Below are 40679 nucleotides of genomic sequence, written 5' to 3' on the forward strand. Positions count from 1 at the left end.
CTCGTTCAGCCGGCCGAGGCGCTCCGCCGCATCCTTCCAGCGCAGCTCCGTCACGCAGATGTCCTTGTAGCCATGGCTCTTGCGGGTCTGGAACTCGACGATGTGGTCCGTGGCGCGGAAGCGGGAATATTTCCGGCAGATGAACCAGGCGGCGATGCGCAGGACGAGGTCGCGGGCGGGCCGCTGGAGCTCCCCTTTCTTCAGCGCCGCGATCCCGGCGGCCGCGGAGGGCGCGCGATGGCCCGCGCCGGCGAGATTGTAGAAGGCGTTGCCCAGGGTGATCGTGACCGTCTCGTGCAGCAGGGAGAGAAGGCCGACGCCGGAATTGTAGCAGAGCGTGGCATCGACGCTGTCGATGAGCGCGTGGATATTGTCGCCCCTTTCCGCCGTAACGACATTCGGGCTTGAAAGCGGAAGGTCCGTCTTCGACAGGGGATGCGGCTTTATGATGAAGAGGACGTCGGTATTGTCCGCCACCAGGGACGGCAGGGACGACAGGAATTGCGGGTAGGATTGCTCGCCCCTGAGAAACAGGGTGACGGCCATGTCGTCTTCCAGCTGGAGCGGCACGAAGCACTTGATGCGGCGATCGTCCCGCAGATGGCGGTATTTCGCGGCCGTCTCCTCGTAGGCCCCCATCTGTTCGAGGGTCTCGCCGCCCCCGCGCAGGTCCTCGACATAGGACCGGGCGGCGTCCAGCTCCGCCGCCGAGAACCTCTCCGCCAGGAAGGCGGCTTCGGAAAAGCCCCCGCTGTTGTAGCAGACGTCCTCGTCGTAATAGATCGTGCCCGGCAGGGCGCCCCGCTCGATGACGATCGTGTTCCGGCCAAGCGCCTTCGCCCTGTCGAAGATCGGGCGGAAGGCGGCATGGCTCTTCATATAGGGATTGAAGATGGCGATATCGTCGATCCGGCCCTGTTCGAGGCCGGACAGGATATCCCCGACCGTTTCCGCCTTGTCGGAGAGGACGGGCACGAGCCGATAGCCCAGGAGGCGGAGCGGCAGGAAATAGCCCAACGTGTCCCTGTTCCGGCACAGACAGGCGATCGTCTTTTCCCGCTCGATATGGTCGATCGCCAGCAGCCCGGTGCGGTCGTCAAGATATTTCCGGGTCGCGGCGAGGAAGTTCTCCCGTTTCCCGTCACCGGACACATACCACGCCTGTTCCTTCGCGCGGGGATGGTGCCGATGGAAGACCTTGAACCCCAGTCCCTCCGCCGGTTGGGACAGAAGCTCGAAGAGGCGGCGGAAGCCGACATAGGACCTCGCCTGGTAGAAGTCGGACCGCAGCGGGCCGAAGAGGTCGCTCCCGGGCTCCTCCGGCAGGGGCAGGAAGCCGGCATGGAGGCAGAAGCGCAGCAGGAACTCGAAGTCTTCGGACCCATGCCCGCGGAAGGAGGGATCATAGCCCCCGACGAGGGAGAACATTTTCCGGCTGATGAGGAAGACGTTCGAATAGGGAGCGACGTAACGTTCGTCCGCGCCGCTCACCTCGGCATAGTTCAATGTGAAGGCGAGCTTGCGCAGGAAAAGGGATTGCCGCTCGGCGCCATCGAGGCTTTCGAGCTGCCGCGTCTCGGCCGCCCCCAGATGGAAGGCCGGCGGGTTGAGCATGATGTCGACGACATTGCGCATGTCGAGCGCGCTCGCCGTCTCCGCCAGCCGCTGGAAGAGGTCGCGTTCGCTGATGAAGTCCGGATCGCAGAAATAGATGAAGTCCGTCTCGCACAGCGAGGCGCCGATGTTGCGCGCCAGCGACAGCGAGAACACGCCTTGGTCGTCGACGAAATGGTAGCGGTAGCCGGAATGCGCGCAGAGCGCCGCAAGGGTGTCCCGATGGGGCGGCTCGGACCCGAAATCCACGACGACGATCGGCGGGCAGGGCCGATAGTGGCCGGCCATCCCGCCCAGCCGGTCGGCAATCCAGGGATTGCCGTCATGGAGACGCACGCAGAACACCATGGTGATGTCCGAAGCGCCGACGGACCCGCCCGCAATGCTGGAGGAGGTGGTGGCGCAGCTCATTCGCTATCCTCGGCCCGTGAAGAAACATGTGCCATGCGGTGCAGGCCCGTCTCGATCCCTGGAGCATTCCCGGCCGAAGCGGCATCGCTTCGCGCCGGACAATGCGTCAAAAACAATAGCCCGGGAAAGGCCGGCGGACCGGCCCTCTCCAGAGCATGCCGCGCGGTTTTGCGACAACGACATGCGTAAGACAAGGACCGCGCCGCGCTTCAGGGCAGGAAAGGCTTGCCGGGAAAGAGCGGATGCAGCCACTGCGGCAACTTCGCGTACCGTCTTCTCCGCATCAGCCGCCTGTTGCCCGGCAGACGCTTCAGGGCCTCCTCCAGGCATTCCAGCGCCAGGGATCTGGCACCGCGCTTGAGATAGCACTCCGCCAGGCATCGCAGGTGCTCGACCTCGTCGGGCTCACGCGTGCGCAGGGCCTCGAAAAGCTGCGTGGCCTGCCGGTAATCTCCCGCGGCGAAGGCCTTGCGCGCCTGCTCGCCGAGTTTCGCGGCCGGCATGATCATCATGTCGACGAATGGGCCGCCGTGCCGCTGGACGCCGGTTTCCAGGAGGAGCTTGTGAAGGTTCCGGTCCTCGGGAAGCCAGCCATGGGCGATTTCGAAGAGGCGGTCGGCCTCTTCGTACTGTCCGTCCGCGCGCAGGCCCTTTGCCAGATCGATGACCGTCCGCGCCGCCGCCCTGTCGTCGGGAACCCATCCGCGCGCGGTCTCGAAAAGCCGCGCGGCCTCTTCGCGCCGGCCGGCCGCATGGGCCGCCCTGCCCATCTCGGCCATGGCGCGGGAGAGCTTCCCGTTGGCCGGCTGCCGCCGGTTCGCGGTCGTAAACAGGCGGAAGGCCTCGTCGTAATCCTCCCGCTCGCAGGCCGCGCCTGCCATGCGGATGAGCGTGCCGATGGCGCTCGTCTCCTCCTGGACCGCCTCGCGGCCGCCGAAGGAGAAGTAGAGCGGCGCCTTGAGGGAGACGTTCCTGGGAACCGTGCCCAGGACGATCGGGGCCGCGGTCAACCCGCGAAGGACGGAAAAAAGGATGCGTGTCCCAGGTGCGGGCGCCTCGGCATTCTCCGCCCCGCCCTCCCCCCTGGCGACCCGGTCGGAGATGCCGAACGAATAGAACTCCTCGAGCAGGAAACGCAGGAAGCGCAGGCGTTTTTCCGCATCCGGCACGCTGGCCTCCCCGACGGCCGCGACCAGCTCCTGCCTTCCGGACACCGCGCGCGCCAGGCCCGGCTGGGCATAGAAGGCCTTGCCGCAGCAGATCACGGGCTTGCCCTGCGCGAGCGCCACGAGGCCCAGGTCGGAATTGAGGACGACGACCGATGCGGCGAGCTCGATCAGGTCCGCCACCGGCGCGTCGTCCACGAAGACGACATTCGCAATCTCGGGCCCGGCAGCGCCGGGCGGGCGTTTCGCCACCACGACAAAGGCCTGCGGATCGAGCGCCTGCGCCAGATGGGCGATCCAGTCCCCGAAGGCGCGGGCCGCGCCGTCCTGCGGGCCTTGCAGGTCCATGAGCACCATCCGCCGCCCGCCAAGGCCGAGCCGGTCGGCCAGAGCGGCGCCCGCCGGCGCACCGTCCTCCATCGGCGCCGGCCCGTTGTCCGCCAGCCAGTCCAGCACCCGCCGCCGCGCGGCGTCGTCGAGCGGCCTGTCCCAACGCGCCGCCTGGTCGGAGGGACTGCCGGCAAGAAACCCTTCCGGGTCGAAGAACCAGCTGTCCGGCAACCCGCCCCGGCCCGCGACGACAAGGCGCCGGCCCGCCGCCTTGAGGCCCTCGTACAGGGAACAGCGGTGGTCGTCGCCATGGGGATCAAGGAAAAGGGCCCGCGTGAACCCCTCCTCGTCCAGGGCGCGGACCAGCGCATCGCTATCGGCGAAATCGCCCTCCGGCCGGATGCGGTAACGCCCGAAGGCGGGAAAGGCGTGCCGCAGCGCCCGCAGGGCCGGCGCGTGCGCGTCGGCGAGGACCAGCGTCTTCTCGCCGGAATGCGGGTCTTCCATGGGCAGGAGCCAGGACGTACCGGCGTCATAGGCCTCCATGATGCCGGAGACGCGCTCCTGGTTCTCCACCATCGGCGTGACATAGCTCGCATCCTCGCGCTGCGGATGCCAGAGATGGGCCATCTGCAGGCCGCGCTGGAACACGTCGATGCCGTAGAGCGCGAAATAGGCCCGGAACCCCTCGTAGCGCAGGATCGCGTTGCGGCGGGTGTTGAGATAGTAGTTTCCCGTCCGCGGCCCTTTCGGCCCGTAGCTGGCGAGCCGGTGCAGCAGCTCGAAATCCTCCGCGCCATGGCCGACGAAGCTCTTGTCGTGCCCGCCGATCGCCAGGAGATGGTAGCGGCTGGCAACGATCGCCGAGATCGCATAGGTGTGGTTCTGGTAGACGGTCCTGTCGTCGCGCATCACGCCGTCATGCAGCAGCGTATCGGCGAAGGCCGCCTCCCCTTGCGCGAAAAGCGCCAGGTAGCGCCGGGTGAAATCCTCCGTCATATAGGCGCCGGGCAGGGCGAAGAAGGTGTAGGCGTTGCCTGGCATGCCGCGCAGCCGCGTCTCCTCCAGCACGCGTTCGTAGCCGCGCGGCGACATGAGGAAATCGATGTCGTGATAGAGGATCAGCGGGGTTTCGGCGTGCTGGGTGCCGATGTCGCGGGCATGGCCGACGCTGAAGGGCTCGTCGCCCGTTTCCACGCGCACCAGCCGCGTGCCCGTCGCATCGGCGAGCGCGCGCAGCTCCCCTGCCCGTTCCGCCGCCGTGCCGTAGTCGACGACGAGCGGAACGTAGCCCCCGGGCAGCGTCGCGATGATCCGCGCGATGCGCTCCGGCTCGTCGTAGAGCCGGTCTACCGACAGGCGAACGGGAATGACGGCGGTGATGACCGGGGCCTCGGACACGGGCGCGCGCCCTCCTCTTATCTGGATGCGTCGAAGGGATACAGGATCCTTCCGACGATGCGGGCTTTCAGGGACGTCCTCTCGCGGAAGAAGCGGATCGGGTTGGCCCTGTATTTCTCGACGAGCCTCCTGTTCCCCCGCCAGCCGATGAGGGGGACGAGGACGAAGGGCAGAAGATGGCGCCAGCCGAGAATGCCATAGGCGCCCCAGGGCCGCCACCCGGCCGGCCCGGCGTCGCCGAATTCGTTGGCATAGTCCTGCGGGTTCTTCAGCCGCAGCGTCAGCCATTCGACGGCCTGCTCGAACGTGTAGCGCGCGCCCGTCGCCGGCTCGAAATAGGTCGGATAGAGGAGGTAGGCGGCGGCGAAGACCTCCACCACCGTGCGCCGGCGCGTGCGCCGCGGATTGGGCTGCCGGTCGTCGGTCAGGCCCCAGCCGGCATAGAAGGGCGAGCCGAGCACGGTCAGCGGAATGCCGCGCAGGAGCGCCTCGAAGCCGCCGAGCGAGGTGATCGCATAGGCCTTGTCGATCGTCTCGAAGGACTGGGCGAGCGGGATCCTCTCGTGCAGGATGCGGCAGAGATGGGCGACCTCCTCCGGGTCCGACTGCGCGTCCCTGACGCCGTTCAGCACGTCCGGATGCGGCTTGTAGATGATCTCGGCCTCCGGATTTTCCGCGGCGGCGAGCCGCACGAGGTCGTTGTTGCCGAATTTCCGGTCGCAGCCGTAGAGGATGGAGGCATCGTCCTCGACCTGGCCGATGACGAGGACGCGCGGGCGCGTCTTCTCGCCGAGAAGGGTGGAGAGCGACAGGCTGGACACCGTGTTGTACTTGCTGAGACCGCCCTCGACGATGAGGCGGATCCCCTCCCGCGCCCGGTCCAGCAGCTTCGGATCGGCCGAAAAGTCATGCGTCTCCAGCATCACTTCGAGGTCGGACGGCCCCCGGCTGTCGAAATAGGGCCGGCGGCTGTCGAGCGACAGCGACAGGGGCGGCGTGCGGGCGGCGTTGGGCCGGTTCGAGCGCAGGAAACCGTCCTCGATGAAGAAGCAGGGGATGTTTCTTTCCCGCACGAAAGTCTCGAGATTGGCCGGCAGGTTATGGCCCCAGATGAAGACCTCCGCCCCCTTCGTCGCGGCGATGCGCGCCATCCACTTGCGCTCGAACGCCTCCGCCGTGACGTTCAGCGGCAGATAGATGAAGCGCCGCTCCGGGAAGAAGGACTGGAAGACGGCTCGCTTCCAGCCATTCATATGGAGCGCAAAGGTCGGGGTTTTCGCAGCGTCGATCGTCATCGCTCTATCGTCATACGCCTGCAGGCTCGGCCCGGAAGCGTTCGATCATCCCTCCATCCGGCGTTCCAGGACCGCGTGGATCCGCATCGCCAGCGCGTCCGGATCGGCCCCGACAGTTTGAAGGTGCACTTCGGGGTTTTCCGGCGCCTCGTAGGGCGAGCTGATGCCGGTGAAATTGGCAAGTTCGCCCCGCATCGCCTTCTTGTACAGCCCCTTCGGATCGCGCCGCGCGCATTCCTCGATGGGCGTGTCGACAAAGACCTCGATGAACTCGCCCTCGACCATCAGGTCGCGGGCAAGCTGCCGCTCCGACCGGAAGGGCGAGATGAAGGAGACCAGCACGATCAGGCCCGCATCGCTCATCAGCTTGGCGACCTCGGCCACCCGGCGGATGTTCTCGACGCGGTCCTCGGCGGTGAAGCCGAGGTCCTTGTTGAGGCCGTGGCGGACATTGTCGCCGTCGAGCATGTAGGTATGGCGGCCCTCGGCGTGCAGCAACCTTTCGAGCCGGTTGGCGACCGTCGACTTGCCGGAGCCGGAAAGGCCGGTGAACCAGACGACCGCCGCCTTCTGGTGCTTGAGGGCCGCCCGCGCCCTGCGATCGACCTCCATCGCCTGCCAGTGCACGTTCTCGGCCCGGCGCAGCCCGAAATCGATCATGCCGGCGCCGACCGTGCGGTTGCTCATCCGGTCGATCAGGACGAAATTGCCGGTGGCGCGGTTGGCGGCATAGCTGTCGAAGGCGATCGGCGCGCGGGTCGAGAAATTGCACACCGCGACGCCGTTCATGTGCAGCGCCTTGGCGGCGAGATGGGCGAAGGTGTTGACGTCCACCTCGTATTTGAGGGCCGTCACCGTCGTCTCCACGCTGTCCGTTTCCGTGCGCAGGATATAGTTGCGGCCCGGGATCAGCGGGGTCGCGTCGAACCAGATGACATGGGCCTGGAACTGGTCGGCGACGACCGGCCGGTCGTCCGGCGCCACCAGCATGTTGCCGCGCGAGACGTCGAGCTCGTCCGCAAGAACCAGCGTCACCGCCTGCCCTTCCACCGCCCGGTCGAGCGATCCGTCCCTGGTGACGATCTGCCTGATGCGGGTCGTCTGGCCGGACTTGGCGACGGTCACCGGATCGCCGACGGCGACCGAGCCGGACGCGACCTGGCCAGCAAAGCCGCGGAAATCGAGATCCGGACGGGACACGTACTGCACCGGAAAGCGGAAGGGTTTCTCGCGGCCGTCCTGTTCGACCGGAACCGTCTCGAGATGGTCGAGCAGGTGCGGGCCCTGATACCAGGGCGTGTTTTCCGACGGCCGGGTGACGTTGTCGCCATGGCGGGCCGAAAGCGGGATCGGCTGGATCGTCGTGAAGCCGAGATCGCCGGCAAAGGCGCGGAAATCCGCGACGATGCCGTCGAACACCGCCCGGTCGTAGCCGACGAGGTCGATCTTGTTGACGGCGAGCACGATGTGGCGGATGCCGAGCAGCGAGGCGATATAGGCATGGCGGCGGGTCTGGCGCAGGATGCCCTGGCGCGCATCGACCAGCACGACGGCAAGATCCGCCGTCGAGGCGCCCGTCGCCATGTTGCGGGTATATTCCTCGTGGCCGGGCGTATCGGCGACGATGAATTTCCGCCGGTCGGTGGCGAAGAAGCGATAGGCGACGTCGATGGTGATGCCCTGCTCGCGCTCGGCCTCCAGCCCGTCGACCAAGAGCGCGAAGTCGATCTCGTCGCCGGCCGTGCCGTGCCTGCGGCTGTCGCGCTCGAGGGCGGCGAGCTGGTCCTCGAAGATCAGCTTGGTGTCGTAGAGCAGGCGGCCGATCAGCGTCGACTTGCCGTCGTCCACCGAGCCGCAGGTGAGGAAGCGTAAGAGCGACTTGTTCTCCTGCTCGCGCAGGTAGTCGGCGATACTCCTTGCGGAAAGGTCCGGTGCGGCGGCCGCCATCAGAAATACCCCTCGCGCTTCTTCTTCTCCATCGAGCCGGCCTCGTCCTTGTCGATCATCCGGCCCTGGCGCTCGGAGGTGCGCGCCGTCAGCATTTCCCGCACGATGTCCTCCAGCGTCGCCGCATCGGAATCGATCGCGCCGGTGAGCGGATAACAGCCGAGCGTGCGGAAGCGCACCAGGCGCTCCTCCACCCTGTCATCCTTTCTTATCGGCATGCGCGCGTCATCCACCATGACCAGCATGCCGTCCCTTTCGACGACGGGGCGGCGGGCGGCGAAATAGAGCGGCACGATCGGAATGTTCTCTTTCAGGATGTACTGCCAGATGTCGAGCTCGGTCCAGTTGGAGAGCGGGAAGACGCGGATCGATTCTCCCGGCGCGACGCGCGTATTGTAGGTTTTCCACATTTCCGGGCGCTGGTTCTTCGGGTCCCAGGCGTGAGCCGCGTTGCGGAAGGAGAAGATGCGTTCCTTGGCGCGCGACTTCTCCTCGTCGCGCCGGGCGCCGCCGAAGGCCGCGTCGAAACCGTATGTGTCGAGCGCCTGGCGCAGCGCCACCGTCTTCATCACATGGGTATGGGTGCTGGAGCCGTGCGTGAAGGGCGAGATATTCTGCTCAAGGCCTTCCGGGTTGATATGGACGAGGAGATCGAAGCCGAGTTCGGCCGCCATGCGGTCGCGAAAGGCGATCATGTCCTTGAATTTCCAGGTCGTATCGACATGCAGGAACGGAAAGGGCGGTTTTGCCGGATAGAAGGCCTTCATCGCCAGATGCAGCATGACGGAGGAATCCTTGCCGACCGAATAGAGCATGACGGGCTTGGAAAAGGTCGCCGCCACCTCCCGGAAAATATGGATAGCCTCCGCTTCCAGCCGCTGGAGATGTGTAAGAGACGTCAATGCGGGCTCCGATGGTCCATTGAACATGCCGCTCTCTTTGCACAACGCCCGCGCGATAGCAAAAGGCTTTCTGTCGCTTGGCCGATGCGCGCATGCCGATCCGCACTGGCAGAAAGGGCCTCCGACTGGTTATATCCCGTCACGACACGCGCCCTTCCCGCCCCGCAAGGACGGGGACCGGGCCGAAGACAGGACAGATCCGGACATGAAGGCTCCCCGCTTTTCCATGATGACGCGTGCCGATTTCAGCGCGCTCTCCCTGCACGAAAAGAACAGCTATCTTCAGATGCTGGCCGACCAGTATGCCGACCAGCACGAGCGCGAGCGGGTGCAGCTCGACAAGGACGCGCTGAGCCGGCTGCGGCGCTATTACAGCCGGCGGGTCTGGGCCGACCTGAAGCTGGAAAACCTTAGCGACAGCAGGATGGACATGCTGCTCGCCCGCCTCGGCGAGGCGATCCGCAACGATTCCATCAAGGCCGACGTCACCGCCGCCCTGATGCAGGAGACCACGCCGAAACGCATCCTGCGCACGGCGCCGCAGGACGACGCGCAGCTGATGTTCTTCGTGCCGACGATCTACGACGCCCCGCTCAAGGACGACGTCCACCTCATGGACGTCGCCCCCTTCTCGCTCAGCAAGAAGGCCAACAAGGGCATCATCAAATACGAGCTGAAGGACAGCCTCATCACCATCGAGGGCGGCGCGGAAACGGGCCTTGCCACCGTCTTCGACTACGACATCTTCCTCAACATGGTGTCGTATCTCGCCGACGAGGTGAAGAACTACCGCAGCAGCGAGGCCAAGGGCCTGAGGCCGAGCCTGCCGCCGAAGACCTACCGGCCGAGCGCCTCCCATATCCTGAAATTCTGCCGCCGGTCGGATGGCGGAAAATCCTACGAGGACCTGGAAGCCGCCCTCGACCGGCTCGCCAACACCACCATCAAGGTCGTCAACCTTTCCGGCGGCAAGCGCCGCCAGGTCGACAGCCGCCCGATGATCAGCGGCTACAGCGTCGTCAGCCGCACCGGGGCCAACCGCATCGAGACGATCGAGATCAACATACCCGACTGGGTCTATACCAGCGTCGTGCGCAACGAGCGCACGCTCCCCCTCCTCACGCTCCACCAGGACTACTTCCTGATCAGCTCCGGCCTCGGCCGCTTCATCTATCGCCTGGCGCGCAAGGCGGCCGGGAAGACCGAGGCGACCTACAGCCTGAAGGAGCTCTACAAGCGCAGCGGCTCGACCCAGGAGCTGCGCAAGTTCTCCTACGACCTCAGGGAATTCGTCACCCGCACCCTCGCCTTCCCGATGCCGGAATACGACCTGTCGCTGGAGGACGGCAAGGACGGGTCGATGCTGCGCATGCGCTATCGCAACGAAGGCGAGCTGCCGCTTTCCCCGCTCCTCGCCGATCTTTGATTTTGTCGCGGCTCCGTACTTGGCCGACGACAAAAATCGTGGAAGGCCCGTACATTACCGACGACAAAAATTTGTCCGCCACCCGTACATCGCCGACGACAAATTTCCGCGAGCTCGCCGTACATTACCGACGACAAGTTTCCCCGTCCGTCCCCGCATCGAAACTGTCGGATTCTGTCGAAAACCGTATTTGGCCGACAATTTTCCGTACATCGCCGACGACAAACCGTACATCGCCGACGACAAACCGTACATCGCCGACATCTAATGGAGGTAGCCTGTTGTTATCAAAAGGGAAAAACGGACTTTTCGCGCCTAAAACTTATTAAAACCTATAAAACCAGCCAAAACGAGGCTGGAAGCCTCTTCGAAAATGGATTTTTTGGATTTTTGTCGGATGTTCCTCTTTCACGCCGGCGCAGGGATGACGACAAATTTGGCGGAAACCACGGGATCCTGTCCGATTTTGGCAATGTCCGGCTTATGGCCGGAATTCGTGCGAAGCGGCATGAAGCGCGCCTTGCTCCCGGCGGCAGGGTTTCCATATTGCCACGCAATGGCCTTGAGACTATGCAAGCAGGGTGCCTTCCCATGCGGCAGAGAATGACACGAGGCATGAAATGAACACGCAACAGGCAGCGGAGCCGGCCAAGAACTGGCGTTTCCTCTGGGAAATGAAGATCGCCGCCCAGTCCGTTTCCGAAGTGTATGTCAGCCTGGAGCTCCTGGGGGGACATTACGTGAAGGTCTCGCCCAGGGACTTCCTGGATGCGATAAACGACATGCAGTCCGTCAGCGACACCCATCCCCATCCGCGGCGGTTCCAGTTCACCATGGAACAGGACGTCCTGTGGGTCCATTCCTCGATGCCCCTCAAGGCCGCGGCCGGGAAGGACGTGCGGCCGGCCGAGGGCCGCGTCCCCCTCCGGGGCTGATCTCGGCACGGCCGGGCAGGAATCAAAACGCCGCCCCCGTCGGAGGGCGGCGCTTCTGTTCGGGATCTCTCTGCTCAGAGGATGAAATAGTCCTTCAGGAAGGTCGTGCTGCCGGCCACCTGGATTGCGAAGTCCGCATTCCCGTCGCCATCGACGTCCCCGTAGATGAACGTGTCGGACGCCGCCTTCTCGAAGCGCAGTTCGCCGGCCTTGCCGGAGAATTCGTCCGCGCCGATGAAGGAGAAGGCCTGGTTGCCGCCGGCCTTGCCATTGGCATCGATGCCCGACAGGTCGATCCGGTCGCCGGCCTTGCCGTTGAAGTCGAGGATCGTGTCGCGGCCGGAGGTCTTGACCGTTGAATCGGTGACCGCGGCGAAGATGAACACGTCCTTGCCGGCGCCGCCGGAAAGCAGGTCGGCGCCTGCGCCCCCGGCCAGCCTGTCATTGCCGCTGCCGCCTTCGAGAACGTCGTTGCCGGTCCCGCCATAGAGCTTGTCGTGGCCCGCGCCGCCCTGGAGCTTGTCGTGGCCCGTACCGCCGTAAAGCTCGTCGTTCGCCTCGCCGCCATAGAGCTCGTCATTGCCCGTGCCGCCGTAAAGGACATCCTTGCCCGCACCGCCGTAGAGCACATCCTTGCCGGCGCCGCCGAAGAGCGTGTCGTTGCCGGCCCCGCCGAAGACCTCGTCGTTGCCCTTGCCGCCGTAAAGCGTGTCCTTGCCGTCGCCGCCATAGAGCTGGTCGTTGCCGATGCCGCCGAAGAGCTGGTCGTTGCCGGTCCCGCCGTTCAGAACGTCGTGGCCCGCCTTGCCGTAGAGCACGTCGTTGCCGCCATGGCCGAGGATCTTGTCGGCGCTGTCCGTGCCGGCCAGCACGTCGTTGCCGGCCGTTCCCTCGATGAGGTTGGTTTTCTCCGGCTCGCCGATCGTCACCGTCTCGTCGGAGAATTTCAGCTTCTCGATGCCCTTCAGCGTGTCGACGCCGTCATTGCTGCCGGAGCGCTTGTCGGTCACGGTCCAGCTGCCGTCCTTGTTCTCCTTCCAGCTGTAGTCGTCCTTCTTGCCGTTCAGCACGAACGTGTCGTCGCCGAGGCCGCCGTCGATCGTGTCGTTGCCGCCATTGCCCCTGATCGTGTCGTTGAAGCGGGTGCCGACATAGATATCGGCGCCGTTCGAGCCGGTGACGTTCTGGGCGTACTGCTTGAGGTGCTGGAGGTAGAGCTGGAGGCGTGCCGCATCCCCGTTGGCGCCGTACATGTGGGCGGAGGTGAAGTTGTGCACTTCGCCGGTCTTGGAGTCCGCGTTCGCGCTGTTGGTGAGGCTGAGCCCGGTGATGCGGAGCAGCGGATTGCCGCCGGTGAAGGAGCCGTCGCTGTTGAACGAGCCCGAGCCGCGCGTGCCGTATTCGATCGTCTCGATCGTGCCGGCGATGCGGTGCGTCGACATGTCGTAGCCGAACGAGCCGCGCGCGGTCACATATTTCGACGTCGCGGTGCTGCCATAGTTGAAATAGGCCTCCTTGCCGCTGAAGCCGTCGCCATTGTCGAAGCTGGGGAAGCCGGTGCTGGTCGTGCCGGCCAGGAAGCCGCCGAGCAGGAAGGCGTCGAAATCGATGCCGTTCGAACCGGAGGCGTCCAGCGTGATCGTGCCGCGCGACTGGTCCGTGCCGTCCGCCACGTCGCCGACGGCGATGGTGAAGGTCTTGTCGACGGTGTTGACGCCGTCCGAAACGCTCACCTTCACCTGGTGGCTGGTGGCTGTCTCGTAGTCGAGGGCGCCCGCGACCACCAGCTGCGTCTGGCCGCTCGTGCCGGTGACCAGCTTGAACTTGCCGCCCGCATCGTCCGTCAGCGTATAGGTCAGCGGCTTGCCTTCCGGATCGGTGGCCGAAAGGATGCCGACCACGGAATCGACGACCGCGTCCTCGTCGATGGTCGACTTCGACAGGGCAAGGTCGGTCGGGGCCTTGTTGTCCTCGCTGATGACCAGCGTCATGTCGGCGAAGGTCACGTTCTCGATATTGCTCAGCGTGTCGGTGCCATCGCTGGTCGTGCCGGTCCGCAGGTCCGTCACCGTCCAGCTGCCGTCGCTCTCGTTCTTGGCCAGCGTGTAGTCGGAGCGGTTGCCGGAGAAGATCGCCGTGTCGTTGCCCGCGCCGCCGTCGAGGCTGTCATTGCCGCCATTGCCGGTCACGGTGTCGTCGTTGGCCGTGCCCTTGTAGGTGTCGTTGCCGGCCGAGCCGAGGAAGTTCTGCGCGAAGGTGGACAGATAGGCGTAGATCTTCGCGGTGTCGCCCGCCAGCAGCATGGAGTAGAGGGCATCGACGGGATTGGGGTTGGTCTCCGAATTGGTGTTGGTGCCGGGCGCGACGTCGATGTCGAAGCCCGTGATCTTCAGCTCTTCCGCCAGCCCCTTGATGAGGCCGTCCAGGCCCAGGGTGGAATCGCCGGTGGTGACGCCGTCCACCCACTGGCCGAAGGTCATGCTGTCGACGGCGCCGGAAATGCCGTGGCTGCCGAGGGTGGGGTGATGGATGCCGTCATAGGCGATTTCCTTGCCCTCCAGCACCACGCGGTAGGGGCTCGGCGCGCCGTCCTGGTTGTACTTGAAGGCAAGCTGGTCGCCGTTCATGTAGTAGGTCCGGCCGCGGAAACTGTCCGGCGTGCCGCCGTAGAAGTCGTAGCCGCCCGGCTTCGTCAGGGCCTTGAAGTAATCGGCGATATAATCGGCGACGCCCTCGGCGCCGGCCGTATTGGTCGCAAAGGCAACCCCGGTCGTCCCCAGTTTGCTTGCATCGATCGTAATTGCCATTCTAATCGTCCTTCCAACACAAATACGCGCCCTCCCCTGCGCAGGGGGCGCACTTCAAACGGATCGGGGGCTATTTTGCTGAAGGTTTCGGCTCAGCTTGCCCGACAGTGGAATTCGGCCGGGATGGGCTTGATGCGGCGGCGGAAGGAACGGGGGATGATACACTGCATGACCTGCAGCCTTCCGGATGTGCGAAGCGGGGCCGTGCAACGCGGGCAAGGCGCCGTGCGGCGCAGCCTGACGTCGACGACCCGGGTTGAGGATTGCCGTTTCCCGGCGGTTCAGCAATGACCGATAGATATTATGAATTTAAAAGTCAACATTACCATAATATGGTCGCATTTTTCGCCATGCGGCCTCTTCCGCAGGCGCGATCGCGGCCCTATCCGGGAAACAGGATCCTGCCGACGAGCCGGTAGGCGGGCTTGCGCAGCGACTGGAAGAATTCGACCGGCCCGGCCTCGAACTTGCGCTGGGCGGAGCGGGAGCCGAAGCGGCCGATGAAGAAGCGCACGATCGGCACCAGCGGCCGGCGCAGGGGGCCGATGGCCTTGGTCTTCCTGGCCGGCACCTCCCGGATCACCCCGGCACGGGCGGCAAGATAGCTTTTGCGGCCGAACGGCGCCCGTTGCCGCAGGCGGCCGAGCGCGATCCGGTGGTCCTTCCAGCGCAGCACGGTGATCATGATGTCCTTGTAGCCGTGGCTCTTGCGGCTCTCGAACTCGACAATATGGTCCGTCGCGATGAATTCGGAATATTTGCGCAGGACGAACCAGGCCGCGATCCGCCGGACAAGGCCCGCCTCGGGGGCCTGCACGGCGCCCGACCGGAAGCTGGCGATCCCCTCCTCCGCCGAGGCCGCGTGAAACCCTGCCTGCGACAGGCTGTAGAACGCGTTGCCGAGCGTGATCGTCGGCTTGCCGTGCAGGAGGGAGAGGAGCCCGACGCCGGAATTGTAGCACAGCACGACATCGGCATGGTCGATGAGGAAATGGATGTTGTCGGCCCGGTCGGCGATGACGACGTTCGGCGTGCGCGGCAGCGCGTCCAGCTTGGAAAGCGGATGCGGCTTGATGACGAAGGTCATGTCCGGATTGGCTTCGACGAGGCGCCCCAGGCCGGCGGCGAAGTCGTGGTAGCTCTGCTCGCCCTTGAGGAACCGGGTGACGGCCATGTCGTCGTCGAGCTGGAGCGGGATCAGGCAGGTCGGCGTTCCGGGCTGTTTCGTTCCCGCGTATTTTGCGGCCGTGGCGGCATAGGGATCCATCGCCTCCAGCGTCATGGACCCTTCGCGCAGGCGCGCGACATAGGCCTGCGCGGCGGCAAGCTCTTCCGGCGAGAACACCTCCCGGTCGAACGCCTCCTGGGAATAGGACGGTGCGGCATAGGAGACGTCGTCGGCATAGTAGACGGTGTTCGGCAAGGCGCCGCGTTCGATGACCACCACGTCCCGGCCGAGCTTTCGCGCGAGCGCGACGGCATCGGCAAAGCGGCTGTGGCTCTTCATATAGGGGTTGAAGACGGCGATGCCGGCGAACGTTCCCCCCGCCAGCCCCGCCGTCAGCGCGGCGATGTCCTCGTCCGTCTCGCCGAAGACGGGCACCAGCTCGAAACCCGCCAGCCGCAGCGGAACGAAATAGCCCCAATGGTGGGGGTTCTTGCAGATGCAGGCGAGCTTTCCGGCGCGCGGCAGGAAATCGACGCCGAGCAGGCGCTCGTCCCTGCCGACATAGACCGCCGTCGCTTCGGCGAAGCGGCTGCGCTTCCAGTCGTTGTTCCTGTACCAGTCGGAGGCCTTGTCCTTCGGGTGCCAGAGGTGGAACGTCTTGAGCCCGAGGGATTCGGCCGGAAGCGCCAGAGCCTCGAACAGCCGGCGGAAACCGCTATAGGTCTTCTGCTGGAAGAACGCGGCCCGGCCGGGCCCGAAGCGGTCTTCGGCCGGCTCGTCGGGCATGGGCAGGTGCTTGGCATAATGCCCGTAGCGCAGCAGGAACTCGAAATCCTCCGAGCCGTGCCCCCGGAAGCTGGAATCGTAGCCGCCGATATAGGAGAACAGCTTCGATCCGATGAGGAAGACATTGCTGTAGGGCGCGACGAACTGCCCCGCCGGCTGATCGAAGTTCTCGAAATAGCTGTAGAAGGACAGCCGGCCCAGATATTTCGACCGCTCGTCCATGTCCGTGCGCGCGAAGAAGTCCCTGGTCTTCTCCTCGTTCAGATGGAAGGCCGGGATGTTGAGCAGGAGATCGAAGGTTTCGGTGGCCTCGATGGTGTTGATGATGTCGACGAGCCTGCCGAAATGATCCCTCTCGCTGAAGAAGTCGGGATCCGCGAAATAGATGAAGGGCGTGTCGGCCGCCGCAAAGCCGGCATTGCGCGCCGTCGAGAGGGAAAAGACGCCCGTGTCGTCGACGGGGACGTAGCTATATCCCTTCTCCTCGCAGACCGCCCGGATCCGGGCGGCGTGGGGCGCGGGCGAACCGAAATCGACGATGATGATCTTCGGCGCGGGGGCGTAATATTCTCCCATCAGCGCGATGCGGTCGATCACCCAGGGGTTTGCGTCGTGCGATCGGACGCACAGAACCATGGAAATGTCCGAAGCGCCGATGGGCCCGCGCGGATCGAGATGCACGTCTTGCACTTTCTGATCAGAAATGGCCGGAGCCGAGAGGGAGACTGGCAGTTCCATGCACTTCATTCCGTGTTCGTTTAAAGGCGGCGGCGCGTTCCGCACGGGCGCACTTAACACAGGCTGAGAGGCACTGAAACTGCCGAGCCGTCGAACCGCCGCCGCTGGTCGACGACGGTGGGCATATTCCGGAAAGATTCAGCGAAGGGCTTTGTATCGTTCTAGCGACGATAGCGGTAGGCGGCATACATGACCGCCATCAGCACGATCGCGGTCGGCCAGAAGTCCGTCGCCTGGTCCCAGCTCCAGTCCCACATGCGGTAACCATTAAGATGGGGCGGGGGCATCTGCACCGAGACCTCGTAATCCCTTTTCTCCCGCCCGTGAAAGTGGCCCATGGCGAAGGCAAGGCCGATGAGGGCCGCGTCCCGCCAGCGATACAGCGGCCTGGCGATCACGGCGACGACCACCGCCATGACAAGCCCCTCGACGATATGGCCGAGCCAGTCGAAATGCTCCTGGATGAAGCCCCAATCCGGATTGAGAAGCCCGCTCATCCGCCAATCCACCTCTTCCGTCACCGTGGCCAATGCAGCCCGCCTTCCGGCTAGCCCTTTTTCATGAAGATAAGCCTGCAAAGGTACGGGTTTTCGCCGTGATGGGGTGAGAGGCCGGTGCCTTCCTGGCGCTCCAGGAGCTGAAAGCCCAGTTCGGCCATCTGGCGCTCGACCGCCTGCGGCCTGATGAAGCGGCGGCCGCCGAATTTTCGTTTCTTGACCAGCGGCTCGTCCTGGTCGGTCCGGAACTCGAAGGCGACCGTGTCGCCGGCCCTGAGCTCCTTCGACGCGCAGGCAAGGAACGCATCCTGCTGGATGCGCGTGATGGCGTGGAGCAGGAACCGGCCGTAAAGCGTCAGGCCGCCCTTTCCGCGCCTGGCCGTCCGCAGGAGCCTGGTCAGCGTTTCGGCATCCGCTATGTCGCCATGCACGAAGGACAGGACCGGCCGCCTGCGAAACAGGTCCTTCAGGGCGCGGCGGAAGCTTTTCCGCGGCTTCGGTACGGCATGGGCCTGTGCCGCCCTGATCGCGGTGCTGCAGCTGTCGATCCCGATCACGGTCCGCTGCCCGGTCATGAGGAAGGCGCTGTCCCTGCCGTTTCCGCATCCCACGTCCACGACATGGCGCCGCAAATGGCCGGATCCGGAAACGAATCCCGCAAAGGACGAAGGCGGCAGGATCTTGCGGTTGTGGGCGTAATAATCGTTCCAGTAGATCGCCCCGCGGTGATACTGCCTGGCATAGCCCTGGGGGTATCGCTCGGTCCTGTCGAGCTCCCAGTTGTGGCCGGGATTGGGGGTCTTCCAGTGCGGCCCGTAGATGCTTGCGACCAAGGCTTCCGTGTCGGCGATGGCAGGGACCTTGCGCCCGGCAAGGTCTATGTCGGCATAACCGCGGAAGTCGCTTCTCATGAAATGCCGTGTGCCGCAGATGCCGAAGGGCAGCAGGAGCTTCCCGCCCTCGTCGAAAAAGGTATGGAATATATCGATCGTCACATTGGTTTTCGGGTCCGTCACCCAGATGCACGACAGCTTGCAGGCAACATGGTAGCCATGATCCGAAAGGGCCTTCGAGACGTCCACCAGTTCCGCGACCACCTTGGCCGGATCGGTATGGCCGGAGATGTAACCGGCGTCGAAATCATGGTCGTGCCCGATGAAGTTGCCGTTGCGATAGGCGCCGAGCAGGGTTCCGTAGAGGACGAAGAGCTTGAGGCCCTTCGTCGCCAGGATGGCGGACATGCCGTCGAACAGCGCGAACATGGCGTTCTGCCAGGCCGTGTCGACGGTCTTTGAAAGCTGCAGCCTGCCCTTCTCGTTGAAGACGTGGCCGGTCTCGAGCTTCTGCCGGAGATCCTCGAGGCTGAATTTCGGGATACCTGCGAAGGCGGGCGCCGGCAGGTCCGCCGTGACGTCGTTCGCCCGGATCTGCAGGCGGGCCTGGCTGCCGATATAGGACCAGATGTGCGAGAGGTTGAAGCGGAACTTCTGCCCGCCCCGGTCCGGGGCCGGTATGCCCCAGTTGCCGGCCAGGGGAACGCCGTCGGCCAAGAGCTGCAGCTTCACCGGCCGCTCTCCGGTCTCCCTGAGGCGGCCCGCGATGATCGCCGGGCCGAAATCCAGTATCTCGATCTGCACGATACGGCTCCTGCTAGGGCATTTCCGGCCGGAGCGGCATCGCTTCGGCGCCGGACAATGCGGTGAAACAAACCTGGGGCGGCTCTCTAGGCCCTGCGCATCAGCACCCGGGCGACATGCGCGTCGTCGTCGCGATATTTCGCGTAGCCGAAGCCTTCCGTGAAGTAGACCGGCGAGAAGCCGAATTTCGCCGCGCGGGACAGGAGGTCGAGCGGCGGGATGAAGCGGCGGTAATGGCTGTCGGTGACTTTCGTCTGCTGTGCGTCGCGGTCGGTCCGGAACTCGATCGCCAGGAGGTCGAGATCGGGCAGCGCGGCTGCCGTCCGCAGGAAGGCCAGCTCCGCCTCCTGCGGGATCGCGTGCAGGAAGAAGCGGGCGTAAACGACGATCCGCCCTGCCGTGGCCGCCGAGACCTTCCCTGCGAGGTCCGGGTCGTCGACATTGCAGCAGAGGAAGGAGGCCCGGCCGATGCCCCGCTCCTCTGCCGTGCGCTGGCAAAGCGAAACGGCGGCCGAGGAGGCGTCGACGCCGAGGACGTTGAAGCCGGCACTGGCGAAGAAGAGGCTGTCGCGCCCGCTGCCGCAGCCGATATCGACGATGGTGGAGCCCGCCGTCACTTCCAGCGCGACGAAGGCCGCGAATTGGGAAGGAATATTGGGAACCGGAGATGTCCGCGCGCCGTAGTATCGGTTCCAGTATTCCGCTGTGGTTTCGGCCATGGATGTGTTCCTAGAAGGGTCGCGCGGATCGAAGGGCGCGCCTGGCAGGGTTTCGACAGAAGGTGGCTTCGCCTGTCCTTTCTCCAGCATTTTACAGCCCGGCGGAAGCACCTTTGTCACAGAACCGTCATGGAAACCGCAGAAGGGGCGCTCCGCCTTCAGGAGCGCCGCTTCCTGCCGGTAGCGCGGTGCTTCGCATTCATGTGGGCGGTCTCGTCAAAAGAGATGACGCCGTGGCCCTCCCCCGCTATATCGTGCGGCGTTGGCGGGTGCGTCCTTTAACGTGGTGGGATCAAGTGCTTTATCTTCTGGCGGGTAACGGGGCACCGAATTTTGGCGACGAGCTGCTCGTCCAGTACTGGCTGCGGTTCTACCGGGACCTCGGTTATGACGGGCCGATCACCGTGGACGGCAAGGGCGCATCGGCGACGGCCGCGCTCCTGCGGGACTTCAAGGACGTAAACTACGTCAAGACCATCCCGCGGCACGCGGACGGGGTGGAAGGCTCGTATGCCGGCTTCCACGAGCAGGGCGTGGACTATGCGCGGTCCAACGCCTCGAAGTTCCAGGACGTCCGGGGCTTCCATTTCCTCGGCGGCGGCTATGCCTGCGCGAACTGGAGGAACGCCACGCGGCTGCTGGGCGCCGTCGTGGAGCTCGGCCGGCGCCTGTCGGTCCCGGTCGTCGCGACCGGGCTGGGCATCGCCCCCTTCCACAAGGTCTACCCGGTCGGCGCCGCCGCCTGGCGGACCATCGTCGAAGGCTGCCAGCTCTTCGAGTGCCGGGACGCGGCGAGCGTTCAGGCCTTGCACGCCATCATCGGCGCCTGCCCCTCCTTGTCGGAAGGGTTGGACGATGCGTTTCTCTACCCCGTCCAGACCGTCGGTCACGCGGGGAAATGGCTGCATTTGTCCGGTTTCAGCGCAAAGTCCGTCCTCGGGCCGACGGGAGAGGAAGGGCCGCGGCTGTTCGATCAATTCGACCGGGTCGTGTTCTGGGCCTGCTCGAAGGAGGATGCGGAGCTGTACCAGGCGATTGCCGCCCGGTTTCCGCAGGTCGAAATGCGCGACAACCATAGCCTCCTGAACGAGGGCCTGCCGCTGGAGGCCGGCGACTTCATGCTGACAGGCCGTTTCCATCCCCATCTGCAGGCGGCGCGGGTCGGCCTGACGGGCTATTACACCGCGCAGTCGGACTTCTATCGCATGAAGCACGGCCTGGTGACGGGGCTCGGCTCAAACTTCCGCCCGCTGCAGGAGGGCCTCGAGGTCTTCACGATGCCGGACTGCGAAATCCGCCGTCGTGACGGGGACCGCGTCCAGGCGAAACGCGCCGTCGCGCTGCGGGTCGCGCGCTTGATGGGGCTGGCCGGGAGCAATTCCGCCAAATGCGCGTAGCGCCAATGCTGAGCCGGACGATGCGGTAACAGGAATCCGGGACAAGGCCGGTGGACCGGATCTCGCCGGCCTTGCCCTAGATGCCGGATTTGCGCATCAATTCGTCGAGCGCCTCGCCGTAGGACATGCCGGTCTCGTTGCAATATTGCTTGAACCGGTTGATCACGTCGATCGGCGCGCGCACGAAGGCCTGGTCGAGGGGCTCGCTCGTCTTGCGGATGCGCTTGACCCGCTGGACCGGTTCGCGGCTTTGAAAGCCGGCGCGCGCGGCGGCCCGATCGGACGCCGCCTGCTCGTCCTGCGCCGGTGCCTTTTCGGGCGCGCGTGGGGCAAAGCCGGTGAGGTCGAGTGTCTTCGTCTTGCCGAAACCGAGGTCGCTGGCCATCACGCCGCCCTTTCCGCCGAGCCGCTGCGAAGGAGCTCGAGCACCTCCCCCGTCAGCTGGACGGCGTTGTCGATCGCGGCCTCGAGGCCGTTGACCTGCTGCGGATCGAGTTCGAACAGGCTCAGCCGTTCCATGAACATCGCGTTATAGGCTTCGCGGCGATAGAGATGCGTGCTTAGGACCGGCAGGTCGTTGCTCCGCATCTGCTCGGCGATCTCCCGCTCGATACGCCGGGTGAAGGGCGGCGGGCTCGTCCGGTTGAAGGCGAGCGTGAAGCTCAGCTTGCGCCCGATATCCTCCTCGCTTTCCCGCACCAGGCCGACGGCCCGCGCCGCCTGCTTGGCGTCGAGCGCGCTCCCCCCCAGCGGAATGAGCGTGAGGTCGGCCCGGATGATGGCGCGCGAGGCAAGGCGGCTGGCGGTGCCTTCCAGGTCGACGAAGACGAACTGCGCTTCCGCGGCCGCGGTGTTGATGAGGTCGCGGATATTGCCCTCCGTGGCCTCGCTCAGGACCTTGATCGCAAGCGCGCTCTTGCCCGTTCGCCAGTCCGTGATCGGCTTGTTGGGGTCGGCGTCGATGATCGTGACCGATCCGCCCTGCTGCGCCAGGGTCGAGGCTATGGCGAGAATGGTCGTCGATTTTCCCGCCCCGCCCTTGGGATTGGCTGCGCATATTACCGGCAAGATCGGCCTCCTTTGCTGTCAATCATGCTTGATAGCAAGAAATCATGAAAGCTTTCTGAATGCAATCAGATAGCAATCTTTCATGATATCAATCCGATTGCATTCAGTAATGCTATCTTGAATGATATCATGGCGGACGGGGCGATCGCCGGCGCCGGACTTTCAGGTTTCGCCTCGACCCGCCGGCAGGGTAGGGGGCACCCGGCTATCGGAGCCCGGCCGAGACTGCCGTGGCATCGAGATTCAGTCGGAACGGCGCATCCCTCCCGGATCGGCTTCGTTCGAAGACCGTCGCTGGATTTTCCAGTTCCCGCCGGGATGACGGGCGTGGCATGGATTGGCCGGGGCGGTCCTTCGGGGCAGTTTTTGCCCCCTGCCGCAAACGGCCCCATAATCCCGCTGCTGGCTGCGGACAGGCCGGCCGGCGCCGGATGGGGGCGGCATTCGCGCGGAACGGGAGGCGGGGGGCCTACATCACCGGCCCGGCCCGATTCCTTGCGCCATGCCTATGCGTCCTGTGACGGCTGCAGGCATGCGGGTCAACCATATCCTCGACCGCCCAGAGGGAAGTGGTAGAGCGGAACAGGCCCAAAACACCCCGAAAACTGCACGGCGTGCTCAATCTCCACAATGCCGGATAACGTTGCCTTATCGGTCGTTGTGCCGATCATGGACAAATGCCGCGAATCGGTGGCGGAATGACGGAAGCGTGCCCCGGATCATCCTGCGCCGTACGGCTGTCCGCTCAAGGCAGCCCCGCTTGAATCCGCCGGTGGAATGAAGTGCGGCCCCGTGCGTCTTCCTGCGGAGAGACTGGTGAGCGTCGAGCAAGGTCGCTGGATTATTAGGAATCTCTGTAGTTGGTCATTCGGAGGAAGGAGCGGACGATGGCGGACATGGAGATTGACAAGCGTCAGAACGAGGCCGCGGTCGTGCGGCTGACCGTCATGACGGCAGCCGGGCTGATGCTTCTGTCCTCGATGGGATTGCTCGTGATCTTGTGGATGAGTGCCGTCGGAGCCGCCCGCAACCAGTCCGGAGCCCCCGCCGAGAGCTCGGCCCGCCTCTAGGCTCAAGGTCCGCTCAAGCCTGGGCGATTATTCAGCGTCTGCTCATTTATGAGGGCTGCAATGGCGCAATCTTGGCAAAACACCATCACGATCGAACTGAATGGACAAGCGCACGCCTATACGCGGATACAATCGACCGAGGAGGCTGCGCATTACCTGCTCGACCACTGGCCGGGGCAGAGGACGCCTGCTTATTGCGCGGCGATCCGCTCCTGCACGAAAGCCCTGAAGGGCGAGATGAGCGATGCTGCCGCCTACCTTCTCTTCATCACGGCCGTACAGGAGGCGCAGGTGGCGCTGGTGATGGGGCGGCGCCTCATCGATGCCGATTCCTTCGAGCAGGACATGCAGCAGGTCCTGGCCGAAAGCGTTCTGGAAGATCTTCACGCACCGCCCTTCGCTCAGCTCTGAGCGGAAGAGTTTCCTCACTGTTTCGAATCGCGACGGGGAGGCGAGCCGGTCCGCAATCGACGAAGGCGGGGCCTGCGGGTCCGGCTGACGGGACCTTTTGGCATCGGGCCGTCAGGGAGCCTGTTCGGGGATTCGGGAAAACAGGACGACCGCGCCGCTGGAATACCTCTGGTCGTAGTGGAAGCCGCGATCGTGCAGGCACTGGAAAACCTCCCGCATGCCGGCGGGCCCAAGCACCTTCTGGTGCAGCTCCATATATATATTGCGGACGCCGGAAAGGTCGGAGGTCGAAAACAGTGCCCTTTCGCCGCCCTCGATGTCGCAGACGATCAGGGTCGGGCGCACGGTCCTGACGGTCCTGTCGAAGCTGGCCAGCGGGACCGGGAAGGAATGGATCGTGGCCGCGGTCTTGCGAAGGGAGGAGGCCCAGAAGTCCCGGTGCACATGGAAGTCGATCGTGCCGGACGCCGCGGCGCCGAGCACGGCGTTGTGCAGCTCGAAGCGCTGTCCGCCCTGCCCGTTGTCCTCAAGGGTCCTCTGGATCTTCGGGATGAGCAGGGGATTGGCCTCGAAGGAGACCACCCGTTCCGTTGCGGGATGCCGGAGCATGAGGGCGGTCATGAAGCCGATGCCGGCGCCGATCTCCAAAATGACGTCGCCGGGCTGGATGATCTTCTCGATCCGGCGGGCCTCGGGCGCCTCGTACTGCCCCGACCGGAGGGCCTGCACCAGCCTGGGGGACATGAAATCCGGGTCGATGCGCAGCCGGATGCCGAAATGCTCGATGGATTCCACGGCCCTCGCTCCGGTTCCTGTTTGGACGAGCTGATTTCTAGGAGACTCTCTTTTCCGTCTCAACCGGTTTCCTTGCCTGGAAGACGCCGATTTCGAGGGCGAGGTCCAGGGCTCCGGCGCCGGGCCGCCTGCCTCAGGGGCCATAGGCGCCGGGGCAGCGAAAAGGAATTTACTGGCGGGATATTGAATGTTTCGTCGATTTGGCGTAAAGCATCCTTGCTGTGCCGTGGAAATCAGCGCTTTAGAGGTAGAAACGCGGGGGGTTTGCTGGGCTCCCCGCGTTTTCCTTTTCTACCGTGTCATGAGACGGTGTGATTGTTCGGCAACATTCCTTCAAAAAAGCGAGCAGGCTTCCCTTCCCCTCGGCCTTGCGCTATGGATTCTAAATAGTTAAGGCCGGGCGATGCCGAGGCGAGTTGACTTTTGCCGCTAATCTTGGCATGGACAAGCGTGTGTAGCTGCAGCTGCACATACCAGCATTGAACAATATATCGAGAGGGAGCCTCTAAATATGGCTACGCTTAACGGCACTTCTAAAAACGACACCATCATTGGTGACAATTCTAACGACGTGATTGAATCCCTCGGCGGCGACGACTTCGTCGTCGGCAACGGCGGTCAGGACAAGGTGGACCTCGGCGCTGGCAACGACCAGTTCTGGGCTGGCGCTGGCGACGTTGACGCAGGCGGCGGCGAAGCCAACGACACCGTTGACGGTGGTGCAGGCAACGACACGATCGGTGGCGGCGCTGGTGCGGACACCCTGATCGGCGGCGACGGCGACGACACGATCTTCGGTGGCGCCGGCGACGACGTCATCTGGGGCGACGACAGCGCAGGCAAGGGCGCTGGCAACGACACGATCTGGGCCGGCGCTGGCGCCGACTTCGTCAACGCAGCTGACGGCAACAACACCGTTGGCGGCGGCACGGGTTCGGACACCCTGCTCACCGGCGCTGGCAACGACACCGTCTACGGCGGCACGGGTAACGACACGATCAACTCCGGCAAGGGCGTTGACACCGTGTTCGGCGGCGAAGGCAACGACAACATCACGCTTCAGGGCGGTGGCACCGTATACGGCGGCGTCGGCAACGACGTCATCAACACCGGTGCAGACGCAGCGACGGTTTATGTCGGCGCTGGCAGCGACACCGTTAACCTCGGCGCCGGTGGCGGTACCGTCTTCACCAACCTGTCGTCCGACACGGTCGCTGGTGTAACGGCTGACGTCTACAACGCCGGTGCTGGCGTCGACACGTTCGTCATCTCGGGCGACACCGACTCCAACGCCGACACGATCACGGTCAACGGCTTCGACGTTGCCGACGGTACCGGCGACATCCTCGACCTGACGTCCTTCAACTTCGCTGGCGAAGTTGACGACCTGGTCAAGAACGGCACGATCTCGTTCGGCGGTGGCAACACCACGATCAAGCTCGGTGGCGACACGCTGACGGTTGCTGGCGTCGACCTGACCCTGGCTGCCAACGCAGACCACATCCTTATCTAATCAAGATCAGATTAGTGAGACGGAAAAGGGGAGCTTTGCTCCCCTTTTTTGCATGGCCCGCGAAAAGCCATAAACCAGCGAAATAGGTGCGGCCTCGCTTCGTTTATGTCATAGAGTGTCGCCGGGGCAGGGCGGAACGGCCCCGAGGCAGTCTGTACAGGCCGATGTTCCTCCTTGCCAAACCACAAGGCCATCGTCGTATGGCCCGAATGACCTCGGGGCAATCGCGCTCTGGAGCAGCTCCGGCAAGAGTGCCGACCGCCGCGTGTCCGGAATTGCGGAAAAACAAAGAGATAGAGCATTGGAGGTGATCCGTCTTCACCGGAAATGCTCTAGGAGAGAATATGACGCTTCAGGAAAGCTACCAGGCGGAAAAAGATAAAGCTCTCCGCTCCATGGCCTTGGCGGCAGTGATATCCGTCATATCGGGCCTGTGCCTTCTGACCATTCCTTTGTACCTGTCCCAGGTCTATTCGCGGGTCATCGCGTCCAGATCGATCGAGACGCTTGTCGCGCTCAGTATTATCGCATTCGTTATACTTGTTACTTACGGCATTCTTGATGCGATCCGCGGGGCCTATCTGGCCCGCATCGGCATCCGCTTCGAGGCGCGCGTGGCGAGCCTGCTTCTTGCCGGCGAGCTTTCCCTGCCGAAGGACAGTTCCCAGGCGAGCCTGCACCAGCTGGTGGAAGTGCGAAAGCTGATCGCGTCCAACGTCCTTCCCAGCCTCTTCGACATGCCCGTCATGATCATCTTCGCGGTGATCGTTTTCGTCATCAACCCCACGCTCGGCTTCATCGTCCTCGCCGGCATGGTGATCCTGTTCTCGACCGCCCTGTTGAACGAGGTGCTGACGGCATCGAAGGTCAAGGAGACGGACGACAGCGGAGCGGCCTCGCACAAGGCGCTGTCGAACCACTTTTCCCAGCAGGAGCTGATCAAGGCGCTGGGCCTTTATCCCCAGGCGGTCGAGCACTGGGGGCGGCTGCGCGCCCGGCACCTCACCCAGCTGATCGGCCTTCTGGACAGGAACTACGCGCTCGCCTCCGTTTCGAAGACCGTCCGCAACCTGATCCAGATCGCGGTCATCGGCGGCGGCGCCCTCCTGGTGATCACCGAGCACCTGGATGCCGGTGTCATCTTCGCGACATCGGTCATCGCCTCGCGCGCCCTTGCCCCGATCGAGACCCTCGTCAGCGGCTGGCGCTCCATGAAGCAGGGGCGTCTGGCGCTGACGAGGCTCGACGAGCGCGTCAAGAAGTTCAGGCTGGTCGACGGCGCGACGCAGTTGCCGCGTCCCTCGCTGGGGCTGGTGGCGGAGAAGGTCGTGTTCATCCCGGCCCCCGGTGCGCAACCGATCCTTCGCGGCATTACCGGCGGGTTCGTTCCCGGCCAGGCCGTGGCGATCATCGGCCCGAGCGGCGCCGGCAAGTCGACCTTCGCGCGCATGCTCGTCGGCTATCTGGAGCCGACGGGGGGGCAGGTCACGCTGGATGGCCAGAACATCCGGTCCTGGGATCCCGTCACCCGCGGCAGCTATATGGGCTACATGCCCCAGGCCGCGAGCTTCTTCGAGGGAACCATCCGCGAGAACATCGCGCGCATGCGCGTCGACGACGCGCCGGAGCTTGCGATCGAGGCGGCGAAGTTCGTGGGCATCCACGAGATGATCATGAACTTTCCCATGGGCTACGACACGGTCATCTCGGACGGCGGCTTCCAGCCGTCCGGCGGGCAGAAGCAATTGCTCGGCCTTGCCCGCGCCTTCTACGGGGGACCGGCTTTCGTGGTTCTGGACGAACCGAATGCAAGCCTCGATTCGACCGGCGAAGGGCTGCTTTTCGAAACGATCCGGAAGGCGCGCAGCGCCGGCATCGGCATCATCGTCGTCACGCAGAGAACCTCCCTTCTCCAGCAGGTCGACAAGATCCTCGTGCTGAAGAACGGCCAGGCGGAAGCCTATGGAACACCTGCGGAAGTCATGCCGGGGCAGATCGTCCGGGCCGTTCCGAACAAAGTCTCCCAAGCGTAGGGTACGTCGATGGCGAATGTGCAGGAAAGCGAATTGACGGCCGTCGAGCGCCCGTCCTCTCCCAGGATCGAGGGCCTCCGGCTCGGAGCGCTGCAGAACTGGTGCGAGACGGTGCCCACCAGCCGGAAATCCCTTTCGCTCATCACCGGGATCGTCCTGCTGACGGTCTTCGGCATTGGCGGCACCTGGGCTGCGACCGCCAAGCTGGGGGGCGCGCTCATCTCTTCCGGCCGGGTCTTCGCGGAAGGCAGCAATTACATCATCCAGCACCTGGAAGGCGGGATCATCCGGACCATCGCCATCCGGGAAGGCGAGCGGGTCGTGGCCGGGCAGACCCTGATGGAGCTGGACGAGACCGCCACGCGCTCCCAGCTGGACAAGGTCCTGAACGATCGGGCTGTCGCCACCATCGAACTGGCACGCTGGCGTGCGGAGCGTCAGGAAGACCTGACGGTCTTCTCCGTCGAGCCCGAGAGCCTCGCTCCGGTCACCGACAATCCGCGCGTCCAGGAAGCGCTGGAGAACCAGATCGCCGAATTTCAGAGTTCGCGGGAAGCGCGCCAGCAGCAGCTGTTGATCCTCGACGGCAAGATCGCCAATGAGAAGGAGGATATCGCCTATCTCGAGGATCAGCTGCGGGCCTACGATTCCCAGAAGGACCTGCTGCAGCGGGAGGAGAAGAGCTATGTCGAACTGCTCGACAAGGGCCTGATCCGCCAGTCCCAGGTCCTGGCGACCCAGCGCCAGCTGGCGCAGCTCGACGCCCAGCGTTCGAATGCCCTCGCCACGATGCAGAAATCCCGGCACAATATCCAGGCGCATCTCGACGAGAAGCAGGGCGTGCTTTCATCGCACGCCGAACTGGTCAGCCAGAAGATCACGGCGACGCAGCAGAAGCTCAACCAGGCCGAGGACTACATCACGCGCCTTAACGATGTCCTGCGCCGCGCCAGGATCACGGCGCCCGTCAGCGGGACGATCGTGGCGATGCCCTTCAAGTCGATCGGCGCGGTCATCAAGCCCGGCGAGCAGGTCATGGAAATCCTGCCGGGCGAGGCGACCTTGATGATGGAAGCGCCGATCAACCCCAAGGACATCACGAAGGTCTTTGTCGGCCAGACGGTGGACATCGTTTTCCCGAGCGACCAGGTCAATGCCATTCCCCCGCTGGAGGGGACCGTGAGCTATATTTCGGCGGACTCGTTCGTCAACAGCAAGACCGGCATGCAATATTATGTTTCCCGGGTGAACCTTTCGCCGAACCGGCACGGGAGGAACATCATCCCGGGCAATATCGCGGAGATCTTCTTCCAGACCGAGGCAAAGACGCTCCTGCAATATATCATCGACCCCGTGACGCGTTTTGCGATGAAGGCCTATACGGAATAGGATCGTCGGCCGGTCCGGAGATGGTGAGGCTCGGGAGCGGCGGGCCGGGTTTCGACCGGGGCCCGGTGCTGTCGTATTGGCGTGAGCGGGATGCGTATACTTTTTCTTCATAATAATTTCCCCGGACAATATGCGCGGATTGTCAAATACCTGGAGGGCAAGCCCGGCATCGAGATGGTGGCGGGCTCCCTGGCCACGAACCGCCAGCCCACATCCATCCGGCGGATAGGATACAAGCCGCATCGTGCTCCGGGAGAAGGCACCCATTTCGCCCTGCGGTTCACGGAAAAGGCGGTCATCCAGGGCCAGAGCGTCTATCAGGCCTTCATGACGGCGCGCAAACGCGGCTGGGCGCCCGATATCATCCTGGCCCATTCGGGCTATGGGGACAGCCTCTTCCTCAAGGACCTGTGGCCGGACGCGAAGATGCTGTCCTATCTCGAATGGTATTATAACTTCAGGGAATCCGAGGCGGTGTTCCTGGCGCCGGAAAGCATCGAGGACCCCCATCTTCAACTGTCCGTGCGGATGAAGAACACCGTTTTCCTGCACGACCTCGTGGCGATGGATTGGGGACAATGCCCGACGCCCTACCAGAAGAGCCAGATCCCGAAGGTCTTCCACGACCGCATCTCCCTTTTGCATGACGGGATCGACACGGCGTTTTTCGCACCGGACCCCTCGGCCACGGTCTCGATCGGCGGCAGGACCTTCCGCCGGGGCGATCCGGTCATCAGCTATGTCAGCCGGGGGATGGAGCCGATGCGCGGCTTTCCCCAGTTCATGGAGGCGGCGTCGATCCTGCACAAGGAGCGGCCCGATGCCCATGTCGTCGTCATCGGCGAGGACAAGATCGCCTACAGTGCGGAGCGGCCCGACGGCAGGACCTATCTGCAATGGGCGCTGGAGACGTTTCCGGTCGATCCGGACCGGTTCCATTTTCTCGGCAAGCAGCCGCTCGAAATGCTGCGGGATGTCTTCCGCGTCTCCGCCGCCCATGTCTATCTGACGGCGCCGTTCGTGCTGTCCTGGTCGATGATGGAGGCCATGAGCACGGGCGCGCTGGTGGTGGGATCGGATACCGCCCCCGTGCGCGACGTCATTGCGGACGGCGAGAACGGCATCCTGGTCCCCTTCTTCGAGCCGCGGCTTCTGGCCGGGCGGCTCTGCGAGGCCATCGATGCGCCCGCCCGCTTTGTGGCGATCCGCGCGAATGCCCGGGCGACCATCGTCGAGCGCTTTGACGCGAGAGACCTGACGAAGGCGTATTTCGACCTCATCGAGAAGGTGGCGAACGGTCGGCCGGGAGGCGCCTGAAGGCGGGCCGGGGCGTGTGCGGCCTCGCTTCGGCGCCGGACCCTGCGGGCAGAGCAGGAACCGGATGCGACGTCAGGCGATGCCCAGGCGCTTCAGGACCGGCATGTGCTTCTGGAAGTCCGCATATCTTTCCTTCAGGGAGGCGATGTTCTCCTCGTCGGTCTCCAGGGCCTTGCCGTCCTTCGTCAGTTTCTGGTTGTTCTGCCGGAAGACGTTCCAGACATATGCGACGGGATCCGCGCTGTTCTCCTGCACCGCCAGCAGGAAAAGCTGCATGAAGCGATTGACGGGGACGCCGCTGCCGGTCACGGGCGAGGCGAGGTAGCTCAGGTCGCCGGAATGGCGGGCCTTTGCGAGGATGACGTCGTTGAACCGCCTGATGCTCTCCTTGCGGGCCGGGGCATTGGTGTCCTCGCCCGGGCAGGGCTGGAGATGACCCGCCCCGACGAGCGTCAGCAGGACGCGCTGCAGGCGGTTCCAGCCGAGGCCGGCAATGGCCTTGTCGCTGACTACCTGCCGCAGCGTTATGCTGCCCCCGGCGTTTTCGAAAGCGGCGATCACCGGCTTGTAGGCCGCCTCCTGCAAGGTCACTTCGCCAAGGGTCCCCTTCAGCTTCATGGGAATGTCGCTGCCGTTGCCGACCAGGGCGAAGCGGGTGTCGAGCCATTCCTCCCGGGCTTCGGGAACGCCAAGGGAAACCGCGCCGCGGATGAAGATATCCTTGCGGAACTGCCGGTTGAGGATGTAGTCGCGCAAGGTCTCGCGCATCGTGGCGTCGGGCGCCTCCTTGACGAAGGCCTGCTGGGCGTCGGTCAGGTGTATGCTGTCGACATGATCCAGTATGTCGGCCGAGCCGACATAGGAGAGCCGGGCCCTGGAGAGCTCGGCTGCGACATCCGAATGGTAGAACAGGGTCCAGTCGGCGTTGAGATATTCATGCGCGATGTAGTTCCGGCTCACGCCCTTCAGCCTCTGGACGCGCTCCTTGGCCCCGGGCGTCGCCTTGAAGAAGCGCGGCTCCTGTTCCTGGAACCGGTCGAGGAAGGCGAGGGCGGCGTCGATCCTCTGGGGCGTGGAGCCGACCGAGCGTTCGGCCTGCATGCGCATGAGGTGGCGAAGCGGCGAGGACCCGGCCCAGCCCGGCAGGCAATTGTAGGAGATATACACCACCCCGCCCGGCTTGAGGCGCCGCTCGATGAAGCGGATGATGGTGTCGCGGTGCTCCTTGGCGATCCAGGAATAGATGCCGTGCAGGGAAATCACGTTGAACTGGGGAAGGTCGCTCCGCTTGTCGAAGTCGGAAAAGCTGTCGTCGAAGAAATGGATGTTCTTCAGGTTCGCGGCGTCGGCGATGGCCTGGGCATTGTATATCTGCTCGGGATTGAAGTCCGTCGCGTAGAATTCGATATCCGGATTGGCCGCGGCCAGGATGTTCGACGTCAGGCCCTGGCCCGAGCCGAGCTCGCAATAGGTCGTCTTGTCCCGGCTTCCCGTGTTCGCCCTCACGCTGCACGCGGCGGCCGCGAACCGGAGAAGGGCAGGGCTCATTTCCTTGTAGAAGCCGTGCGTATAGCTCAAATCCGTGACGTATCCGGACGACCAGTTCTCTGACAAGCCATTTCTCCCGAGGCTGAAGCTTTCGGCCCACTATGCTGAAGCGCGCTTGCTCTGCAACAGGCATCTTCCGCAGGACGTGCAATCCGCCTTGCCGAAACGCCGGCGGCGCCGTCCGGCCATGTGCCCGGGCTTTTGCGAAAAGGCACCGAAAGACGAAACTTTCCGTCCCCGGCTTGACGTGACGGTGGAGATAATGCCTTTCCTGCTGGCGCAGGAACACGGTGTTGGAGATGGAAAGCAGCTGAATGGACAGGGTGAAGATCATCAGGAGGTTCGACGCGCCTCTTCATTTCTCCGTCTCCGCCTTGGACAAGGACGCCCGGCTCTATCTCAGCCTGGTGGACAGCATTGCCGATGACGTGCTCTTCCATGTCGAGTTCCTCAAGGAAGAGGGGCAGATCGCCGTCAAGGACCGTTATGCCGGCGTCTGGTCGAAGCCCGAGATGCACCCCTTCGATTTCAAGACGCAGGTGATCAAGGGAAAGCTTTCCCTCGCCGGCGAAACCTTCGTGCTCGAATTGAAGGGCTTCAGGCTGGAATTTCCCGGCAAGGCCTTCCAGAAGCCGCTGCTCTGGAGCATCTACAGCGACTTCCGCTACATCACCATCGGCGATGACGAACCGGTCACGGCGGCGCTTGCGCGGCGCTGGGCGTTCTTCCCGGAACACCGGTTCCGCACCGGCCTCGGCCCGCGGCTGCGGGCGCTGGGCGAGGCGGACGGCCTGAAGACCGGGCTTTGCGCCCTTTACCTGTGGGATGGCAACGAGGCGGCGTTCGAACAGCTGGCCGGGAAGGTCCATTCGCTGGTCGACGAGCTGCTCGTCGTCGTCCACAATTCGAACCTGCTGCGCCACGGCTTCTTCGTCGGCCTGCAAAGCGCCTGTTTCAACATCCGCACGACGATCATCGAGACGACGATCCGCAGCGACGGGACGCTGCGCAAGCTGAAGGGCGCGCTCTTCATGAACAAGGTCCTGTCCGAGGTGCGCCATCGCAACGTCGTCCTGATCGATTCGGAGACGGATCCGGAGCGCCTCGCCGCGCTCGTGCGCACGAAGAGGCTGCGCAGCAGGACGGATGACTTCCTGCTGCTGGACGAGGAGAGCCCGGCCTATCTCCAGGGCTTTTCCATTGCAAGGCAGACGCATTTCGTGGAGGCGGACGGCAAGCTGCGCCTGGCGGCGGACGACCTTGCCGGGCGTCACGCGGTGCTCGCGCCGGCGGCCGCGCGCAGGGCAAGCCTGGAGTGGGACATGGAGGAGATCCGCCTGGCGGATGCGCCCGTCCTCCTGCGCGACCGGCAGAAGACCACGCGCATAGCGCGGCGCGAAAAGCTGGCCATCCTCGTCGTGAGCTGCAGGAAGAACCGCCACAAGCAACAGGCGATCCGCGACAGCTGGGGCAGGGATGCCGCCCTTGCCAATATCGACCTCTGCTTCATCGAGGGGCATCCCGAGCAGGCCGAGGCGCTCCTGGTCGAGGACCGGCTGATCGTGCCGGCGCCGGACACCTACGAATACCTGTCGCACAAGATCTGGCACGGCGTCTCGGCGGGCCTGCGCCTTCTCGATGCGGACCATTACCTGAAGATCGACGACGACTGCGTCGTCAACATCCAGAAGCTCCTGGAATTTCCCTACGAGAAATTCGACTATATGGGCAGCGACGTCAATCTGGGCAGCCGCACCGCCTTCGACTGGCATGGCCCGGCCGTCTTCAACAAGCAGCTGGCCGGCCTGATTTTCGAGATCGATCCGGACCAGACCTGGTACGACGGGCAGGGCGGCTACTTCCTCAGCCGCAAGGCCGCCCGCCTTCTCGCCGAAACGCCCCTGGCAAAGTACCAGCACATGCTGGAGGACTATGCGACGGGCCGGGTCATGAGTGCCAACGGCCTGGAGGCGACCGCCCTGAACTCGAAGTTTCTCTCGATCAGGGAAATCTATATCAAGGACAGCCGGGACTACGAGAGCGCGGTCATCAGTGATGTGTCCAGCGTTGAGAGGACCTTTGAAATCTATGAAACCATTTCGAAACTTAATCGGCAGGTTATCGAAGCAAAAGGACGCTGGCGGTTCGAGTTCCCCGAATAGGGCCGTTCGCGACGAGGCCGAATACCGGTACGTTTTCATCTTCACCTATGGCCGCTCGGGCTCGACCCTGCTGATGGGCTACCTCAACAGCTTGCCGGGCTTCTGCATCCGCGGTGAGAACTACAACGCGCTTGCCCATCTTTGCAGCTTCTACCATGCGGCGCGGGAGACGAAGGGGCAGGTCGCCAAGAAGTCCATGCTGCCGGTCCACCCCTGGTATGGCGCCGACCTGATCCAGCCGGAGGAGGTGCGCCATGCCATCCGCCGGACGTTCGTCGACACCGTCCTGAAGCCGCCGGCGGATGCGAAGGTCGTCGGGTGCAAGGAAATCCGCATCAACTGGAACGAGATCAAGGATCTCGACGCGTTCCTTGCGGACGTGGTCGAGATCTTCGGCGACGTGAAGATCATCTTCAACCATCGCGACATCCTGTCCACCTCGAAGAGCAGCTGGTGGAAGGACACCGCCCATTCCTACGCCACGATCCGCGGCATGGACCAGCGGCTGCGGGAGAACCGCTTCGCGGCGGCGCCGAATGCCTTCCATGTCGAATACGAGGAGCTGGTGGCGGGGGCCGAGCATGCGCGCAAGCTGACCGAATTCCTCGGCGTGCCCTTCGATCCTGCGGCCTATGAGAAGGTCATGGCGACCCGTCACTCGTACTGACGCCCGGCCGGCCGGCCGCCTGGGACCGGATGATGTCCAGCCATTGCGGCAGGCAGTGGCGTTCCCGGTCGTAGTGCGTAAGAACGGTCTGCCGCGCCGCCCGGCGCAGCCCGGAGAACCGCTCCGGCTGGCGGAGCGCGGTAATGACGGCGTCGGCAAGCTGCCGGGGATCGGTGAAATCCACCAGGATGCCGTTGCGCCCGTCCGCAATGACGTCGTGGAGCGGCGGCGTGTCCGAGGCGATCACCAGGGCTTCGCAGGCCATGGCTTCCAGCAGCGACCAGGACAGCACGAACGGATAGGTCAGGTAGACATGGGCGGCCGAGACCGACATCAGGGCGTTCAGGGTCCTGTTCGGCAGCCAGCCCACGAAATGAATGCGTGCCGGATCGACCCTATTCTCGATCTCCTTCCAGAAATGGCCTTTCCACGTTTCGCCGGCCGGCGGATCCGCGCCATAGCCCGCGCCGGTTTCCTGGCCGGCGATGACGATGTCCGCATCCGGCACGGCCGCGAGGATTGCGGGAAGCGACCGGAAGAAGGTATGGCATCCCCGCAGGGGCTCGAGGACCCGGCTGGCGAAGGTGACGAGCGGCCGGGCGCGGCTGAAGCTCCTTTCGCCGATGGTGACGGTCGCGTCCGGGGTGGGGCGGACCGCGTGCAGGTCGACGCCTTCATGCACGATGGCCAGCCGCGACCGGAAGACCTGCGGAAGCGTGCCGGCCTGGAACGGCGTGGGGGCGACCAGCTGGTCGGCCTGCGTATAGGCGAGGGCCAGCGTGGCGCTCTTCGAGACGGCCCGGCAGCGCTCGGCCAGGCTGACCGGGCCGAATTCCGGATCGAAGCCGAGATCGCCATTGCTGGCGCTGTAGAAGAACTCGGCATGCAGGACGAGCCGCGCCCGCGGCCACAGCTCCTTCAGGTAGAGCGTTTCCCCCCAGCCGGGATGGCCGATGATGACGTCGGGGGAAAACCCCCGTTTGGAAAGGCCGATCGCCGCTTCCAGCGCCGCGGTGGCGCGGATCATGTCCGCCTCGGCCCGGACGGCGGGCGGCAGGATATGGGGTGTCGTGCTTCGCCTGTTGTGCCAGCGGACCAGGGTAACGCCCTGAAATTCCTCCGATGTCTTTCCACCGAGGGCGACGACCGTGTCGCCGGACCGGACGAGGGCCTCTGCGAGAAAGCCGAACTGACCGGGGAAAAAATTATGGACGAAAAGAATGTTTGCCATGGCGGGGTTTCTTTTCGCACAGTTGGAGTCTTTTGGCAGTAAACCTTTTTCCGCCCTTCGGCGTCAGACCCATTCGCCGACATGCATCAGGCCCAGCGCCACGAGCTGGTCCGTGCCTTCGTACGGGACGCTGACGCCTTCGAGATAAAGCGTGGTGCGGATGTTCTCCTTGTAGCGTTTATACTCCCGGCTGCCGCCATAATGCTGGCGGCGGGCCATTTCCTCCTCGACCTTTTCGCGAAGGGACGAGACGAACTTGAAATGGAAGAGGGCGCCGGAGACGGGGATGCCGGTCTTCGCGGACGTCCTGTTGAGCGACCAAGGCCACATGAGATGCGCCGAGCTCTGGTAGCGATAGTGCTTCTGCCACCAGACGAGCGGCATCTTGTTGAGGGCGGGGGCCTCCTTCGGCGTATCGCGGTTGAAGGCGCGCAGCCGCGGGCCGCCCTGCACGAAGGTGCCCGACATGTAGTTCGATCGCTGGACATAGCCGTCTCGGTCGAAATAGGGGCAGAGGCCGAACGGATCGTCGCCCGGCGCCATGACCGTCTCCTCGATCGGCCGGTCGCTATAGGCATCGAGCATCAGCACATGCAGGCACGGCCGGCCGATCTCCTTCAGGTGCTGGCCGAGATCCTTGAGCGTGCGGCTTTCCATATGGGGATAGACGAGGAACTCGTCCGGATCGACGGTCAGGCAGAGCTTGCCCGTTCCGTGCTTGCGGAGCAGGGCGTTGCACCAGTGGACGCCGAACCCGGCCTTCTTGTAGCCCTTGTCCGTATGCCAGACCGAAACGTCCTTTTTGCCGGCGCTCCATTCCGCAAAGCCGTCCGTGGAACCGTTGTCGACGAAGACGAAGTGGTCGACGCCCAGCGCCCTGTAATAGCGGTGGAAGGCGTCGATCCGGTGCATCTCGTTGCGGATGCAGCTGAAGAGAATGCACGTATCCTCCTTGCGCAGACGGTTCTGCACACAGCGCAGCTGGCTGCCGAAGCGCAGGTTCTGCCAGCGCGAGAGGACGAAATTATAGGCGCGGCTGCTGACCAGGCGATGCTTGAGTTTCCTAGCCATGCCGTGCCGCCACGCCTTCGGTTTCCTCGGCAAGGGACGGGGCAAGCCTTCTCCAGTCCTGCCTGGACAAGGCCTCGGCAAGGGCCTCGAAGGCTCCCAGCAGGGGCTCCGCCCGCCCGCCATGCAGGAAGCGCAGCGATGTCGTCCAGTCGGGATCGGGCGGCACGCCGGTCTCTGCAAACACCAGGCCTGCACGGTTTGCAGGGGCGAACAGCTTTCGTTCCATCGCCGCCACATGTTTCTGGCCGAAATGCCGTGCGGCCGTCTCTTCCGTGCGCCGCAGGCGGTCGAACCGGTGGCCCGCCGCATCGATGGCGGCCCGCTGCGGCTCCGGCAGGGCCAGATACCAGAACAGGAAGCGCCAGGCCGGCGACCGGCCGCCGGGAAGAAGCGGGACGGCGACGAAGGTGGTCTCGTTTTCGAAGACGAGCTTTTCCAGGACGGGATCGTCGCCGGGGCACAATTCGAAGACGGGCAGGCCCGTGGCACGGCTGAGGATCCGGGAGAGAAAGAGCGCCCGGTCATAGTCGCGAAGCGTTGTGTCGCCGGCGTCAAGCCCGTGGAACCGGGATTGCCCCGGCTGGAACTCGGCCCGCTCGGCATGGAAAATCCGCCCGAGCACGGTAAGGCCGCCCGAGGCGCGCAGGATTCCGGCCGCAAGCCGCGTCAGCGGCGGCGGCCCGTAGAGCACGGCGCTCGGCTGGCGCAGCGTCTCGAGGTTCTTCGGCCAGTTGCGGATGCCCGAGCCGGGCTCGAACATCCGGCCGTAGAACGGGACGGTTTCGGCGCGGGGCGGCATTCGTGTCCGGGCGGCGGGTATGGCCAGGACCGGCCGGTCGGTCGGGCCGGGCAGACCCGCCCGCGCCGCCAGCGCGGCCCGGCAACTCTTTGCCGACGGCGCGATCTTGCGCGCGAAGAAATGCGGCTGCTGCTGCAGCCAGGCGAGATGATCGTCATAAAAGACGATCGGCTTGCCGTGGAGATTGAACGTGTAGAGGGTCGGGATATAGCCGGGGGCGAGCGTGCCCCCGAGCGCATGGACGACCGTCTGGAAGAAGGTCTCGTCCGGGATCCAGACCTGCCGGTAGAAACGGTAGGCGGCGGGGTTCTCCGCCACCCAGCGCAGGACGCCGGAAACGGTTTCCCGCCGCAGGCACCACCATTGCGAGCCATAGCGCGGCGTCAGGCCGGCAGGAATCGTCCGCCTGAGCCCCAATAGGCGCTGAAGGCGGACGCTCGCTTCGAACAGTCCCCGCCGGCGGGCGAAGCTGAAGGGATGGCGCAGCGTATAGCGCTCCTGCCGCAGGCCGCCCGTCATCCAGCGCTCGTCATGGCTTTCAATGAAGTCGACCGCGCCGTTGCGGTCGAGGAACTGCCTGAGTTCGGCGAGCGGCCGGATGGGCCAGCAGGAGCAGCTGACCAGGTAGGCATGCGTGTAGTCCTTCCCCGATGCCGCCAGCAGGCCGAGGGCACGGACCGTCCCGTCGACGAGGCCGAACTGCCCCCAGCCGCAGCGGGCCCTGTCCTCGACGAGGAGAACCCGCGCCTGCGCGCCATAGCGCCGTTTCAGCGCGGCGAAATCCGCCTCCGGCGAATTGCGGTCGTAATGGACGGCGACCAGGCATGCGCCATCGGCCGCAAGCAGCATGTCGATCGATGCCCCGACGACCTCCGCCGGCTCGTGCGCTATCAGGACGAACGCTAAAATGGCCATATTCCGCCTATCTCCTTGCGGTTGCTAGGTAGAGCTTCGCCAACCCGACAGTCAACCGTCGCCTGCCGGCCGCAGGGCGGCGCCGATCCATCCTTCACGTCAGGAAACCCCTCTTGCGACACGTTCCCTCCGCCCTGGCATCGATCGCCGTTGTCTGCCTTCTGTCCGCCGCGCCCGCGCCGGCGCTCGAACTCGGCCTGCCGGCGCAATGCGAGCTCGGCAAGACCTGCTTCATGCAGCAATATCCCGACATGGACGCCGGCGCGGGCGTCGCCGATCCCCTGTGCGGCAGCCAGTCCTATGACGGGCACAAGGGAACCGACCTGCGCATCCTGTCCATGAAGGACATGGAGAAGGGCTATGCCGTGATCGCCGTCGCCGACGGCAAGGTGCTGCGCGTGCGCGACGGAGAGGCGGATCATCTCGTCGAGACCGAAGAGGACAGGGCGAGGATCGCCGGCAAGGAATGCGGCAACGGCATCGTCATGCAATTGGCGGAGGGGTACGAGGTCCAGTATTGTCACCTGCGGAAGGGAAGCCTTGCCGTCAGGCCGGGTGCGGAGGTGCGCAAGGGCGATCGCCTCGGGGAGGTCGGCTCTTCCGGCTTCGCCCAGTTCCCGCATGTCCACATCACCCTCTCCCGTGGCGGCGAGCCCCTCGATCCCCTGACCGGGCGCAAGCTCTCGCAGGGCTGCACCCCGACCGCCCCGCGGGAGGCCTCGCTCTTTTCCCCCGACATCGTCGAGAAGCTCGACCTGACGAGGCCGGACATCCTTGCCTCGGGGCTGGCCGGCGCGCCGGTCGATCACCAGGCGCTCGTCAAGGAGGGCCCGCCGCCGCAGGTCGTCGCGAGCGACGGGCTGTTCGTCGCCTGGGCCTGGTTCACGAATCTCGGGAAGGGCAGCACGATCAGGCTCGTCCTGAAGGACGGGCAGGGAAACACGCTCGTGGACCATACCAGCGAGCCGCTCGACCGGGACAAGGCGACCTTTTCGGCTTTCGCCGGCAGGAAACGCACGCTTCCCCCCGGGCGCTACGTGGTCGATGTCTCCGTCACCCGGAACGATGCGGTCCTGCGGAGCACCAGCACGGCCGTTACCATCGAGTGACGGTCCGGCTTGGCGCTCGGCGCGTGCGTCCCGCCGATGCGGACGGGCGTGCCCTTTCCAGAAGGAACAACCGGCAAGTGTCGGGCAAGGAAGCGGCTTCATGGTGGCGGCGGGGGCCGCAGGGATGTGCCTGGCGGGACAGGGTTCGATCGTGGGACTTGACGAGACATTGGAGCTGCCTGTCTATGGCGCCCTGTTGCGGCAGGTGGCCGGTTCTGTCCTGCGCGGCACGGTCGAAGGGGAAAGTACGTGATGATCGCAGTTGAAGATGGGGGCAGGCCGCGCAGGCTTTCGAGCGCATGGGCGCGGGTTCTTGCGGCGGGCACCTTGTTGACGCTGGCCGGCTGCATGGTTCCGAGCGACGGGCCGCTGACCCACGAGGTCCTTTCGGCCGGCGCGGACGGC

The 40679-nt window shown here is 64.6% G+C and carries 29 protein-coding genes (1 of these 29 only partly in view); 12 read left to right on the forward strand and 17 right to left on the reverse strand.

Features of this window, described 5'->3' with window-relative positions; translation table 11 throughout:
• The 5 genes from MUU56_RS29535 to cysD form a co-directional block, all read right to left on the reverse strand.
• A protein-coding gene (locus tag MUU56_RS29535; protein ID WP_245081846.1) for a capsular polysaccharide export protein, LipB/KpsS family crosses the window boundary here: on the reverse strand, nucleotides 1–2025 show its 5' portion. The gene continues 372 nt to the left of window position 1, outside the view; only the first 2025 of its 2397 coding nucleotides appear in the window; it begins with the start codon at nucleotides 2023–2025; its stop codon lies beyond the left edge, outside the window.
• Between the two features lie 209 nt (nucleotides 2026–2234).
• Nucleotides 2235–4922 carry a tetratricopeptide repeat protein gene (locus tag MUU56_RS32885; RefSeq protein ID WP_245081850.1) on the reverse strand — a complete coding sequence of 896 codons (2688 nt, stop codon included), beginning with the start codon at nucleotides 4920–4922 and terminating at the stop codon, nucleotides 2235–2237.
• A gap of 17 nt (nucleotides 4923–4939) precedes the next feature.
• Nucleotides 4940–6217, reverse strand: coding sequence for a capsular polysaccharide export protein, LipB/KpsS family (locus MUU56_RS29545; RefSeq protein WP_245081853.1), 1278 nt, complete (start codon nucleotides 6215–6217; stop codon nucleotides 4940–4942).
• Between the two features lie 45 nt (nucleotides 6218–6262).
• Nucleotides 6263–8164: a bifunctional sulfate adenylyltransferase/adenylyl-sulfate kinase NodQ gene (nodQ, locus tag MUU56_RS29550; RefSeq protein ID WP_245081856.1), complete on the reverse strand. Its 1902-nt coding sequence runs from the start codon at nucleotides 8162–8164 to the stop codon at nucleotides 6263–6265.
• A complete protein-coding gene (cysD, locus tag MUU56_RS29555; RefSeq protein ID WP_398432989.1) occupies nucleotides 8164–9066 on the reverse strand; it encodes a sulfate adenylyltransferase subunit CysD in 903 nt (300 codons plus the stop codon). The genes nodQ and cysD overlap by 1 nt, the downstream gene beginning before the upstream one ends.
• 205 nt (nucleotides 9067–9271) lie before the next feature.
• On the opposite strand from cysD, the gene MUU56_RS29560 reads away from it, so the two are divergent.
• Together MUU56_RS29560 and MUU56_RS29565 are read left to right on the forward strand one after the other, a co-directional pair.
• Nucleotides 9272–10492 (forward strand): replication initiator protein A, encoded by a 1221-nt coding sequence (locus tag MUU56_RS29560; protein ID WP_245081864.1) that lies wholly within the window; start codon nucleotides 9272–9274, stop codon nucleotides 10490–10492.
• 620 nt (nucleotides 10493–11112) lie between these two features.
• On the forward strand, nucleotides 11113–11427 hold the full coding sequence (locus MUU56_RS29565; RefSeq protein WP_245081866.1) for a hypothetical protein: 315 nt from the start codon (nucleotides 11113–11115) through the stop codon (nucleotides 11425–11427).
• A 74-nt stretch (nucleotides 11428–11501) separates the two neighbouring features.
• On the opposite strand, the gene MUU56_RS29570 is transcribed toward MUU56_RS29565, so the two are convergent.
• The 5 genes from MUU56_RS29570 to MUU56_RS29590 all read right to left on the reverse strand — a co-directional run bounded on the left by MUU56_RS29570 (nucleotide 11502) and on the right by MUU56_RS29590 (nucleotide 19779).
• Nucleotides 11502–14234 carry a hypothetical protein gene (locus MUU56_RS29570; RefSeq protein ID WP_245081868.1) on the reverse strand — a complete coding sequence of 911 codons (2733 nt, stop codon included), beginning with the start codon at nucleotides 14232–14234 and terminating at the stop codon, nucleotides 11502–11504.
• Nucleotides 14235–14616: 382 nt separating this feature from the next.
• Nucleotides 14617–16824, reverse strand: coding sequence for a capsular polysaccharide export protein, LipB/KpsS family (locus MUU56_RS29575; protein ID WP_245081870.1), 2208 nt, complete (start codon nucleotides 16822–16824; stop codon nucleotides 14617–14619).
• 263 nt (nucleotides 16825–17087) lie between these two features.
• On the reverse strand, nucleotides 17088–17423 hold the full coding sequence (locus MUU56_RS29580) for a hypothetical protein (protein WP_245081872.1): 336 nt from the start codon (nucleotides 17421–17423) through the stop codon (nucleotides 17088–17090).
• A 50-nt stretch (nucleotides 17424–17473) separates the two neighbouring features.
• Nucleotides 17474–19060 (reverse strand): class I SAM-dependent methyltransferase, encoded by a 1587-nt coding sequence (locus tag MUU56_RS29585; RefSeq protein WP_245081874.1) that lies wholly within the window; start codon nucleotides 19058–19060, stop codon nucleotides 17474–17476.
• A gap of 86 nt (nucleotides 19061–19146) precedes the next feature.
• A complete protein-coding gene (locus MUU56_RS29590) occupies nucleotides 19147–19779 on the reverse strand; it encodes a class I SAM-dependent methyltransferase (protein ID WP_245081876.1) in 633 nt (210 codons plus the stop codon).
• 233 nt (nucleotides 19780–20012) lie between these two features.
• On the opposite strand from MUU56_RS29590, the gene MUU56_RS29595 reads away from it, so the two are divergent.
• Nucleotides 20013–21176: a polysaccharide pyruvyl transferase family protein gene (locus MUU56_RS29595; RefSeq protein ID WP_245081878.1), complete on the forward strand. Its 1164-nt coding sequence runs from the start codon at nucleotides 20013–20015 to the stop codon at nucleotides 21174–21176.
• Nucleotides 21177–21252: 76 nt separating this feature from the next.
• Here MUU56_RS29595 and MUU56_RS29600 read toward each other — a convergent pair whose 3' ends face one another.
• Both MUU56_RS29600 and MUU56_RS29605 read right to left on the reverse strand, forming a co-directional pair.
• On the reverse strand, nucleotides 21253–21561 hold the full coding sequence (locus MUU56_RS29600; RefSeq protein ID WP_245081910.1) for a hypothetical protein: 309 nt from the start codon (nucleotides 21559–21561) through the stop codon (nucleotides 21253–21255).
• Nucleotides 21561–22244, reverse strand: a complete 684-nt coding sequence (locus tag MUU56_RS29605; protein WP_245081880.1) for a ParA family protein — start codon at nucleotides 22242–22244, stop codon at nucleotides 21561–21563. The genes MUU56_RS29600 and MUU56_RS29605 overlap by 1 nt, the downstream gene beginning before the upstream one ends.
• An 887-nt stretch (nucleotides 22245–23131) precedes the next feature.
• Between MUU56_RS29605 and MUU56_RS29610 the strand changes: the two genes are divergently transcribed.
• Both MUU56_RS29610 and MUU56_RS29615 read left to right on the forward strand, forming a co-directional pair.
• Entirely contained in the window at nucleotides 23132–23314 is a 183-nt protein-coding gene (locus MUU56_RS29610; protein ID WP_245081882.1) for a hypothetical protein, read from the forward strand.
• A 60-nt stretch (nucleotides 23315–23374) separates the two neighbouring features.
• Complete coding sequence (locus MUU56_RS29615; protein WP_245081884.1) at nucleotides 23375–23725, forward strand: DUF982 domain-containing protein; 351 nt, start codon at nucleotides 23375–23377, stop codon at nucleotides 23723–23725.
• Between the two features lie 111 nt (nucleotides 23726–23836).
• Here the strand turns inward: MUU56_RS29615 and MUU56_RS29620 are convergent, their stop codons facing one another.
• Entirely contained in the window at nucleotides 23837–24520 is a 684-nt protein-coding gene (locus tag MUU56_RS29620) for an FkbM family methyltransferase (RefSeq protein ID WP_245081886.1), read from the reverse strand.
• 511 nt (nucleotides 24521–25031) lie between these two features.
• On the opposite strand from MUU56_RS29620, the gene MUU56_RS29625 reads away from it, so the two are divergent.
• The 4 genes from MUU56_RS29625 (at nucleotide 25032) to MUU56_RS29640 (ending at nucleotide 30772) form a co-directional block, all read left to right on the forward strand.
• Nucleotides 25032–26033: a calcium-binding protein gene (locus MUU56_RS29625; protein WP_245081887.1), complete on the forward strand. Its 1002-nt coding sequence runs from the start codon at nucleotides 25032–25034 to the stop codon at nucleotides 26031–26033.
• 344 nt (nucleotides 26034–26377) lie between these two features.
• Nucleotides 26378–28066 (forward strand): type I secretion system permease/ATPase, encoded by a 1689-nt coding sequence (locus MUU56_RS29630; protein ID WP_245081888.1) that lies wholly within the window; start codon nucleotides 26378–26380, stop codon nucleotides 28064–28066.
• A gap of 9 nt (nucleotides 28067–28075) precedes the next feature.
• Nucleotides 28076–29455, forward strand: a complete 1380-nt coding sequence (locus MUU56_RS29635) for an HlyD family type I secretion periplasmic adaptor subunit (RefSeq protein WP_245081889.1) — start codon at nucleotides 28076–28078, stop codon at nucleotides 29453–29455.
• A 90-nt stretch (nucleotides 29456–29545) separates the two neighbouring features.
• Nucleotides 29546–30772 (forward strand): glycosyltransferase, encoded by a 1227-nt coding sequence (locus MUU56_RS29640; RefSeq protein ID WP_245081890.1) that lies wholly within the window; start codon nucleotides 29546–29548, stop codon nucleotides 30770–30772.
• Nucleotides 30773–30844: 72 nt separating this feature from the next.
• Here MUU56_RS29640 and MUU56_RS29645 read toward each other — a convergent pair whose 3' ends face one another.
• On the reverse strand, nucleotides 30845–32386 hold the full coding sequence (locus tag MUU56_RS29645) for a methyltransferase regulatory domain-containing protein (protein ID WP_245081891.1): 1542 nt from the start codon (nucleotides 32384–32386) through the stop codon (nucleotides 30845–30847).
• Nucleotides 32387–32634: 248 nt separating this feature from the next.
• On the opposite strand from MUU56_RS29645, the gene MUU56_RS29650 reads away from it, so the two are divergent.
• Together MUU56_RS29650 and MUU56_RS29655 are read left to right on the forward strand one after the other, a co-directional pair.
• Nucleotides 32635–34482 (forward strand): glycosyltransferase family protein, encoded by a 1848-nt coding sequence (locus MUU56_RS29650; protein WP_245081893.1) that lies wholly within the window; start codon nucleotides 32635–32637, stop codon nucleotides 34480–34482.
• Nucleotides 34409–35149, forward strand: coding sequence for a sulfotransferase (locus MUU56_RS29655; RefSeq protein WP_263195022.1), 741 nt, complete (start codon nucleotides 34409–34411; stop codon nucleotides 35147–35149). Before MUU56_RS29650 ends, MUU56_RS29655 begins: the two co-directional genes overlap by 74 nt.
• Here MUU56_RS29655 and MUU56_RS29660 read toward each other — a convergent pair.
• The 3 genes from MUU56_RS29660 to MUU56_RS29670 all read right to left on the reverse strand — a co-directional run bounded on the left by MUU56_RS29660 (nucleotide 35124) and on the right by MUU56_RS29670 (nucleotide 39165).
• The gene (locus MUU56_RS29660; RefSeq protein ID WP_245081897.1) at nucleotides 35124–36380 is read right to left on the reverse strand and encodes a glycosyltransferase; all 1257 of its coding nucleotides are present in this window, start codon (nucleotides 36378–36380) and stop codon (nucleotides 35124–35126) included. The two genes, MUU56_RS29655 and MUU56_RS29660, sit on opposite strands and share 26 nt — an antisense overlap.
• A 63-nt stretch (nucleotides 36381–36443) precedes the next feature.
• Nucleotides 36444–37451, reverse strand: a complete 1008-nt coding sequence (locus MUU56_RS29665) for a glycosyltransferase family 2 protein (RefSeq protein WP_245081899.1) — start codon at nucleotides 37449–37451, stop codon at nucleotides 36444–36446.
• Nucleotides 37444–39165, reverse strand: coding sequence for a beta-1,6-N-acetylglucosaminyltransferase (locus tag MUU56_RS29670; RefSeq protein WP_245081901.1), 1722 nt, complete (start codon nucleotides 39163–39165; stop codon nucleotides 37444–37446). The genes MUU56_RS29665 and MUU56_RS29670 overlap by 8 nt, the downstream gene beginning before the upstream one ends.
• Before the next feature lie 113 nt (nucleotides 39166–39278).
• Between MUU56_RS29670 and MUU56_RS29675 the strand changes: the two genes are divergently transcribed.
• Complete coding sequence (locus tag MUU56_RS29675; protein WP_245081904.1) at nucleotides 39279–40274, forward strand: M23 family metallopeptidase; 996 nt, start codon at nucleotides 39279–39281, stop codon at nucleotides 40272–40274.
• Nucleotides 40275–40679: the final 405 nt, after the last annotated feature.

Source organism: Shinella yambaruensis (assembly GCF_022899355.1).
GTDB lineage: Bacteria > Pseudomonadota > Alphaproteobacteria > Rhizobiales > Rhizobiaceae > Shinella > Shinella yambaruensis.

Coding starts and splice junctions, on each gene's coding strand:
- MUU56_RS29545 (WP_245081853.1), bottom strand. CDS start 6,217: ATGACGATCGACGCTGCGAAAACCCCGACCTTTGCGCTCCATATGAAT.
- nodQ (WP_245081856.1), bottom strand. CDS start 8,164: ATGGCGGCCGCCGCACCGGACCTTTCCGCAAGGAGTATCGCCGACTAC.
- MUU56_RS29560 (WP_245081864.1), top strand. CDS start 9,272: ATGAAGGCTCCCCGCTTTTCCATGATGACGCGTGCCGATTTCAGCGCG.
- MUU56_RS29565 (WP_245081866.1), top strand. CDS start 11,113: ATGAACACGCAACAGGCAGCGGAGCCGGCCAAGAACTGGCGTTTCCTC.
- MUU56_RS29570 (WP_245081868.1), bottom strand. CDS start 14,234: ATGGCAATTACGATCGATGCAAGCAAACTGGGGACGACCGGGGTTGCC.
- MUU56_RS29575 (WP_245081870.1), bottom strand. CDS start 16,824: ATGGTTCTGTGCGTCCGATCGCACGACGCAAACCCCTGGGTGATCGAC.
- MUU56_RS29580 (WP_245081872.1), bottom strand. CDS start 17,423: ATGAGCGGGCTTCTCAATCCGGATTGGGGCTTCATCCAGGAGCATTTC.
- MUU56_RS29590 (WP_245081876.1), bottom strand. CDS start 19,779: ATGGCCGAAACCACAGCGGAATACTGGAACCGATACTACGGCGCGCGG.
- MUU56_RS29600 (WP_245081910.1), bottom strand. CDS start 21,561: ATGGCCAGCGACCTCGGTTTCGGCAAGACGAAGACACTCGACCTCACC.
- MUU56_RS29610 (WP_245081882.1), top strand. CDS start 23,132: ATGGCGGACATGGAGATTGACAAGCGTCAGAACGAGGCCGCGGTCGTG.
- MUU56_RS29615 (WP_245081884.1), top strand. CDS start 23,375: ATGGCGCAATCTTGGCAAAACACCATCACGATCGAACTGAATGGACAA.
- MUU56_RS29625 (WP_245081887.1), top strand. CDS start 25,032: ATGGCTACGCTTAACGGCACTTCTAAAAACGACACCATCATTGGTGAC.
- MUU56_RS29630 (WP_245081888.1), top strand. CDS start 26,378: ATGACGCTTCAGGAAAGCTACCAGGCGGAAAAAGATAAAGCTCTCCGC.
- MUU56_RS29635 (WP_245081889.1), top strand. CDS start 28,076: ATGGCGAATGTGCAGGAAAGCGAATTGACGGCCGTCGAGCGCCCGTCC.
- MUU56_RS29640 (WP_245081890.1), top strand. CDS start 29,546: ATGCGTATACTTTTTCTTCATAATAATTTCCCCGGACAATATGCGCGG.
- MUU56_RS29650 (WP_245081893.1), top strand. CDS start 32,635: ATGGACAGGGTGAAGATCATCAGGAGGTTCGACGCGCCTCTTCATTTC.
- MUU56_RS29655 (WP_263195022.1), top strand. CDS start 34,409: ATGAAACCATTTCGAAACTTAATCGGCAGGTTATCGAAGCAAAAGGAC.
- MUU56_RS29660 (WP_245081897.1), bottom strand. CDS start 36,380: ATGGCAAACATTCTTTTCGTCCATAATTTTTTCCCCGGTCAGTTCGGC.
- MUU56_RS29665 (WP_245081899.1), bottom strand. CDS start 37,451: ATGGCTAGGAAACTCAAGCATCGCCTGGTCAGCAGCCGCGCCTATAAT.
- MUU56_RS29670 (WP_245081901.1), bottom strand. CDS start 39,165: ATGGCCATTTTAGCGTTCGTCCTGATAGCGCACGAGCCGGCGGAGGTC.